The sequence below is a fragment of the Paenibacillus sp. FSL P4-0113 genome (genome assembly GCF_038009305.1).
Taxonomy (GTDB): domain Bacteria; phylum Bacillota; class Bacilli; order Paenibacillales; family Paenibacillaceae; genus Paenibacillus; species Paenibacillus polymyxa_D.
Genome location: NZ_JBBPAZ010000001.1, coordinates 2,751,090 through 2,808,760, shown reverse-complemented (window position 1 = coordinate 2,808,760; position 57,671 = coordinate 2,751,090). Strand labels below are relative to the sequence as shown.

Here is a 57,671-nt window from a genome sequence, read left to right as displayed (position 1 = left end):
ACAGTCAGCCATAACATGTTTTATCTGTAGTAAATAATCATGATTTATTAGACAAAAAAAAGGGAGTCATTTTACATGGGGAAATATTTTGGTACAGATGGTGTACGAGGCGTTGCTAATCAGGAACTTACAGCCGAACTGGCATATAGCATTGGCCGCTGCGGCGGATATGTTTTAGCAGGTAATGTAGAGAAACCGACAGTTGTTATTGGTATGGATACACGGATATCCGGTCTGATGCTGGAATCGGCTCTTGTAGCCGGTTTGCTGTCCATTGGAGCTAATGTGGTTCGCCTAGGTATTGTTTCGACGCCTGGGGTGGCATATCTCACACGTCAATTGAAAGCTGACGCTGGTGTAATGATCTCAGCATCACACAATCCAGTTGAAGATAACGGCATTAAGTTTTTTGGCGGTGACGGTTTTAAATTGACAGACGAAACGGAATTGAAAATTGAAGAGCTCATGGATGCAAAAGAAGACCAACTGCCTCGTCCGATTGGCGGCGGATTGGGAACGGTTGTTGTAGACGAGCATTCCCGTTACGATTATCTGGAGTTCTTGAAAACAACAATTAGCCATTCTTTTGAAGGAATAAAAATTGTACTGGATTGTGCAAACGGAGCAGCTTATGAGCTGGCGCCGAAGCTTTTTGCAGAATTGGGAGCTGAGGTGCACACCATCGGTGCCGAGCCTAACGGTTTGAACATCAATGATCATTGCGGCTCGACTCATCCTGAAAAGCTGAAAGAGGAAGTGCGCCGCTTGAAAGCGGATATTGGTCTGGCCTTTGACGGCGATGCCGACCGTCTGATCGCAATTGATGAGAACGGGGAAGAGGTAGACGGCGACTATATTCTCTGCATTTGCGGAGATGCAATGAACCGCGCAGGAAAACTCAAGGACAGCACTATTGTATCGACAGTGATGAGTAATATCGGTTTTTATAAAGCTACTGAAAAGCTGGCACTCAAGACTGCAAAAACTGCGGTCGGGGACCGTTATGTGATGGAAGAAATGCGTCGGGGTGGATTTAATCTGGGCGGTGAGCAGTCTGGTCATGTTATTTTCCTGGATCACAATACGACAGGCGATGGCATGCTGACTGGGATTCAGCTGGTAGATACCTTGAAAGCTTCCGGCAAGAAAATGAGTGAGCTAAAGTCGCTCATGAAACAGTATCCGCAAGTGCTCGTAAATGTGCGTGTGCAGGACAAACGCAATTACGAGGGGAATCCTGCTATTGCAGAAGCAATTGAGCAGGTGGAACAACAATTGGGCGATAATGGGCGTGTACTGGTTCGTGCTTCAGGCACAGAATCGCTCATTCGTGTGATGGCCGAAGGCCCGGATAAAGATGAGCTGGAGCAATTTGTCGGTCAGATCGTAGATGTCGTGAAGAAAGAATTAGTTTAAAATTTTGTAAACGTCGGTTGCCTGTGAAAAAGAAGCAGGCAACGGCGTTTGCGGTTATTTACTAGCGATTTATTGCCTTCATGGTGTAATTATGAATAAAGTGTCATTGCCAAATGATACTTAGCTGAATATAATATAGGGATGCTGTGACTCAGATAGAGAAAGCGAGGGTTGTAAGGTAACGTAATACAAGCGCCAGAGCTTGATTTTGTGCGGGGGAACTTGGTGGAGAAGCAACGGATTCAGTTGAAATAAAGTTGCTTGCAGATCGGTTCACGACAAAACAAGCTGACGAGGTGAAGGTGTTCGAAACATTCGGCGGGGACCTTCCGGTGAAGCATCAAGCCGTAAACCGGCAGCGGAAAATGAACAGGCAACTGTTTACACAACGCACCGGTAGATGCCTTTATTGTTTTATAACCTAAATTATAAGATTCATTTCATGAATGTGCGGCCATCATCATTGGCGTGCGCGGTTTGGGAATTTCGTTACATTCGTGAAGAGATGCCTGTAAATTCTATAGTTATCATTGACAACTTCATAGATGAATGAACTTTATTCCACAATCTACCGCACACGTTAGTCCTGTGATGAGTCGTCTTGTGAAATGATGATCGGGAGGATAACGAATATGTGTGGCATTGTAGGATATATTGGTAATCAGAATACGCAAGAGGTATTGATTGACGGATTGAAGAAGCTGGAGTATCGCGGTTATGACTCTGCGGGTATTGCCGTGTTTACAGATTCAGGATTGCAAGTAGCCAAGGCTAAAGGTCGTCTGGCGAATCTAGAAGCTAAACTGGATGGTACGCCGTTGGTAGGCCATGCAGGTATCGGACATACACGTTGGGCAACGCACGGTAAGCCTTCTGATGAAAACTCCCATCCACATTTGGATGAGAGCCAAAAGTTCTCTGTAGTTCACAACGGAATCATTGAGAATTATCTGGAGCTGAAGGAGCAGCTGATCAGCGAAGGTCATACCTTTATTTCCGAAACGGACACCGAAGTTATTTCCCATCTGGTTGCGCGTGAATATAAAGGGGATATCGTTAAAGCAGTACAAAAAGCAATTACCTTTATGCGCGGTGCTTTTGCACTGGGTGTGCTGACAGAGCATGAGCCTAATAAGCTGGTTGCTGTTCGTCAAGCTAGCCCGCTGGTTATTGGTGTGGGAGAAGGCGAGAACTTTATCGGTTCCGACATTCCGGCTATTCTGAAATATACACGCAATGTATTTATTTTGAACGATGGCGAAATGGCTGTTTTGACCAGTGATGCTGTCGAATTAATGACAATCGAAGGCCAATTTATTTCTCGGGAAATGATTCATGTCGAATGGGATGCTGTAACAGCGGAAAAAGGCGGCTATGAGCATTTCATGCTGAAAGAAATTCACGAGCAGCCTAAGGCTTATCGTGACACAATGTTGGGCCGTATCGATAAAGATACTAAAAAAGTTGTTCTTCCTGAACTGAAGCTGACAGAAGAACAAATTAAAAATATCCGCAACATTCAAATTGTTGCGTGTGGTACAGCTTACAATGCAGGTTTGATTGGCCGTACGGTTATTGAAAGTCTGGCTCGTATACCGGTAGAGAATGATGTGGCTTCCGAATATCGTTATCGTTCACCTATCGTAACACCAGAGACATTGGTGATCGTGGTGAGCCAATCCGGTGAAACTGCTGACACGTTGGCAGCACTGCGTGAAGCACAAGCAAACGGCGCTCATGTACTGGCGATTACAAACGTAGTCGGTAGCTCCATCGCTCGTGATGCAGATGATGTGTTGGTTACACTGGCAGGACCGGAAATTGCCGTAGCCTCGACTAAAGCCTATTCTTCGCAGTTGATTGCGTTCTATCTGTTTGGTTTGTATCTCGCTCAAGTGCGTGGCACACAAACGGATGAGCAAGTAGCCCATGTGCTGGCTGCTATGGAATCTCTGCCAGAGCAAGTGGAAGAGATGCTGGGTAAAGCAGATGCGATCAAATCCTATGCTGAGCAAATTGCAAGCCACAAGCACCTGTTCTTTATTGGTCGCGGTCAGGACTATGCTGTAGTACAGGAAGGCTCCCTGAAGCTCAAGGAAATCTCCTACATTCATTCCGAGGCATATGCTGCGGGTGAGCTGAAGCACGGTACACTGGCATTGATCGAAGAGGGAATTCCAGTTATCGCTTTGGTAACACAGGAATCCGTGTTGGAGAAAACCGTGAGCAACATTAAGGAAGTCAAGGCTCGTGGTGCAGATGTTCTTGCGATTACGTACGAAGAGCACGCAGTTGAGTTGTTGAAGTCCGTGGATCAGGTATTTGCCATTCCGAAGACACTTCCAATTCTGTCTGCTGCAATTTCGGTTGTATCTCTCCAACTGTTGGCTTACTACGCTTCTCTTGCGCTGGGTCATGATGTTGATAAACCACGTAACCTGGCGAAAAGCGTTACCGTAGAATAAGCTTTAGTGAAATTCTAAATTAATTGTCTGGTGATAAAAGAGTGTGGAACCAGTAAAAGATGTATGGAACCAATAAAAAAACTGTGGAACCAGTAAAAAAAGTCTGGAACTAGTCATTTTACAAACATCAAGAAAGATCCCGATGATATATCGGGATCTTTTTAGCTTAGGAGGGCAATTATGTCTACAATAGGCCAACGAATTCGAACTATTAGAAAAACAACAACTTAAATTAAATAAAGTTTGCAAATATAATTGGCATTTCTCAAAGAACGTTGAGTGAGCTGGAGCAAGATAAATACAGACCCTCTCTTGATATAATTATAGCAATTAAAGAAAACTTCAATTCCCATATAGAGTGGTTAATCTTTGGAGATACGCCTGTATCAATTGAGCCCACACAGTAGGGAACGTCATTCGATTAGCAATACAAAGTAAATAATCAGTTGTAACGTCAAAAACCTTTGCTAAAGATATTAAATGATTAATTTTAGGCCGTGCTACGTTTCGCTCCCAATTAGAAACAACCTGTTTAGTTACCCCGATTTTATTAGAAATTTCCTTTTGTATCCATTCATGGAGTAGTCTCGAATTTTTACATCGCTGTTCCAAAGTATTCATGAATTCATCTCTATTGAGAAAATCAAATAGCTTTTACCCGACCCATCTGCTTACTAATTATACTTACTTATAGCCCATATTATAGCTTATTCATACCCTACTGTACCCTACGAGTAGCCTATGAATAGGCTACGAAGTAAAATATAGCTAAAAAATATTACTTTGCTATTGTATAAAGCTGTGAGTTGTTATATTCTACATTTGTATTTTGAAGTAAAACTAAAATATATCTTAGGAGTAGAAAAAGATAACTGAACTTTACTCTGATTTAGTAGTTCTAAAAAGAAGGTAAATAATGAGCAAAATTCGATCAAGTAACTCTATAGCATCTATTCAACGGAAAATCAAAGAAGGAAGAGGTCAAGGCCACTTTTCGGAATATAAACCTTGGTTGACGGTACATGATGTACCTTCAATAGGGATAGTTACTCGAATTCTTGGTTGGAAAAGTGGTCGACTTCACCATTATCTGTCTGAACACTTTGAATTGGCACATCATTGCCAAATGGAAGTGGTCAGAGCAAGTGATTGATATTCGCGAACAATTTCCTTTATTACCCCTAGATAAAACCCTCTATATTGCATAAAAGTTAAACATCCAACTGACCCCAAGAATAAGCTTCCCATCATTATGACTACAGATATGTTACTTACAGTAAAACAAGAAAAAAGTATAAAATTTATTGCACATTCTATCAAACCTTCTAACAAGTTGACAAAACGAGTTGTAGAGAAATTACAGATTGAAAAAGAGTTCTTTAAAGACCAAAAGATAGAGTGGGCACTTATTACGGAAAGGCAGATAAACTACAATTTATTCAGGAATGTCGAATGGCTTCATAATGCTAAAAACAACGATAAGTTGTCAAATCACCATATAAATAGTCTCGAAGATAATCTCTATTATGCTATTCAACAAAGTGAAAAACCATTTGCGAAAGTTACAAGAGAACAAGATGAATTATTTGGTTTACCAAGTGGGTACTGGATATGACTCATCTAATACAGCCTACTCTACAATCCATGATTATTTTAGAAAATAGACGCAAGCGCAAGGATTCGGAGCACCAGCAGAGAATGTATACAGGGAAGATCTCCCAAATTGGCCGGCACCCCGCCTCAGTGTCGACACGCGTCGAATTCCCCGATTGATGGCAAGCCATTCCCAGTGTTTCTTCTCCATTCGCTCTTTTTAGGCAAAATATTAACACTTTATGTTGGGAAGACCCAATTTAACTAAAGTTTTACTATACATTATTGGAAATTTTGATATAATTCTACCTAGGTCAACCTTCCAATTATGATAGAAAATAGAATTGGATGGTTTTTATACCTGTCCAAGCTGTGCCGCGAGAGACCAGTCCACTGGCAACCCAGCAAGCTGGCATGCGGAGACCGACAATTGTGGAAAATGACAGTCGAGAATATGTTGCTCCATGACGTCAGAAGGTTCAGAAAGGATGAAGCCAACCTTATCCCAATTCCGATGGAAGATGAAGCGCGTGAGCATTTTTGAAAAGCTGGAATTCACCGCCAATCCAAGGGCTGTCCCGTTCATGCCATACGGAGCATTCTTTGAGCCTCATGCAGCACCATCGTCACATCTAATCGTCAGGAAAAGCTCACTACCCCGCAGCCGGATCTTTACTTATCCACACCAGGCGGGGGAATACACAAATCGTACATAGAGTGTATCAATATCCTTAAACATAGGCTTCGACAAAGGCAGCTCGGGTGCCGAATCCGGAGGTACGGCCGACTTTCTGCTGGCCGGCCGGAACCCTACAGCAAGTCTTACATCGATGGGAGGAACATCCCTTGTCCACCCCCAAATCCAATTCCGAACCCAATGTTAAACCAAAGCCCGTCTTCGGGCGGCTCGTCCGCAGCAAGCATATTGAAGCAGAGGAGCCGGAAGCAGCCGCATCTCTTGCGTAGAACAATGCTCTTTGTTGTCTTTCACGCATGGGAGCCGAGCGGGACAGCTGCTAGGCAGAGGATTGCCGCATGCGATCAACCGGGCAAGCGAAGCGGTGACCTGGCGAAAGCCATTGACATTGTTGTCACATGTTTGAAAAGGCGGGGAGCGAGGCTGGAGCGTTGCTGCGGCATATGCTCCGCCGGATTGCTTTTGCCGATGAAGAGAGGGGAACGATCCAGATGGCTTTTGAAAAAGAAACGTTGTTTTGGAACGAAAAATTCGGTAGCGACGATTATACCTTGACGCGGCTGCCTTACAGCAAAGCTCCAAGCTCCCTGGCGCCCATTATGACAACCGTCGGCGGTTCGCTTTCGGAGGAAGTGGCGCAGCGCGTCCTTCAAATGAGCAAGGGGGCTCCACTGGCCACTTTTATGATTTTGCTCGCCGGTGTTCAGTCGCTCTTGCATAAATATACAGGCGCTTCTGACATTCTGGTCGGCATGCCAGTTGTACGGAAACCGACGGAGACGCGCCGATCCGTTAATCATACGGTCATTTTGAAAAACTCGCTTTCGGTGGGTGCGACTTTTAAAACGCTTCTGAGCGAGCTGAGGACTTCCTTGCCGGAAGCGATTCAGCACCAACATATTCCGTTCTTGAAAATGGCGGAGAAGCTGGACCTGCAATATGCAGACGGGATACCCGTCATCCATACGCTAGTATCCCTTAAGGAGCTGCATCTGGACGAAATCGGGCAAAACGTGGTCACGGATTGTTCCTTTGAATTCAGCTTAACCGGCGGGACGATACAGCTAGCGCTGTCATATAACGAGCACTTATATGACTCCGAGTTCATGACTCGGGTCGTCGGCCATCTGAATCGCCTGCTGGCCGTGGGGCTTCACGAGTTGGAGCTGGACATCGTGCGGGCGGACATGCTGTCGGAGGACGAGAAATTTCAATTGCTGCAAAGCTTTAACGATACCGAGAAGGACTATCCCCGTGATCGGACGATTCATCAGCTCGTGGAGGAGCAGGCGAAGCGGGTGCCCGAAGCGACGGCGGTTGTCTTTGAGGGGCGGCGGCTTTCGTACGCGGAGCTGAATGAACGGGCGAACCGGCTGGCGCGGACGCTGCGATCGGTCGGCGTGCTGCCCAATCAGCTGGTAGGCTTGATGGCCAGGAGATCGCTGGAGACGGTCGTTGGCATTCTGGCGGTTCTGAAAGCTGGCGGTGCCTACGTGCCGATCGACCCGGAATACCCGGAAGAACGCATCCGCTACATTCTGGAGAACTCGAACGCGCAGTTGCTGCTGACTCAAAGGGAGCTGCTGCTGCAGGTGCCGTTCGAAGGGACCGTGGTGGCGCTGGATGACGAGCAGGCCTACAGCGACGATGGCTCGAACCTGGAGCCGGCCAGCGGTCCGAACGATCTGGCTTATGTCATCTATACATCAGGTACGACGGGCAAACCCAAAGGGGTCATGCTGGAGCATCGCGGGCTGGTCAGCCTGAAACTGACGTTTGCCCATACGCTTCACACGACCGAACAGGATCGAGTGCTGCAATTCGCCAGCCTATCGTTCGATGCGTCGTGCTGGGAGATGTTCAACGCCCTGTATTTCGGGGCGACCTTATATATACCGTCAACCGAGACGGTTTTGGATGATCAGCTGTTCGAACGTTTCATGAACGAGCATGCAATTACGATCGCCACTTTGCCGCCAACTTATGCGGCTTATTTGAATTCAGACCGCCTGCCGAGTCTGAGCAGGCTCATCACGGCGGGCTCCGCCGTTTCAGCAGAATTCGTGCAGCAGTGGAAAGACAAGGTACAGTACTATAACGCGTACGGTCCGACGGAAGCCTCGATCGCCACATCCGTGTGGGCGGCGTCTACGTATGACACCGAACGCAGAGCGATACCGATCGGACGTCCGATCTGGAACCATCGCTTGTATATACTGGGCGCACAGAATCAGCTAGCGCCTATCGGAGTGGAGGGAGAATTATGCATCGCGGGCGTCGGCCTCGCCCGGGGATATTGGAACCGGCCGGATCTGACGGCGGAGAAATTCATCGAACACCCGTTTGAGCCCGGAGAGAGACTGTACCGGACGGGCGACTTGGCCCGCTGGCTGCCGGACGGAAATATTGAGTACTTGGGCCGGATTGACCATCAGGTGAAAATCCGTGGATTCCGGATCGAGATCGGCGAGATTGAAGAGCAGCTTCTGAAGATCGACTCCGTGCAGGAGACGATCGTAATCGCGCGGGAAGGCAAAAGCGGGCAAGAACTGTGCGCTTACCTGGTCGCGGGCCGCCCGCTTACGCTCGGCGAGCTGAGAAGCGAGCTGGCGCAAAAGTTGCCGAATTACATGATTCCGGCGCATTTTGTTCAGCTTCCGCGGATGCCGCTCACGCCGAACGACAAAATCGACCGCAAGGCTTTGCCCGCCCCGGAAGGAAACGCACTGACCGGCGGCGCGTACGTAGCTCCCCGCAATGAAGCGGAGCGGACGCTTGCCGATGTGTGGCAGGCGGTATTGAACGCCGATCGCGTTGGGGTAACGGATCATTTCTTCGAGCTGGGCGGAGACTCGATCAAGTCCATTCAAGTATCTTCGCGGCTTCATCAAGCCGGGTACAAGCTGGAAATCCGGGATTTGTTCAAATATCCGACTATCTCACAGCTCAGCCTGCATGTGAAACCGATCGGACGTACCATCGATCAAGGCGAAATAACGGGTGAAACGGCGCTGACGCCGATTCAGCATTGGTTTTTCGAGAGCTCCTTTGCGGACCCGCATCATTTCAACCAGTCGGTGATGCTGTACCGGAAGGAACGCTTCGACGAAGAGACGGTGCGTCAGGTGCTGCAAAAGCTGGCCGAGCATCATGACGCCTTGCGGATGGTGTTCCGCAAGACGGAACAAGGGTTTAGCGCGCGGACCCGCGCGATTCAGGAAGGCGGGCTGTTCACGCTGGACGTGTTCGACTTCAAGGATGCGGAGAATACCGCGCAGGCTGTGGAAGCGAAGGCAACGGACATTCAAGCGGGCATCGATCTGGAGAACGGGCCCCTCGTGAAGGCGGGACTGTTCCGGTGCGCGGACGACGATCATTTGCTGCTCGCGGTTCATCATGCCGTGGTGGACGGCGTGTCTTGGCGCATTTTGATGGAGGATTTCGCTCTGGGTTACGAGCAGGCCGGCAAAAGCGAGGAAATTCGTTTCCCGGCCAAAACGGATGCGTACCGCACTTGGTCCGAGCAGCTGGCCGCTTACGCGCAAAGCCCGGAGATGGCGAAGGAACGGGCCTATTGGCAGGCCGTGGAACAAATTGCGGTTCCGGCCGTGCCGAAGGATCTGGAGGCGGACGTTACGACGCAGCAGGACAGCGAATCGCTGTTCGTGCGTTTGACTCCCGAAGAAACGGAGCTGCTGCTGAAGCGGGTTCACCGGGCCTACAACACCGAAATGAACGATATTTTGGTAACGGCGCTCGGCATAGCCGTTCGCAAGTGGACGGGACACGAACGGGTGCGGATCAATCTCGAAGGACACGGACGCGAATCGATCGGAACGGATATCGACATCACGCGCACAGTCGGCTGGTTTACGACCAAGTTTCCGGTCGTCCTAGAGCCGGAAACCGACCGGGATTTGGCCTATCAGATTAAACAGGTCAAGGAAAGTTTGCGCCGCATTCCGAACAAAGGGCTTGGGTACGGCATATGCCGCTATCTCTCCAAATCGGAGGATGGCTTTGTTTGGGGCGCAGAGCCGGAAATTAATTTTAATTACCTCGGCCAGTTCGACGATGATGTCAACCAGGACGAGATCGGTATATCTTCTTATTCCAGCGGCAGCCCGGCCAGCGACCGGCAGGCCCGCAGCTTTGTGCTGGATATCAACGGCATGGTGCTGGACGGCGCTTTATCGCTTGATCTTAGCTACAGCCGGAAGCAGTATCACAAGGTAACGATGGAAGCCTTCGCTCAGCGGCTTGAGCAAAGTCTACGAGAGCTCATTATCCACTGCGCAGGCAAAGAAAATACCGAATTGACGCCTAGCGACGTGCAATTTAAAGGCTTGACCATCGCCGAACTAGAGCAAATCGCCCAGCGCTCGGGCCATCTCGGGGAAATCGAAAATATTTACTCGCTTACGCCGATGCAGAAGGGCATGTGGTTCCACAGCGCGCTTGACCGGCAAACGGCCGCTTACTTCGAGCAGACGCGATTTACGATGAGGGGAGTACTCGACGTCCAGCTTTTCGAGAGGAGCTGGACGGAACTTGCGAAACGTCATTTGGTGCTGCGGGCGAATTTTGTGCAAGGACCGGCGGGCGAGCCGCTGCAAATCATATACCGCGACAAGCCGGTCGGCTTTGAATATGAAGAGCTGCTTCATTTGCAGGCGGACGAGAAACAAGCGTATTTGGATAAAAAGGCCGAGGATGACAAACTTCGCGGCTTCGACATGGAACATGACGCGCTCGTTCGGGTTACGATCCTGCGCACCGAAGAGCAAAGCTATCATGTGCTGTGGAGTTTCCAGCATATTTTGATGGACGGCTGGTGCCTGCCGCAGCTGACGCAGGAGCTGTTTGAGACGTACTCGGCCTTGGCATCCGGCAAGCAGCCAGCGGGAGATAAGGGATCGGATTATGGCGCTTACATCGAATGGTTGGAGAAACAGGACGATCAGGCGGCATCCGGCTATTGGACGGCATTCCTGGCAGGTTATGAAGGGCAAACCGTACTCCCGGGACAAAAGGAATCGGCGCCGAACGGCAGATTTACGGCTGATCACGTCACCGCCGAGCTGGGCAAGGACTTGAGCGAGCGGATGGACCGGGTGGCGAAACAGCGCCTGGTTACGGTCAATACGCTGCTGCAAGCCGCTTGGGGCGTTATGCTGCAAAAATATAACGGAACAAACGATGCCGTATTCGGCAGCGTCGTGGCCGGAAGACCGGCGGAAATCCCGGGTATCGAGTCCATGATCGGGCTGTTCATCAATACGGTGCCGGTCCGCGTCACGAGCGAAGCGGACACCGTGTTCGCCGACCTGATGGCGAAGCTCCAAGAGTGGGCGCTGGAGTCCGGGCGTTATGATTACTATCCGTTGTATGAAATTCAAGCCCGCAGCGTGCAAAAGCAGAACCTGATCAACCATATCATCGCTTTCGAGAACTATCCGGTGGACGAGCAGATGGAGCAGGCGGGCGACCAGCAGCACGGCGACCTGACGATCGCTGACGTTCAGATGGAGGAGCAGACGAACTATAACTTCAACGTGACCGTGGTGCCGGGAGTCGAAATCGAAATCCGGTTTGACTTTAACGCCGAAGTGTTCGATAAAGACAGCATCGAGCGGCTCAAGGGGCATCTCGTCCATCTGCTGGAGCAGGTGACGGATAACCCGGAAATTACAGTGGGCGAGCTGGAACTTGTGACGGAGGCGGAAAAGGCCGATCTTCTCGGACGTTTTAACGACACCACCACGGAATTTCCGCGCGAGAAGACGCTCGTTCAATTGTTCGAAGAACAGGCGGAGCTTTACCCGGACAACGTGGCCGCCGTCATGAACGAGCGACAGCTGGCTTACCGCGAGCTGAACGAGCGATCCAACCGCCTTGCGCGGAAGCTGCGGGAGACGGGAGTAGAAGCGGACCAACTGGTAGCGATTCTGGCCGAACGCTCGCTCGATATGGTCGTCGGCATTCTGGCGATTCTCAAAGCGGGCGGAGCATACGTGCCTGTCGATCCGGACTACCCGGAGGAGCGCATCCGCTTCATGATCGAGGATTCGGGCGCGCCGTTATTGCTGATTCAAAAGCATCTGCACGAGAAGACCGACTTCGCAGGAACGCGCCTCGAATTGGACGATTTCGTTTGGGGCGACAGAGGGGCGGACTCCGAAGGTGCGTTGGACGCTTCGAACCTGGAGCCAATTTCCGGGCCGGGCAACCTGGCATATGTCATCTACACGTCGGGAACGACCGGCAGACCGAAAGGAACGCTGATCGAGCATAAGAACGTCGTGCGCCTCCTGTTCAACGACAAGAACCTGTTCGACTTCGGACCGTCTGACACGTGGACGCTGTTCCACTCGTTCTGCTTCGATTTCTCCGTCTGGGAAATGTACGGAGCGCTGCTGTACGGAGGCAAGCTGGTCATCGTACCGCCGCTGACGGCGAAAAATCCGGCCGATTTCCTGGCGCTGCTGGGCCGCGAACAGGTCACGATTTTGAACCAGACGCCAACGTACTTCTACCAGCTACTGCGTGAGGTCTTGGCGGACCATCCGTACGATCTGCGGATTCGCAACGTCATCTTCGGGGGCGAAGCGCTGAGTCCGCTGCAGCTCAAGGGCTTCAAGACGAAGTACCCGGAGACGAAGCTGATCAATATGTACGGCATTACCGAGACGACGGTTCACGTGACATATAAGGAAATAACGTGGGTCGAAATGGAGGCGGCGAAGAGTAATATCGGCAAGCCGATCCCGACGCTGAAGGTGTACGTCCTGGATGAAAACCGCCGCCCTGTGCCGATCGGCGTAGCGGGCGAAATGTACGTGGCCGGGGAAGGCCTTGCGAGAGGATACCTGAACCGTCCGGATCTGACGGCGGAGAAGTTCGTCGATTCCCCGTTTGCGGAGGGGGAGAAACTGTACCGCTCGGGTGACTTGGCGGCTTGGCTACCGGACGGCAACATCGAATACCTGGGCCGGATCGATCATCAGGTGAAGATCCGCGGGTACCGGATCGAGCTGGACGAAATCGAGACGCAGCTGCTGAACGTCGAGGGCGTGGAAGAAGCGGTGGTGCTCGCCCGTCAGGACGGCGAGGGCGAGAAGGCGCTTGTCGCCTACTTTGTGGCGGACCGAACGCTGACGGTCAGCGAAATGAGAACCTCGCTGGCCCAGGGAATGCCGGGGTACATGATCCCGTCGTACTTCGTGCAGTTGGAGCGCATGCCGCTGACGACCAACGGCAAAGTGGACCGCAAAGCGCTGCCGGAGCCGCAGGGCGGCATACAAACGGGCGTCGAATACGTAGCGCCGCGTAACCGGACGGAGTCCCAGCTTGTGAAGATCTGGGAGGAAGTACTGGGCTACTCCGGCATTGGAGTCCTGGACAATTTCTTCGACCTGGGAGGCCATTCCCTGCGGGCGACGACACTGGTGAGCAAGGTGCATCAGGAGCTGAACGTTGAGCTACCTCTGCGCGACGTATTCCGCTACTCGACAATCGAAGAGATGGCTCTGGCCATCTCCCGGATCGGAGAGCAGTTGTTCTCGTCGATTCCGCTGGCAGGCGCAAGAACATATTATCCGCTTTCCTCAGCTCAGAAGCGGCTGTTTATCCTGAATCAGCTGGAAGGGGCCGATCAGAGCTACAACATGCCGGGCGTGCTACTGCTGGAAGGATCGATTGACCGGAGCCTGCTGGAGAAGGCTTTCCGGGGACTGATCGCACGGCACGAAACGCTGCGAACTGGCTTTGAGATCGTACAAGGCGAAGCAATACAGCGCATTTACGAGAGCGTCGACTTTGCTGTCGAGTACCGTCATGCGAGCGAGGAAGAAGCGCCTGAAGTCGTGCAGGCCTTCATCCGGCCTTTCGACTTGGCGAAGCCTCCGCTGCTGCGGGCGGAGTTCGTAGAGCTGGCAGCCGAACGTTATTTGCTGATGTTCGACATGCACCATATCGTCTCCGACGGGGTTTCGATGGACGTGTTAGTCGAGGAACTCGTTCGTCTGTACGGCGGCGAGTCATTAGAGCCTTTGCGCATTCAATACAAGGACTATGCGGTATGGCAGCAGTCGGACGAGCAAAAAGTGCAGTTGAAACGCGAGGAAGCTTACTGGCTGGACCGTTACCGGGGCGAGCTGCCGGTTCTGGAAATGCCGACGGACTATCCGCGTCCTGCCGTGCAGAGCTTTGAGGGACAAACGCTGACGTCCTTCGTGGACGAGGCAACGAACGAAGGCTTAAAGCAACTGGCGGCTCAAAGAGGAACGACGCTGTATATGGTGCTGCTTGCGGCATATACCGTGCTTTTGCATAAATACACAGGTCAGGACGATTTGATCGTCGGAACGTCGATTGCGGGCAGAACGCACGGAGACACGCAATCTTTGATCGGAATGTTCGTTAATACGCTGGCGCTCCGCAATTATCCGGCTTCGGAGAAGACCTTCCTGTCGTATCTGGAAGAAGTGAAAGAAACGACCTTAGGCGCTTACGAGCATCAGAATTATCCGTTCGAAGAGCTCGTCGATAAAGTGCAGGTCAGCCGGGATTTGAGCCGCAACCCGCTGTTTGACACGATGTTCTCCCTGCAAAACTTGGAGGACAAAGAGTTTGGGCTGGAAGGGCTGAAATTGTCCCCGTACCCTAGCGAATACGGCACGGCCAAGTTCGACCTGAGTGTGGATGTTACGGAAGAAAACGGCGGCCTGGAGTGCAGCTTTGAATTCGCAACGGCTCTTTATAAAGAAAGCACGATCCGGCGGCTGTCGACTCATTTCGGACATTTGCTTGCGGCGATCGTAAGCCGTCCGGATGCGAAGATTGCCGAGCTGAACTTGTTGACGGCAGAGGAAAAAGAGCAAATTCTCGGCGCGTTCAACCCGGCGCAGCCGGAAGCGGCTCCTGTGGCGGCGTTCCATCGGCTGTTCGAGGAACAGGCGGAGCGCACGCCGGAAGCGGCGGCCGTCGTGTACGAGAACGACCGGCTGACGTATGCGGAGCTGAACGAGCGGGCGAACCGCTTGGCGGCTACGCTGCGCGCAAGCGGCATCGGCCGGGAGACGATCGTCGGCATTCTCGCCGAGCGTTCGGTGGACTTGCTGGTGGCCGTGCTGGCCGTCTGGAAAGCGGGCGGGGCGTATGTGCCGCTCGACCCGGATTATCCGGCGGAGCGCGTGCGGTTCATGCTCGAAGACAGCGGAGCGAAGGTGCTGCTGACGCAAACGCCGCTGCGAGAGCGCGCCGAAGCCTGGCTCGGCGAAGAGGATCTGGCGCTGGCGGCGGTGTTGTACCTCGACGACGAAGCGTCGTACAGCGAGGAGCGGACGAATGCCGACAGCTTCCATGAAGCCCGTCCGGAGGATCTGGCGTACGTGATTTATACGTCGGGAACGACGGGCAAGCCGAAGGGCGTGATGATCGAGCACCGCAGCCTGGTGAACACGGCGGCGGGCTACCGGCGGGAATACAGGTTGGATCAGTTCCCGGTGCGGCTGCTGCAGCTCGCAAGCTTCTCGTTCGACGTGTTCGTGGGAGATATCGCGCGGGCGCTGTACAACGGAGGCACGATGGTGATTGTGCCGAAGGACGACCGGATCGATCCGTCTCGTCTGCACCACTGGATGGAGCGGGAACGGGTCACCATCTTCGAATCGACGCCGGCGCTGATCGTGCCGTTCCTGGAGTACGTGCACGAGCAGCGGCTGGATATGAGCTGGATGGAGCTGTTGATCACGAGCTCGGACAGCTGCAGCGTGGCGGATTACCGGACCTTGCAGGAACGCTTCGGCTCGTTGTTCCGGATCATCAACGCATACGGCGTGACGGAAGCGGCGATCGACTCCAGTTTCTACGACGAGCCGCTGACGAAGCTGTCGCAGACAGGCCATGTGCCGATCGGCAAGGCGTGGCTGAATGCGAAATTCTACATCGTGGACGCGCATCTGAACCCGGTGCCGGTTGGGGTGCTAGGCGAGCTGGTCATCGGCGGAGTCGGAGTGGCGCGCGGGTACTTGAACCGTCCGGAGCTGACAGAAGAGAAGTTCGTAGACAGCCCGTTCGCCGCGGGCGAGCGGCTGTACCGCACGGGCGACTTGGCGCGGTGGATGGAAGACGGCAACGTGGACTTCATCGGCCGGATCGACAACCAGGCGAAAATCCGGGGCTACCGGATCGAGACGGGCGAGATCGAGTCGCAGCTGCTGCGGGTGGAAGGCGTGCGCGAAGCGGTGGTGCTGGTTCGAAGTGACGCGAACGGGCAGAAAGCGCTGTGCGCGTATTACACGCCGGATACCGGAGCGGAGCTGGCAGTGAACGATCTGCGCGGCGCGCTGGCGCAGGAGCTGCCGGGCTACATGATCCCGTCGTACTTTGTGGAGATGGAGCGCCTGCCTCTGACGCAGAACGGAAAGATTGACCGGAAGGCGCTGCCAGCGCCGGAAGGGGAAGCGGGAAGCGGAACGGAGTACGTCGCACCGCGCAATGAGCTGGAAACGAAGCTGGCGGCGATTTGGCAGGAGGTGCTGGGGCTTGCGAAGGAGATTGGCGTTCACGACAACTTCTTCGACATCGGTGGTCACTCCCTGCGGGCGACGACGCTGGTCAGCAAGATTCATAAAGAATTGAGCGTGGATCTGCCGCTGCGCGACGTGTTCCGCCATTCCACCATTGAGAGCATGGCCGCCGCCATTTCCCGGCTGGATGAGCAGACATTCGTTGCCATTCCGGTGGCGGATGACCGAGAGGTGTACCCGCAATCTTTTGCTCAAAAACGTCTCTTTATCCTGAATCAACTGGAAGGCGCGGAGCTTAGGTACAACATGCCAGAAGCGATGTTGCTGGAGGGTGCTTTGGACCGGGCAAGGTTCGAAGAAGCGTTCCGTAAGCTCGTGGCGCGGCATGAAACGCTGCGCACCGGGTTCGAAATGGTGGACGGCGAAGCATCGCAGCGGATTTACCAGGACGTGAATGTTGCCGTGGAGTTCTATCGAGTGGATGAGCAAGAGGCCGAAGAGATGGTTCGCCGTTTCGTCCGTCCGTTTGACTTGGCGAAGCCTCCGCTGCTGAGGGTAGGCCTTGTCGAGCTGGCTCCGGAACGCCATATTCTAATGTACGACATGCATCATATTATTTCCGACGGCGTCTCGATGGAAATTTTTGTTGAAGAATTCGTCCGCTTGTACGGCGGCGAGCAATTGGAGCCTCTGCGCATTCAGTACAAAGACTACACCGTTTGGCAGCATTCGCAGGAGCAGAAAGAACGGCTTCAGCGTCAGGAGGCGTACTGGCTGGACATGTTCCAAGGCGAGCTTCCGGTGCTGGAAATGCCGACCGATTATCCGCGTCCGGCCGTGCAGAGCTACGAAGGCCAAACGCTGGAGTTTTTCTTCGACGCTTCGAAAACCGACGGCCTGAAGCAGCTGGCCTCGGAAACGGGCACGACGCTGTTTATGGTGCTGCTTGCGGCGTATAACGTCCTTCTGCATAAATATTCAGGTCAGGAAGACGTGATCGTCGGTACGCCGATTGCCGGAAGGAATCATGGAGATGTGCAGCCGTTGATCGGGATTTTCTTAAACACGCTGGCTATCCGCAGTTATCCGGCTTCGGAGAAGACATTCCTGTCATACCTGAACGAAGTCAAAGAAACGACCCTCCACGCCTTCGAGCATCAAAACTATCCGTTCGAAGAATTGGTGGACAAGGTGCAAGTCACCCGTGATTTAAGCCGCAATCCGCTCTTCGACACGCTGTTTACGATGCAGAATACGGAAAACGAGGAATTTGAGCTAGAAGGGCTTCGCCTGATTCCTTATCCGAGCGTATTGGATACCGCGAAGTTTGATATCAGCTTGGATGTGGGCGAGGAGAACGGCGGCTTGGATTACAGCTTCGAATATGCGACGGCTCTCTACAAAAGGGAGACGATCGAACGGCTGGCGAAACATTACGAGCGGCTGCTCGAAACGATCGTAAGCCGTCCGGATGCGAAGATTGCCGAGCTGAACTTGCTGACGGCAGAGGAAAAAGAACAAATTCTCGGCGCGTTCAACCCGGCGCAGCCGGAAGCGGCTCCTGCGGCCGCGTTCCACCGGCTGTTTGAGGAACAGGCGGAGCGCACGCCGGAAGAGGCGGCCGTCGTGTACGAGAACGACCGGCTGACGTATGCGGAGCTGAACGAGCGAGCGAACCGCTTGGCGGCTACGCTGCGCGCAAGCGGCATCGGCCGGGAGACGATCGTCGGCATTCTCGCCGAGCGTTCGGTGGACTTGCTGGTGGCCGTGCTGGCCGTCTGGAAAGCGGGCGGGGCGTATGTGCCGCTCGACCCGGATTATCCGGCGGAGCGCGTGCGGTTCATGCTCGAAGACAGCGGAGCGAAGGTGCTGCTGACGCAAACGGCGCTGCGAGAGCGTGCTGAAGCCTGGCTTGACGAAGAGGAGCTGGCGCTGGCGGCGGTGCTGTACCTGGACGACGAAGCGTCGTACAGCGAGGAGCGGGCGAATGCGCCGATTGGCTCGGGCATAGTCTCCGGCAAGCTGACGGATACTGTGGACGACGGCGATGAGAGCCATCAGAATGTTGGCACCGACAGCTTCCATGAAGCCCGTCCGGAGGATCTGGCGTACGTGATCTACACGTCGGGAACGACGGGCAAGCCGAAGGGCGTGATGATCGAGCACCGCAGCCTGGTGAGCACGGCGGCGGGCTACCGGCGGGAATACCGGTTAGATCAGTTCCCGGTGCGGCTGCTGCAGCTCGCAAGCTTCTCGTTCGACGTGTTCGTGGGAGATATCGCGCGGACGCTGTACAACGGAGGCACGATGGTGATTGTGCCGAAGGACGACCGGATCGATCCGTCTCGTCTGCACCACTGGATGGAGCGTGAACGGGTCACCATCTTCGAATCGACGCCGGCGCTGATCGTGCCGTTCCTGGAGTACGTGCACGAGCAGCAACTGGATATGAGCTGGATGGAGCTGTTGATCACGAGCTCGGACAGCTGCAGTGTGGCGGATTACCGGATCTTGCAGGAACGCTTCGGCTCGTTGTTCCGGATCATCAATGCTTACGGAGTGACGGAAGCGGCGATCGACTCCAGCTTCTACGACGAGGAATTGGCGAAGCTGCCGCAGACAGGCCATGTGCCGATCGGCAGAGCGTGGCTGAATGCGAAATTCTACATCGTGGATGCGCACCTGAATCCGGTGCCGGTCGGGGTGCTGGGCGAGCTGGTCATCGGCGGAGTCGGAGTGGCGCGCGGGTACTTGAACCGTTCGGAGCTGACAGAAGAGAAGTTCGTAGACAGCCCGTTCGCCGCGGGCGAGCGGCTGTACCGAACGGGAGACTTGGCGCGGTGGATGGAAGACGGCAACGTGGACTTCATCGGCCGGATCGACAACCAGGCGAAAATTCGGGGGTACCGGATCGAGACGGGCGAGATCGAGTCGCAGCTGCTGCGGGTGGAAGGCGTGCGCGAAGCGGTGGTGCTGGTTCGAAGTGACGCGAACGGGCAGAAGGCGCTATGCGCGTATTACACACCGGATACCGGAGCGGAGCTGGCAGTGAACGATCTGCGCGGCGCGCTGGCGCAGGAGCTGCCGGGGTACATGATCCCGTCGTACTTCGTGGAGATGGAGCGCCTGCCTCTGACGCCGAACGGAAAGATTGACCGGAAGGCGCTACCGGCGCCGGAAGGGGAAGCGGGAAGCGGAACGGAGTACGTCGCACCGCGCAATGAGCTGGAAACGAAGCTGGCGGCGATTTGGCAGGAGGTGCTGGGGCTTGCGAAGGAGATTGGCGTTCACGACAACTTCTTCGACATCGGCGGCCACTCCCTGCGGGCGACGACGCTGGCGGGCAAGGTATTTAAGGAATTAAACGTCAACCTGCCGCTGCGCGACGTATTCCGTCACTCGACGATTGCGGCGATGGCCGAGGCGATCGCCCGGATGGAACGGCGGGAGCATGAGGCCATTCCTCAAGCGGAGGAGAGAGAGTACTACCCTCTGTCCTCCGCGCAGAAACGGCTGTTCATTCAGCACACGCTGGATGGAGCGGATCAGCTTTACAACATGCCGGAGCTGGTGCAGGTGGAAGGCGAGTTTGACTTAGACCGGTTGGAAGCCGCCTTGCGGAAATTGATAACACGGCATGAATCGCTGCGCACCGGTTTTGAAATCGTGAAGGCCGAAGCGGTTCAGCGGATTTACCCGCAGGTCGATTTTGCTATTGAGCATCATCAAGCGGATAAAGAGGATGCGGCTCAAATCGAGCAGATCGTCCGCAGCTTCGTTCGTCCGTTTGATCTCGGCAAGCCGCCGCTGCTGCGCGCCGGGGTCATCGAGCTGGAGCCGAACCTGCATATTCTCCTTTTCGACATGCACCATATGGTGTCCGACGGCGTATCGATGGCGATTGTGATCGATGAGTTCTCGAGTTTCTACGCCGGGGAAGAACTGCCGCCACTGCGCATTCAATACAAGGATTATGCCGTTTGGCAGCAGTCGAAGGCCCACCGAGAGCGGATTGGGCGGCAGGAAGCGTACTGGCTGCAAACCTTCGAAGGCGAGTTGCCGACGGCGGACCTGCCGATGGACTACGAACGGTCTGCGGCTCGCAGCTACGAAGGCGCGCATCTGGAGTTCGACGTCGAAGCTTCTCTCTCTGCGCGGCTGCGCGAATTGGCGGCCGAGCGTGAAAGCACGCTGTTCATGGTGCTGCTTGCGGCTTATACCGTGCTGCTGTCCAAGTACAGCGGGCAGGAGGACTTGGTCGTGGGTACCCCGGTGGCGGGAAGAACGAACGCCGATTTGGAACCGGTCATCGGGATGTTTGTCAATACGCTGGCGATCCGCAATCGTCCGTCGGGCGACAAAACGTTCTTGTCCTACCTGGAAGAAGTGAAGGAAACGGCTTTGGGTGCTTTCGAGAACCAGGATTATCCATTCGAGGATCTGGTGGAGCGTTTGAATGTGAAGCGGGAGCCGGGCCGCTTCCCGCTGTTCGATGCCGTTTTCGACTTGCAAAATATCGAAGAACGAGACGCCGAGCTGGAAGGGGTCAGCCTGAAGACTTACGAGCTTGACCATTTGGAAGAAGCGAAGTTCGATCTGACGCTGTTTATGTATGAAAACAACGGGGCGCTGAGCGGGGGCTTCTTCTACGCCACCAAGCTGTTCAAAGAAGCGATGATCCGCACCTTGACCGAGGATTACCTGCGGGTACTGTCTCAAATTGCGGAAAATCCACAACTCGAGTTAAGCCGGATTGAATGTCATAAACCGGCGGCAGGCGCAAAGAGTGCCGTCGATACGATCGAATTCGCGTTCTAATCCTACAAGCGCGCCTCCGCCGTCAAGCGAAAGCGGCGCGCATCCCAAGGAAGACGGCGAACAACGTCCAAGCCCGTAAACGCGCAGGCCGAAAGCATGCTTTTTCGGACCTGCGCCGGGGCATGCGGTCACTTCATTTTTAGGGGAGGTACAAATGAAATCTTTGTTTGAAAAGGAAGAACGGTACTGGAGCGGCAAGTTTGACGCCGATGACAGCCTGAGCTTCCTTCCCTACAGTCAATCCTCCAAATTATACGCCGACGGGGAAGCTGCGGCCGAGCCGGGTTTGCTTCACCGTACTCTGCCGAGCGAACTCTCGGAGAGAATCATTTGCCTCGCCAACGGTTCGGATTTGGCTTTGTACATGATTGTTTTGGCAGGAGTAAAAAGCCTGCTGTTCAAATATACCGGGCGGGACCAAGTGCTGGTCGGCATGCCTTCTTATAGAGCAGACCCCGACGGGACTCCGCCGCCGCATGACATCTTGGTGATCAAGACGTCCGTAAGCCGCCAGACTACGCTGAAAACGCTGCTCGGGGGCATCAAAGCTTCCATCGGCGAGGCGCTGGAGCATCAGCACCTGCCTTTTCGGAAAATGGTGGAGCCGCTCCATCTGGACTATACGGGGGACGGCCTCCCGGTCGTCAACACCGTCGCATCCTTCGCCCCGATTCATCCGGAACCGCTGGGTAACCGGGTGGCGGCCGATACAGTTTTTCGCTTCGACCGTCAAAACCACTCCATTGAGCTGGAAATAAGCTTTGACGGGCAGCGGTACGAGCGGGCATTTGTGGACCAGGCGGCCGACCATCTTGTTCGGCTGCTGTCCGTGCTTTTATTTCAGCCGGATCTGGAGCTCGGACAAGCCGATGTGCTGTCCCCAGACGAGAGGGAGACGCTGCTGAAGCGATTTAATGACACCGAAACCGGGTTCGAGCGGGGGAAAACGATTTACGGCTTGTTCGAAGAACAGGCGGAGCTTTACCCGGACAACGTGGCCGCCGTCATGAACGAGCGGCAGCTGACCTACCGCGAGCTGAACGAGCGATCCAACCGCCTTGCGCGGAAGCTGCGAAAGACGGGAGTAGAAGCGGATCAGCTGGTAGCGATTCTGGCCGAACGCTCGCTCGATATGGTTGTCGGCATTCTGGCGATTCTCAAAGCGGGCGGAGCCTACGTGCCTGTCGATCCCGACTACCCGGAGGAGCGCATCCGCTTCATGATTGAGGATTCGGGCGCGCCGTTATTGCTGATTCAGAAGCATCTGCATGAGAAGACCGACTTCGCAGGAACGCGCCTCGAATTGGACGATTTCGTTTGGGGCGACAGAGGGGCGGACTCCGCCGATGCGCTGGACGCTTCGAACCTGGAGCCGATTTCCGGGCCGGGCAACCTGGCATATGTCATCTACACGTCGGGAACGACCGGCAGACCGAAAGGAACGCTGATCGAGCATAAGAACGTCGTGCGCCTCCTGTTCAACGACAAGAACCTGTTCGACTTTGGGCCGTCCGACACGTGGACGCTGTTCCACTCGTTCTGCTTCGATTTCTCTGTCTGGGAAATGTACGGAGCGCTGCTGAACGGAGGCAAGCTGGTCATCGTACCGCCGCTGACGGCGAAAAATCCGGCCGATTTCCTGGCGCTGCTGGGCCGCGAACAGGTCACGATTTTGAACCAGACGCCAACGTACTTCTACCAGCTGCTGCGTAAGGTCTTGGCGGACCATCCGTACGATCTGCGGATTCGCAACGTCATCTTTGGGGGCGAAGCGCTGAGTCCGCTGCTGCTCAAGGGCTTCAAGACGAAGTACCCGGAGACGAAGCTGATCAATATGTACGGCATTACCGAGACGACGGTTCACGTGACATATAAGGAAATCACGTGGGTCGAAATGGAGGCGGCGAAGAGTAATATCGGCAAGCCGATCCCGACGCTGAGGGTGTACATCCTTGATGAAAACCGCCGCCCTGTGCCGATTGGCGTAGCGGGCGAAATGTACGTGGCCGGGGAAGGCCTTGCGAGAGGATACCTGAACCGTCCGGATCTGACGGCGGAGAAGTTCGTCGATTCCCCGTTTGCGGAGGGGGAGAAACTGTACCGCTCGGGTGACTTGGCGGCTTGGCTGCCGGACGGCAACATCGAATACCTGGGCCGGATCGACCACCAGGTGAAAATCCGCGGGTACCGGATCGAGCTGGACGAAATCGAGACGCAGCTGCTGAAGATCGCCGCCGTGCAAGAAGCCAAGGTGCTCGACTGCGACGACGCGAACGGCCATAAGCAACTTGTCGCTTATTACGTCGCAGAAACGAGGCTGGCGGCGAATGAACTCAAAGAGGAGCTCGCCAAGCAGCTTCCGGGTTATATGATTCCTTCGTACCTCGTGCAGCTTTCGCGGATGCCGCTGACCCCGAACGGGAAAATCGACCGCAAAGCGCTGCCCGCGCCGGAGGAAGCCGCGGACGGAGGAACGGAATATGTCGCGCCGAGAACGCTGCTCGAAATGAAGATCGCCCGCGTCTGGCAGGATACGCTTGGCGTTCCGCAGGTCGGCGTAAAGGATAACTTTTTTGAGTTGGGTGGCAATTCGTTAAGTCTGATGAGGCTCGTTCAAGCCGTTTACGATGAAACGGGCATTGAGATACCGCTGAACCGCCAATTCCATCATGTAACCGTTGAGGCCATGGCTTTCGGAGAGGGGGATCAGGGCCTGGATAAAGGGGGAGACTCCTTCATTAAGTTGAATAAAGCAGGAGATCTGAACGTGTTCTGCTTCCCTCCAGGCAGCGGCTTTGGCATCGGTTATCGAGAGCTTGCAAGCAGGCTCGACGGCGGGTTCGTGCTCTACGGCATTGATTTTATCGACGATGCCGTCGATTACGAGGCCATGCTGAACCGTTATGTGGACGAGATCGTCCGCATCCAGCCGGAAGGACCTTACGTGCTGCTCGGCTACTGCTTTGGAGGCAACCTGACGTTCGAGGTAGCCAAAACGATGGAGAAAAGAGGCTATTCCGTAACGGACGTGCTCATGGTGGACTCGTGGATTAAGGACACGCTGACGTCTTCCGAAACGTCGGAGAAAGAGCTTGAAGAAATGCTTGCCGATTTCGACGAAGAAGAGAAGGAATTAATGAGCAACCCGCTCGTGCGGGAGCGGGTTCATCGGAAGGTCAAAGCGACCTTGGCGTACGAAGCGCAGCTTATTAATTCCGGCACGATCCCGGCCCGGATTTACGAACTGATTGCGAAGGACAGCGAAGCGTTCCGCCTGGAGCACCAATTGCCTTCCTGGCGGGGGGCAACGACGCAAGCTTACGCCGATTACCGGCTGGAGGGTGCGCACGAGGAATTGCTGGAACTCGCGCGCGTGGAAGAAACGGCCGTCGTCATCCGGGACATCTTAGAGCAAGTCAAGCGGCAGATCGAAGCGGAGGCCGGGGTACTGCATGGAAGCTGACCGCCAGCCGTCTGTTCTAGAACAAGGCACAGCGGCGCCTTCCAAGCGTCAAACCGCTTACGCCGCCTGGAAAGCGTTCCGCTGGTTGATGTCCTATGTAAGCCGTCACAAAGGCTGGATGATCGTCGGTGTCTTGTCCGCGATTGCCGCCGCCGTTATTGAGATATGGACGGGAAGTTTGATCGAGCAGCTGACCACCCAGGCCGAGAAGGGGGCGGGGCCAATCGTTCTGCAAATCGTGTACACGGTCTTTGTGGTCATCTTGATCGGTGTGCCGGCGAAGTTTTTCATGAGCTTCGGCGTGGAGCGAAGCAGCGCCTCTGCGGTGCAGGATATCCGCAACCATGTCATGCGTCATATCGGCAAACTCCCGGTCTCCTATTTGGAAAAGCAGCACTCCGGCGACGTATTGTCGCGGATCAACAACGACCTGCAGCTCATCCAGCAGTTTATGATTCGGGACCTCGCCCAGTGGTTTTATCATCCGCTGTTGTTCATCGGCTGTTTCACTTATTTGATCTACCTCCAATGGGAGCTGATGCTGTACAGCCTGCTGTTATTTCCCGTAGCGCTGCTGGTTTCCCAATGGATCGGCAAGCAGTTGGAGCGGTTGACGGAGGAAGCCCAGGCGAACATGGGCCGAATGAACGTCAACCTCCAGGATACACTTGGAGGTATGCCTATTGTAAAAAGCTACCTGCTATCCGGCATGTTATCTCGCTCCTACCAAGTGCTGCTGCAATTGACGGCTCAAAAAAAGCTGGCCGTGAAAAAGCGGGAAGCCTGGGTCAACCCGCTGCTTTCCACGCTGATGATCAGCCCGATCATTTTCGCCGTCAGTTACGGAAGCTATTTGATCTACAAAGGGCAGCTAGGCGCGGGGGAGCTGATCGCCTTCCTGTACTTGCTGAATCTGTGTCTGGAGCCGCTGGAGCATATTCCCGAGCTCATCACGCGGACGTTCGAAATGGCCGGTGCCCTGAGAAGGGTCTCCGAAATCGTCGAGCAGCCGACCGAAACGGAAAATGGCCGTTCGCTTCCGAAAGCGAGCGCCTCCCCCATCGAGTTTCAGAACGTAACCTTCGGGTATGAGGAGAGATCCCCGATCCTGCGGAATGTTAGCTTCTCTGTGCCGGAAGGGAAGACGATCGCGCTTGTCGGAGCGAGCGGCGGAGGGAAGAGCACGGTGTTTAAGCTTGTATACGGCTTTTATCCGCTTCCGGAGGACCAGGGCGAGATCCGCGTGTTCGGCAGCCTGATCCACGGCGCCGATCCGGAGCAGCTTCGGTCGCATTTTTCCGTGGTAACCCAGGATTCATATTTGTTTAGCGGCACGATCGCTGAAAATATCGGCTACGGGCGGGAAGTAGCGTCGATGGACGAGATTATAGAAGCCGCCAAAGCCGCTCAGGCGCATTCCTTCATTATGCAGCTGCCCGACGGCTACCAGACGTATGTCGGAGAGCGCGGAGGCTTTTTGTCCGGCGGGCAGCGCCAGCGCATTGCAATGGCCCGGGCTTTTCTGAAGGATGCTCCCGTTCTGCTGCTGGACGAGCCAACGTCGGCTCTTGATCCGGAGTCGGAAAGCGCGGTTCAGGAAGCGCTGGGCGTATTGATGAAGCAGAGAACGACGATGGTTATTGCCCACCGGCTTTCTACAGTACAAAACGCCGACGAAATTTGGGTCATGGAACAGGGGAGTATTGTTGAAAAGGGCACTCATGAACAATTGTTGAAGATGAAGGGACTGTACGCCCAGTCGTACTATCAGGAATTTACTGAGTCTGCCGAACGCAGGGAGGTGGCGTACACATGAAAAAGGGCGGATGGCTCTCGCAAGTGAAAGAACTCGGCTACTTGCTGATGTTTATGAACCGCAAGCGCAAAACCCAGTACGCCATTGGCCTGGCCGTGACGGCGCTCACCCAGACATTGTTCCTGATCGCCTTCAGCTTGGTCGTACATAACTTGGTTGATTTCGCCGTGTCCCGGGATACGTCCCTGATGGTGGAAGCCTTTATTATTTTGGGCGCGGTCTTGTTCCTGGAAAATGTGATTTCTCCCTGGTTCATTTACTTAAACCAGCGCAGTGTCGAGCTGACTGTGCTGAATATCCGCGAACGTCTTTATGACAAGCTGTGCCGGGTGCGGCCGAGATTCCTGGAGCAGACGCACCATGGGGACTTGCTGTCGCGGGTGAACAACGACGTAACGACCGTTGAGTTTACATTCTCGCAGGTTTACTTCGTTTTGCTGCTTCAAGTTGTCTTTTGCATCGGCTCCATTGTCTCCATGGTGTTGATCGATTGGCGGTTTGCCGGCGTATCCTTCGTCATTCTGCTGCTGTCCTCCGTGGTCAGCCTGAAATTTGCGCGGGATATTCGCGCCTTGTCCGAACAAGGCTTGCTAACGCTCGGTAAAATGACCGAAAAATTCAAAGATTTTATGGGCGGCATTCAAATTGTGAAGCTGTTCCGCATCCGCACGATTTACGGCCAGTACGAGGCGTTGAACGAACAAATGACGCAGACGCTTCGGCAAACCGCGCAGAAGAATGGCATGCAGGCTGCGGTGAATCATTTTATCAGCTACGTCACGTTCTGCGGCATCATCGTCATCGGCAGTCTTCTTTATGCCTACGGACTGATGGGAATGGGAAGCGTCGCCGCCCTGGCGGTTCTGCAAGTGAATCTGACGCATGCCTTGTTGAACTTGGGGATGGTTCTGTCGATGACCCAAAATTCGCTCGCGGGCGCTCATCGGATTCAAGAGGTACTAAGAGAGGAAGAGGAACCGGAGCGTTTGGGATCTCCTCACAGCGAGCTCGTGTCGGAGGCTGCGGTGGAGTTTCGCGATGTGGAATTTTCCTATCAGGCGGATAAAAAGGTGCTTGTCGACATCTCCATGCAGGTGTTTCCCGGCCAGGTCGCCGCTATCGTGGGGACTAGCGGCAGCGGCAAAAGTACGCTGATCAAGCTGCTGCTCGGCTTTTATCCTGTGGACAGCGGAGAAATCCTGCTCCAAGGCAAACCGTTCGGCCATTACACGCTGGAAGAAATCCGCAGGCAGATTGCATACGTTCCGCAGGAGCCATTCTTGTTTACCGGCACGATTGAGGAAAACATCCGCTACGGCAACCCGGATGCAACGGATGAAGAAGTGATCGAAGCGGCCAAAGCGGCGTACGCTCACCATTTCATTCAGGAACTTCCTGAACAGTATAAAACGCCGGTGGGAGAGAGAGGAGCGTCGTTGTCGGGCGGACAAAGGCAGCGAATTGCGATCGCACGGGCGATTCTCAAAAACGCCCCGATTCTGCTGCTGGACGAAGCGACTTCCGCGCTGGATAACGAATCCCAGCATTGGGTACAGCAGGCCTTGAACGTATTGATGAAGGGGCGCACCACCATTCTGATCGCCCACCGACTCAGCACCGTGGAACATGCGGATTTGATTACCGTCATGAACCAAGGGACGGTCGTCGAGCGGGGCCGCCATCAGGACCTGCTGGCGCTCGGAGGTTTTTACGCCCGGCTGTACGGCTAGATCCGCTTTACGGCGGGCGGCTTCTTGCTCGCGAATGCGACAGAGTCTTTTAGTAATCCAAGGTATGACTTTATAACCGGTAGTTACCAGAAAACGTAGACACGAAAAATGAGGAAGAGTCCGATGGAGCCGTTCCGGGAATGGCCTGCGCGGTTCTTCTAAGAGTGACTAAGTGACATCTAGGTACAAAGCCTATCTATAAAGAATCTCTAAACCGGGAGTGTGTCGATGTGACAGAGAATACCAACGAGCAATATGGATTAACGCAAGCCCAGCGCCGAATATGGTTCATGGAAATTATGAATCCGGGAACGTCCATCACGATGCTTTCCGCGACCTACCAGATTACGGGCGAGATCAACACACAGCTTCTGAAGCAAGCGGCGGCAGAGATCGTCAAAACCTATGACGTTTTCCGAATCCGCATTAGCGGGGATTTGCAAAATCCAACGCAGTGGTTCGAAGAGCCGGAGAATGTCCAAGCTAGGATAAGCCGCCTCGAAATAGGCACAATCGAACAATTCTATGCTTGGGTGAAGGAAGTAAGCGAAAAACCGGCCAGCGTGTTCGACGAACACCTCTACGAATTTACGATTATTCATTTTGCGAACGGCCAAGTATGGCTCAATTTGACGGTAAACCATATTATCGCCGACGGCTTGTCCGTCAATGCTTTGCTGCATGCGGTGATGGAAAAATACCTGGAACTGCGCAAAGGCATCTCCAGCAGTTACCAGCCCCCTTCCTATCTAGATTATATTTCCGCGGAGCGTGAATATGAGCAATCGCAGCGTTATCAGAAAGGCAAGGAATACTGGCTGACGAAGTACAACACTTTGCCTGAAACGACCGGCATTAAATCGTATCCGCCATTCTTGATCGGCAGCGAATCCAATAAACTGTCCATCACTTTGGACGGTTCCCGGTATGAACGCATTCTGGCCTTCAGCGAACAATATCAGATCAGCTTATATACATTATTTCTGTCCGCCATGTACGTTTTATTGTACAAGCTGACCGACAGCACCGATGTTCCGGTCGGCACGGTTTTTGCCAATCGCACCAGCAAGAAGGAAAAAGAAACGATTGGCATGTTCGTCAGCACCGTGGCTACGCGGATTCGTCTGAATCCAGACAGGAACGTGCTTTCCTTGATCCAAACGGTTTCCAAGGAAAATACGGCGGATCTGCGGTATCAGAAATACCCTTATAACCAATTGATCCAGGATTTACGCGAACAACACGGCCGCAACGATCTTTCGGGGCTGTTCCGCACGTCTCTGGAATATCTGCCTTTGAAAATCGTGGAGTACGAAGAAATCAAGGTACGCCTGGAGGCTCACTTCGCTAGGCACGAGATGGACGATTTGCTGCTGCGCTTCGACCATATGCTGAATGAAGGACATGTCATTCTCCATGCTTCCTATCGTACCGGCTTGTTCGAGACGGCCGAGATTGATCGGATTATGGAACAGTATGTAACCGTTCTGGACCAGTTTCTTCAGACTCCCGAACTGCCGGTACGCGAGATTTCTCTGCTGAGCGATGAGGAGAGACACCGCATTCTGGGCGTTTTTAACCCGCCGGTGGCAGGGCTGAGCGAGGGAGAAGCGTTTCATCGGTATGTTGAAAAGTTTGCTCGAGAAATTCCAGATCATCCGGCAGTCGTCTACATGGACAAACAGCTGACCTACGGCGAATTGAACGAACGCGCCGAGCGGCTGGCTTCTCTCCTTCGCGAACAGGGCGTGGGAAGGGAGACGATTACGGGGATCTGGGCGGAGCGTTCGGTGGAACTGCTGGTCGGGGTGCTCGCCGTTTGGAAAGCCGGCGGAGCCTATGTACCACTGGACCCCGATTATCCGGCGGAGCGGATTGAGTACATGCTCAGCGATAGCGATGCATCGGTGCTGCTTACGCAGCGTCATCTGTTGGAGCGGGCCGGAGGTTGGTTGGCCGATGACCGGCTGAAGCTTCAAGCTGTCTATGCCATGGACGATGAACAGATTTATAACGGGGATGCCTTAGCCGTGGAATTTGAATCTGCCAACAGCGCCCCGCAAGACTTGGCTTATGTGATTTACACCTCGGGTACGACGGGACGCCCGAAAGGCGTCATGATCGAGCACGGCAGTCTCGTGAATACGGCGGATGCGTACCGTCGCGAGTACCGGTTGGATCAGTTTCCGGTGCGGCTGCTGCAGTTGGCCAGCTTCTCGTTTGACGTGTTCGTCGGAGACATCGCGCGGACGCTGTATAACGGAGGCACGATGGTGATTGTGCCGAAGGATGACCGGATTGATCCGAACCTCTTATACGGCTGGATTCGGGACCAAAACATTACGGTATTCGAATCGACGCCTGCGCTCATCCTGCCGTTCATGCAGCATATTTATGAAGAAGGGCTGGACGTTAGCTCCATGCAGTTGCTGATTACCAGCTCGGATGCTTGCAGTGTCACCGATTACCGATTGCTGCAGGAAAGATTCGGCGGACAATTCCGCATCATCAACAGCTATGGAGTTACCGAAGCGGCCATTGACAGCAGCTTTTACGGTGAGCCGCTGGATAAGCTGCCGTCGTCGGGTCATGTGCCGATCGGCAAAGCTTGGCTGAACGCCCGGTTTTACATTGTCGATGCCGCGTTAAAGCCGGTTCCTGTAGGGGTTCCGGGCGAGCTTGTCATCGGCGGCGCCGGGGTGGCGCGCGGGTACTGGAACCGTCCGGATCTAACCGCCGAGAAGTTTGCGGACAGCCCGTTTGTGCCGGGCGAACGTCTGTACCGGACAGGCGATTTGGCCCGCTGGCTGGAAGACGGCAACGTCGACTTCATCGGCCGGATCGACTATCAGGTGAAAATTCGCGGGTTCCGGATCGAACTCGGCGAAATTGAAACGGCCCTGCTGCGTTTCCCGGGCGTCAAGCAGGCTGTGGTGACCGACCGTATGGATGAGCAGGGGCAAAAGTATTTGTGCGGCTACGTGGCGGCGGATGCTTCCTTGCAACTGAGCGATCTGCTGTCCCAATTGAAGCAAAAGCTGCCGGCCCATATGGTCCCGGCCCGGCTGGTGTCTCTTGATAAGCTTCCGCTCACGCCGAACGGCAAAATTGACCGTAAAGCGCTGCCTGAACCGACCGGAGAGGTAGAAGCAGGCCGTGAGTATGTGGCTCCTCGCACAACGCTGGAAACAAGACTTGCTCTCATTTGGCAGCAGGTGCTGGGTATTGCGCGAGTTGGAGTCCAAGACGATTTCTTTGACTTGGGTGGTCATTCCTTGCGGGCCTCCACGCTGGTTTCCAAGATTCGGAAAGAGCTGCAAGTCGAGGTTCCCCTGCGGGAAGTTTTCCGCTACACCACGATCGAACAGTTGGCCCAAAGAATCGGCGGTTTAAGGCAGCAGGAGACGTATGAGATTACAAAGGCGGCTGAGGCCGAGTACTATCCGGTTTCATCCGAACAAAAGCGTCTGTACGTCCTGCGCCAGCTTGACGGGGCCGAGCGCAGCTACAATATGTCGGCGGCGCTTCTTCTCGAAGGCAAGCTGGACCGCACGCGCGTCGAGCACGCGTTCCGGGCGCTGATTCAGCGCCATGAGACGCTGCGTACCGGGATCGAGCAGGTTCAAGGCGAGCTTGTCCAGCGCATCTATGACGAGGTGGAGTTTGCTGTAGATTATTTCCAAGCGAGCGAGCGGGAAGTAGAGCAAGTGGTGGAAGCTTACTATCACCCGTTTGATCTGACCAAGCCGCCACTTTTCCGCATCGGCCTAATCGAAGTCGCCGAGGATCGCCACATTCTGCTGTTCGATATGCACCATATCGTCTCGGACGGCATTTCGACAGCGCTGCTCTTCGATGAGTTCAGCCGCCTGTATCGGGGCGAGGAGCTGGCCCCGCTGCGCATTCAATACAAAGATTATGCCGTTTGGCAGCATTCCGAAGCTTACGGGCAGATGCTCCAGCCGCAGAAGGAGTATTGGCTGGAACAGCTGTCGGGCGAGCTGCCGGTCTTGGAGCTACCGACGGACTTCCCGCGGCCTGCGGTGCAAAGCTTTGACGGCCGAACCGTGAAGTTTTATATCGAGAAAGATCGGACGGAGAAGCTGAAAGAGCTGGCGGCACGGACAGGGACGACCCTGTACATGGTGCTGCTGTCGGCTTACACCATCCTTATGCATAAATATTCGGGTCAGGAAGATCTGATCGTAGGAACGCCGATTGCCGGAAGAACACAGGAAGAAGTGCAGCCGATCGTAGGGATGTTTATCAACACGCTGGCCATTCGCAGCCGTCCGGAGCGTTCCAAGCCGTACCTTTCGTACCTGGAAGAAATCAAGGAAATCACGCTCGGGGCTTTCGAACACCAAAATTATTTGTTCGAAGACTTGGTGGAAAGTCTTCACATTCCGCGCGCGACTGGCCGGAATCCGCTCTTTGACACGTTCTTCTCCCTGCAAAATACGGAGAACGAGCAAATTGTCATCGAGGGGCTGGAGCAATCATTTTATCCGCTGGAAAACCGAACATCCAAGTTCGAGCTGCTCCTGGACATTTCGGAGCTAGACGGTCAGCTCGAATGTCGGTTGGAGTACGCTACGGCTTTGTATAAGCAGGAGACCGCGGAGCGGTTCGCCAGACATTATGACAAGCTGCTTGAAACCATCGCAGCAGCGCCGGACGGGGATATTACCTCGCTGGAAATGCTCAAGGAGGAGGAAATCCGCGAGCTGGTGCGCGGTTTCAACGATTCGGAGGCGGACTACCCGCGGCAGCAGACGATTCACGGCTTGTTCGAAGAACAGGCGGAGCTTTACCCGGATAACGTGGCCGCCGTCATGAACGAGCGGCAGCTGACCTACCGTGAGCTGAACGAGCGATCCAACCGCCTTGCGCGGAAGCTGCGGGAGACGGGAGTAGAAGCGGACCAACTGGTAGCGATTCTGGCCGAACGCTCGCTCGATATGGTTGTCGGCATTCTGGCGATTCTCAAAGCGGGCGGAGCCTACGTGCCTGTCGATCCCGACTACCCGGAGGAGCGTATCCGCTTTATGATCGAGGATTCGGGCGCGCCGTTATTGCTGATTCAAAAGCATCTGCATGAGAAGACCGACTTCGCAGGAACGCGCCTCGAATTGGACGATTTCGTTTGGGGCGACAGAGGGGCGGACTCCGAAGGTGCGCTGGACGCTTCGAACCTGGAGCCAATTTCCGGGCCGGGCAACCTGGCATATGTCATCTACACGTCGGGAACGACCGGCAGACCGAAAGGAACGCTGATCGAGCATAAGAACGTCGTGCGCCTCCTGTTCAACGACAAGAACCTGTTCGACTTCGGGCCGTCCGACACGTGGACGCTGTTCCACTCGTTCTGCTTCGATTTCTCCGTCTGGGAAATGTACGGAGCGCTGCTGAACGGAGGCAAGCTGGTCATCGTACCGCCGCTGACGGCGAAAAATCCGGCCGATTTCCTGGCGCTGCTGGGCCGCGAACAGGTTACCATTTTGAACCAGACGCCAACGTACTTCTACCAGCTGCTGCGTGAGGTCTTGGCGGACCATCCGTACGATTTGCGGATTCGAAACGTCATCTTTGGGGGCGAAGCGCTGAGTCCGCTGCAGCTCAAGGGCTTCAAGACGAAGTACCCGGAGACGAAGCTGATCAATATGTACGGCATTACCGAGACGACGGTTCACGTTACATATAAGGAAATCACGTGGGTCGAAATGGAGGCGGCGAAGAGCAATATCGGCAAGCCGATCCCGACGCTGAAGGTGTACGTCCTGGATGAAAACCGCCGCCCTGTGCCGATCGGCGTAGCGGGCGAAATGTACGTGGCTGGGGAAGGCCTTGCGAGAGGATACCTGAACCGTCCGGATCTGACGGCGGAGAAGTTCGTCGATTCCCCGTTTGCGGAGGGGGAGAAACTGTACCGCTCGGGCGACTTGGCGGCTTGGCTACCGGACGGCAACATCGAATACCTGGGCCGGATCGATCATCAGGTGAAGATCCGCGGGTACCGGATCGAGCTGGACGAAATCGAGACGCAGCTTCTGAACGCCCGGGGCGTGGAAGAAGCGGTGGTGCTCGCTCGTCAGGACGGCGGGGGCGAGAAGGCGCTTGTCGCCTACTTTGTGGCGGACCGGATGCTGACGGTCAGCGAAATGAGAACCTCGCTGGCCCAGGAAATGCCGGGATACATGATCCCGTCGTACTTCGTGCAGCTGGAGCGCATGCCGCTGACGACCAACGGCAAAGTGGACCGCAAAGCGCTGCCGGAGCCGCAAGGCGGCTTACAAACGGGCGTCGAATACGTAGCGCCGCGTAACCAGACGGAGTCCCAGCTTGTGAAGATCTGGGAGGAAGTGCTGGGCTACTCCGGCATTGGAGTCCTGGACAACTTCTTCGAGCTCGGAGGCCACTCCTTGCGGGCGACGAACCTTGTCAGCAAGATTCAGAAGGAAATGAACGTCGAACTTCCGCTGCGCGATGTGTTCCGCTATACGACGGTAGAGTCGATGGCCGGGGCTATTGCCAGCTTGGAAGAAACGCGGCACTGCTCGATTCCGAAAGCGGAAGAGAAAGCGTACTATCCGGTTTCCTCCGCGCAAAAAAGGCTGTACGTCCTGCACCAGCTGGATAGTTCGGAGCTGAATTATAACCTCCCAAGCGCCTTGCAATTGGAAGGGGCTTTGAACGAGGTCAAAGTGGAAAAGGCGCTGACTACTTTGGTGGCCCGGCACGATATGCTGCGCACCGGTTTTGAAATCGTGAATGGGGAGCCGGTTCAGCGTATTCATCCGCTCGTAGCTTTCAAGGTCAAGAAGCTTCAAGCAAGCGAAGATCAGGTTGCGGCCATTCTTGAAGGCTTCATTCAGCCTTTTGACTTGACCCAGCCGCCTTTGCTGCGCGCCCTGCTGATCGAACTGGAGAAAGAGAAATTCCTGCTCGCGCTGGATATTCATCATATTGGTTCCGACGGCCTTTCCATGGACGTGCTGCTGCGCGAATTCGTGCGGCTTTACAATGGGGAAGAATTGCCGGAGCTGCGGATTCAATACAAGGATTACGCCGTTTGGCAGCAATCCGAGGAGCAGCGCCAGCGCATCAAACGGCAGGAGGAATACTGGCGCGAGGTATTCAGCTCCGAGCTTCCGGTTCTTGAGCTGCCTCTCGACTTCTCCCGCCCGGCCGTCCAGCAGTTTGACGGTCAAACGCTCACGTTTACGCTGGATGCGGAGAAAAGTGAAGCTCTCAAACGGCTTGCCGGCGATTCGGGGGCGACGCTATACATGCTTCTGCTGGCTGCGTACTCCGTATTGCTTCATAAATACGCGGGACAGGAAGATATAGTGGTCGGCACTCCGATTGCCGCCCGTTCTCACGCCGACCTGCAGCCGATTATCGGCATGTTCGTCAATACGCTGGCCCTTCGCTTGGGTCCGGCGGCGGAGCGGACGTTCCTGGATTACTTGCAGGAAGTGAAGGAAACGACGCTTGGAGCCTACGAGCACCAGGACTATCCGTTCGAGGAGTTGGTGGAAGCTCTTCAGGTGAGCCGGGATTTAAGCCGGAATCCTCTGTTTGACACCATGTTTTCTTTGCAAAAACACGAAAGCTTGGATTTAACCCTGGAAGGCTTGCAATGGTCGCTGTTCGACATCGAGGAAAAGACGGCAAAGTTTGATCTTAGCTTGGATATCGTGGAAGCCGATAACGAGCTGGTTTGCAAGATCGAGTACGCTACCTCGTTGTTTAGACAGGAAACGATGGAACGGCTGGCGGGTCATTACGAGCAGCTTTTGGCGTCGATCTTGGCTCAGCCGGGTGCGCGGATTTCAGATTTGGATATCTTGCCGGACAGCGAAAAGCATGATTTGCTGGTCGGGTTTGACGTGTCGTCTTCGGCTCTTGCGAAGCAACCCGCCGCAGAGGGTACAGGTTTGGAAGCGGATGAGTCGTGGAGAGAGAGAACGTTCCACGAGCTGTTCGAGGAGCAGGCGGAGCGCACTCCGGGAGCGCTGGCGGTTGTCTACGAAGACAGCAAGCTGACGTATGCGGAGCTGAACGCCAAAGCGAATCGTCTGGCGTATGCACTGCGGGCGCGCGGGGTGAAGCCGGAGCAGGTGGTCGGCATTTTGGCCGGCCGTTCGGCGGAGCTGTTGATCGGGGTGCTCGCCGTATGGAAAGCGGGCGGCGCTTATGTGCCGCTCGACCCGGACTATCCGGCGGAGCGGATCGAGTATATGCTCGCGGACAGCGGGGCGTCGGTGCTGCTCACGCAGACCCGCCTGCTGGAGCAGGCGGAAGCTTGGCGCAGCGACGGAGCTCTAGTGCTGCAAACGGTGCTTGCGCTTGACGACGCCACGACGTACAGCCTCGGAGCGGCTGTGGGCGTACAAGCTTTGGGCGAAGCAGGCGCAGAGGCGGAGGCTTTGGCGCAAGCGGAAACGGCTTCTGCCGAAATGTCCGCCACGGCAGAAGCCGAGAAGAACGTACTAGCGGCGGATCTCGCATCGAATCCGGCGAATGTGAACAAGCCGCGCGATTTGGCTTACGTCATCTACACCTCCGGTACGACGGGCAAGCCGAAGGGCGTGATGATCGAGCACCGCAGCCTGGTGAACACGGCGGCGGGCTACCGGCGGGAATACCGCCTGGATCAGTTCCCGATCCGGCTGCTGCAGCTCGCGAGCTTCTCGTTCGACGTGTTCGTCGGCGATATTGCGCGGACGCTGTACAACGGCGGCACCATGGTCATCGTGCCGAAGGACGACCGGATTGATCCAACCCGCCTCTACGGCTGGATTCGCGACTACGCCGTGACGGTGTTCGAATCGACTCCGGCGCTGATCGTGCCGTTCATGGAGCATGTGCATGCCGAGGGCCTGGACCTCAGCTCGATGCATCTGCTGATCACAAGCTCAGATTCGTGCAGCGTAGCGGATTACCGTACCTTGCAGGAGCGCTTCGGCTCGCAGTTCCGTATTATTAACAGCTACGGCGTAACAGAAGCAGCGATTGACTCCAGCTTCTATGACGAGCCGCTGGAGAAGTTGCCGAAGAAGGGCAGCGTGCCGATCGGGAAAGCGTGGCTGAACGCCAAGTTCTACATCGTGGATGCGAATCTGAAGCCGGTGCCGATCGGAGTGTTGGGCGAGCTGGTTATCGGCGGAGCGGGTGTGGCCCGCGGTTACTTGAACCGCTCGGATTTGACGGCGGAGAAATTCGTAGACAGCCCGTTCGCCGCTGGGGAGCGGCTGTACCGGACGGGCGACCTGGCGCGCTGGATGCCGGACGGCAACGTGGACTTCATCGGCCGGATCGACAACCAGGTGAAAATTCGCGGCTATCGGATCGAGCTTGGTGAAATTGAAGCGGCCATGAAAAATTTTGCCGGCGTGCGTCAAGCGCTTGTCATCGACCGGACGGACGAGCGGGGGCAGAAATATTTGTGCGGGTATGTCGTAGCGGATTCCAGCTTCGATCTGGAAGGGCTTGTAGCCCATCTGGACGCCGCGCTGCCTTCCCATATGGTGCCTTCGCGCATCATGCGCCTGGATCAAATGCCGCTTACGCCGAACGGGAAGATCGACCGTAAAGCGCTGCCTGTGCCGGAAGGAAGCATTCGTGCCGAGGTTGCATACACCGCGCCTCGTACTCCTGCCGAGCAGGCACTTGCGTCGGTCTGGCAGTCAGTGCTGGGCGTGGATCAGGTCGGCACGATGGACAATTTCTTTGCGCTCGGCGGCGATTCGATCAAGGCCTTGCAGGTATCGTCCCGTCTTTTGCAAACGGGGTACAAGCTGGTCATGAAAGATTTGTTCCATTACCCGACGATTACCGCCCTTAGTTTGCACCTGCAAACGGCGGAGAGAACGGCAAACCAGGCCGAAGTGACGGGAGAGGTCATCTTGACCCCGATTCAGCGCTGGTTCTTTGAACAAAATCCGGCTGACGTACATCACAGCAACCAGGCGTTCATGCAGTTCTCCAAGCAAGGCTTTGACAAAGAAGCTTTACGCCAAGCGGTGCGTCAGCTTGTCGTGCATCACGATGCTCTCCGTACGGTTTACCGCCAAACCGAGAACAGCTATACCGCCTGGAACCGCGGCGCCGGGGAGAACGAAGCGCTGTTCGATCTGGAAGTTGTCGATTTCAAAGGAGTCGGCGACGTGAAAGAAGCGGTAGAGGCTAAGGCGAATGACATTCAAGCGAGCATCGATCTGGAAAACGGTCCGCTGGTGAAGCTCGGCTTGTTCCGCTGCGACGACGGCGACCACCTGCTCATCGCGATCCATCACTTGGTCGTAGACGGCGTATCCTGGCGGGTTCTGCTTGAGGATTTTGCTGCCGGCTATGAGCAGGCGCTGCAAGGGCAGCCGATCCGTCTGCCGCTCAAAACGGATTCATTCCAAACGTGGGCGAAACAGCTCGCTGATTATGCGAACGGTCCGGCGATGGAAAGCGAGAGAGAGTATTGGCAACATATCGAGCAATTGACCTATGAGCCGCTTCCGAAGGATTTTGAACAAGGCAGATCCAAGCTGAAGGACAGCGGGCTCGTGACCGTTCGCTGGACGGCAGAGGAAACCGAACAGCTGCTGAAGCAGGCACACCGTGCTTACCATACGGAAATGAACGATTTGCTGCTTGCTGCGCTTGGCCTCGCGGTACAAGCTTGGAGCGGCCGGGAACGCGTGCTGGTGAATCTCGAAGGCCACGGCCGGGAAGATATTTTGCCGGATGTGGACATTACGCGCACAGTAGGCTGGTTTACAAGCCAATTCCCTGTCGTTCTGGAGCCGGGTCACGCCCAGGCGCTCGGTCATCAGGTGAAACAGGTTAAGGAAAGCTTGCGCCGCATTCCGAACAAAGGAATCGGCTACGGCATCCTGCGTTATTTGTCGGCGTCGCGTGACGGCGAGCGCTTCGCTTTGGAGCCGGAGATCAGCTTTAACTATTTGGGTCAGTTCGACCAGGATTACGAAAGCAGCGGCTCGCAGCCGTCTTTGTTCAGCCCGGGCTCCGAATCAAGCCCGAATGCAGTGATGGATTTTGTCCTCGATATCAACGGTATGGTGTCGGAAGGAGTGCTGGAACTCACGATCCGTTATGGGGAAACCCAGTATAAACGGGAAACGGTAGAGCGCCTAGGCACCCTGCTTCAATCGAGCTTGCGTGAAGTCATCAGCCATTGCGTATCGAAAGAGCGGCCGGAGCTTACACCTAGCGACGTACTGCTTCAAGATGTGACGTTGGAGGAACTGGAGCGGCTGGCCGAACATACGGCGGCGCTCGGCGAACTGGAGAATGTATACACCCTGACTCCGCTGCAAAAAGGGATGTTGTTCCACAGCCTGCTGGATGCCGATTCGGAAGCTTACTTCGAACAGGTGACCTTCGATCTATACGGAAGCCTGAATGTCGAAGCCTTCACCCAAGGATTGGATACACTGGTGCAGCGGAATGAGGCGTTGCGGACCAACTTTATTACCGGCTGGAGAGACGAGCCGATTCAAGTGGTATTCCGCGAGCGGAAGTGTGAAGTGTACTTCGAAGATATTCGCTCGGTAAGCGATGAAGACCCGGAGAAGACGATAGCCGATTTCGTCAGCGCGGATAAAGCGAACAAGTTCGATTTGGCCCGAGGCTCTCTTATGCGCGTGACAGTTTTGCGCACGGGCGACGAGTCCTACCATGTGGTCTGGAGTCACCATCACATTTTGATGGACGGCTGGTGCATGTCCTTCATGATCAAGGAAGTGTTCGACACCTACTTCGCGTTCCAGGAGAAGCGGACGCTGGAGCTTCCTCCGGCTACCTCGTACTCCCGGTATATCGAATGGCTGGAAGCTCAAGATGCCGCGAAAGCTTCGCGTTACTGGTCCGAGTATTTGGCGGGTTACGATCAGCAGACCAAGCTGCCCCAGGAGAAAACGCAGCTGAAGCAGGGCGCTTTTGAAGCGGCTGAAATCAATGTGGAACTCAGCAAGGAACTGACCGGGCAAATCGAGCGGGTGGCGCGCCAGCAGCAGGTGACGCTCAATACGTTCATGCAGACCGTTTGGGGGCTGGTTCTGCAGGTATACAACAACAGCGAGGATGTCGTATTCGGCTCCGTCGTATCCGGGCGTCCGGCGGAAATTCCGGGCATCGAAAGCATGATCGGCCTGTTTATTAATACGATCCCGGTCCGTATTCAAGGCAAAGCCGAGGAGACGGTAGCCGATATCTTGAGAAAAACCCAGGATCAAGCGCTGGCATCGGGAGCTTACGAAACGTTCCCGCTGTTCGAAATTCAGTCGCTGAGCGAGCAAAAGCGCGACTTGATCAACCATATCATGGTCTTTGAAAATTATCCGATGGAAGAACAGATTGAGCAGGTCGTCGGCGGAGACAAAGAAGCGCTGAAAATCGCTAATATCCAGTCGCCGGAGCAAACGAACTACGACCTGGACATTACCGTCATTCCAGAAGAGCATATTTTGCTGCGGTTTACGTACAATGCGCTGACGTTCAGAGAGGAAGATATCAGGCTGATCCACGGTCATTTTGCCCGGGTACTGGAGAAGGTTGCGGCTAACCCGAACATCCGCGTGAATCAGTTGGAGCTTTTGACGGCGGCGGAAAAAGAGCAAATTCTCGGCGCGTTTAACCCGGCGCAGCCGGAAGCGGCTCCGGCGGCCGCGTTCCACCGGCTGTTTGAGGAACAGGCGGAGCGCACGCCGGAAGCGGCGGCCGTCGTGTACGAGAACGACCGACTGACGTATGCGGAGCTGAACGAGCGGGCGAATCGCTTGGCGGCCACGCTGCGAGCAAGCGGCATCGGCCGGGAGACGATCGTCGGCATTCTCGCCGAGCGTTCGGTGGATTTGCTGGTGGCCGTGCTGGCCGTCTGGAAAGCGGGCGGGGCGTATGTGCCGCTCGACCCGGATTATCCGGCGGAGCGCGTGCGGTTCATGCTCGAAGACAGCGGAGCGAAGGTACTGCTGACGCAAACGCCGCTGCGAGAGCGTGCCGAAGCATGGCTCGGCGAAGAGGAGCTGGCGCTGGCGGCGGTGCTGTACCTGGACGACGAAGCGTCGTACAGCGAGGAGCGGACAAATGCCGACAGCTTCCATGAAGCCCGTCCGGAGGATCTGGCGTACGTGATCTACACGTCGGGAACGACGGGCAAGCCGAAGGGCGTGATGATCGAACACCGCAGCCTGGTGAACACGGCGGCGGGCTACCGTCGGGAATACCGGTTGGATCAGTTCCCGGTGCGGCTGCTGCAGCTCGCAAGCTTCTCGTTTGACGTGTTCGTGGGAGATATCGCGCGGACGCTGTACAACGGAGGCACGATGGTGATTATGCCGAAGGACGACCGGATCGATCCGTCTCGTCTGCACTACTGGATGGAGCGGGAGCGGGTCACCATCTTCGAATCGACGCCGGCGCTGATCGTGCCGTTCCTGGAGTACGTGCACGAGCAGCGGCTGGATATGAGATGGATGGAGCTGTTGATCACGAGCTCGGACAGCTGCAGCGTGGCGGATTACCGGACCTTGCAGGAACGCTTCGGCTCGTTGTTCCGGATCATCAACGCATACGGTGTGACGGAAGCGGCAATCGACTCCAGTTTCTACGACGAGGAGCTGACGAAGCTGCCGCAGACAGGCCATGTGCCGATCGGCAAAGCGTGGCTGAATGCGAAATTCTACATCGTGGACGCGCACCTGAACCCGGTGCCGGTCGGGGTGCTGGGCGAGCTGGTTATCGGCGGAGTCGGAGTGGCGCGCGGGTACTTGAACCGTCCGGAGCTGACAGAAGAGAAGTTCGTAGACAGTCCGTTTGCCGCGGGCGAGCGGTTGTACCGCACGGGAGACTTGGCGCGGTGGATGGAAGACGGGAACGTGGACTTCATCGGCCGGATCGATAACCAGGCGAAAATCCGGGGGTACCGGATTGAGACGGGTGAAGTCGAAGCGAAGCTGCTGAGTGTAGGTGGCGTGAAGGAAGCGGTCGTCGTCGTCAGGGAAGATCAAGAAGGTCAGAAAGCTTTGTGCGCTTATTATACAGCGGAAGAAGGCTTGACGGCGGCGGACCTGAAGCGGGCGATTGCCAGCGAGCTGCCGGGGTACATGATCCCGTCGTACTTCGTGGAGCTGGAGCGCCTGCCTCTGACGCCGAACGGAAAGATTGACCGGAAGGCGCTGCCGGCACCGGAAGGGGGAGCAGGCGAAGGCCGCGAATACGTGGCGCCGCGCACCGAACTGGAGGCGAAGCTGGCCGCCATTTGGCAGGATGTGCTTGTTCGGGAGAAGGCGGTAGGCGTAACGGACAACTTCTTCGACCTCGGCGGTCACTCCCTGCGGGCGACGACGCTTGTCAGCAAAATGCATAAGGAGCTAGGTGTTGAATTCCCGCTTCGCGACGTATTCCGCTACTCGACGGTTGAGGAAATGGCCGCGGCTATGGAGCGGCTAGAGATCGGCTCGTTCACGGCTATTCCGGCTGCGGAACCTAGCGAGTATTATCCGCTCTCTTCCGCTCAGAAACGTCTCTATATCTTGAACCAGCTGGAAGGAGCCGAGCTGAGCTATAACATACCGGGAGCTATGCTGCTCGAAGGAAAGCTCGACCGGCAGCGGTTTGAAGAAGCGTTCCGCGGGCTCGTAGCTCGTCATGAAACGCTGCGTACCGGCTTTGAGATGGTAAAAGGCGAAGCGGTTCAGCGGATTTACGAAGAAGCTGCCTTCCAGGTGGAATATGTGCAGATCAGCGGGGAGCAGGCGGAAGAAACGGTGCGCCAATTCGTTCGTCCGTTTGATCTAGCGAAGCCGCCACTTCTGCGGGTAGGCCTTGCCGAACTGGCGCCGGACCGGCACATTCTAATGTTCGATACGCATCATATCGTATCCGACGGCGTTTCGATTGACGTACTGATCGAAGAGTTCGTCCGCTTGTACAGCGGGGAGCAGTTGGAGCCGCTCCGCATTCAGTACAAAGATTATGCGGTATGGCAGCAATCGGACGAGCAGAAAGCTCAGCTTGCCAAGCAGGAAGCCTACTGGCTCGACATGTTCCGCGGAGAGCTGCCGGTTTTGGAATTGCCGACGGACTATCCGCGCCCGGCTATGCAGAGCTACGAGGGCCGCACGCTGCAATTGTTTATGGATAGCGAGAAAAGCGAGGGTCTGAAACGGCTTGCAGCCGAGAACGGCGCAACGCTTTACATGGTTCTGCTTGCTGGTTATACAATATTATTGCATAAGTATACAGGGCAAGAAGACGTGGTGGTCGGTACGCCGATTGCGGGAAGAAATCACAGCGACGTTCAGCCGCTGATTGGGATGTTCGTCAATACCCTGGCCATCCGCAGTTATCCGGCTGCCGGTAAAACGTTCCTTGACTACTTGAAGGAAATCAAGGAGACGACGCTGGGCGCTTTTGAACATCAGAATTATCCGTTTGAGGAACTGGTGGATAAGGTGAACGTAGCTCGCGATTTAAGCCGCAATCCGCTGTTCGATACGATGTTTGCTTTGCAGAATACAGAGAATTTGGAAATCCAGCTTCCCGGACTCCATTTGTCGACGTATGCCAGCGAAGAAATTGTTTCTAAATTCGATCTCAGCTTGGACGTCACGGAGATCGAGGAAGGCTTGGAATATCTGTTTGAATATGCCACTGCTCTTTATAAAACCGAAACGGTGGAGAAATTGGCCGCCCACTACTTGCAGCTGCTTGAATCCATTCTCCGCAACCCGTCGGCGACTATTGCCGAGCTGGGCATTTTGACACCGGCGGAAAAAGAGCAAATTCTCGGCGCGTTTAACCCGGCGCAGCCGGAAGCGGCTCCGGCGGCCGCGTTCCACCGGCTGTTCGAGGAACAGGCGGAGCGCACGCCGGAAGAGGCGGCCGTCGTGTACGAGAACGACCGGCTGACGTATGCGGAGCTGAACGAGCGGGCGAACCGCTTGGCGGCTACGCTGCGCGCAAGCGGCATCGGCCGGGAGACGATCGTCGGCATTCTCGCCGAGCGTTCGGTGGACTTGCTGGTGGCCGTGCTGGCCGTCTGGAAAGCGGGCGGGGCGTATGTGCCGCTCGACCCGGATTATCCGGCGGAGCGCGTGCGGTTCATGCTCGAAGACAGCGGAGCGAAGGTGCTGCTGACGCAAACGGCGCTGCGAGAGCGTGCCGAAGCCTGGCTCGGCGAAGAGGAGCTGGCGCTGGCGGCGGTGCTGTACCTGGACGACGAAGCGTCGTACAGCGAGGAGCGGACAAATGCCGACAGTTTCCATGAAGCCCGTCCAGAGGACCTGGCGTACGTGATCTACACGTCGGGAACGACGGGCAAGCCGAAGGGCGTGATGATCGAGCACCGCAGCCTGGTGAACACGGCGGCGGGCTACCGGCGGGAATACCGGTTGGATCAGTTCCCGGTGCGGCTGCTGCAGCTCGCAAGCTTCTCGTTCGACGTGTTCGTGGGAGATATCGCGCGGACGCTGTACAACGGAGGCACGATGGTGATTGTGCCGAAGGACGACCGGATCGATCCGTCTCGTCTGCACTACTGGATTGAGCGAGAGCGGGTCACCATCTTCGAATCGACGCCAGCGCTGATCGTGCCGTTCCTGGAGTACGTGCACGAGCAGCAACTGGATATAAGCTGGATGGAGCTGTTGATCACGAGCTCGGACAGCTGTAGCGTGGCGGATTACCGAACCTTGCAGGAACGCTTCGGCTCGTTGTTCCGGATCATCAACGCATACGGTGTGACGGAAGCGGCAATCGACTCCAGTTTCTACGACGAGGAGCTGACGAAGCTGCCGCAGACAGGCCATGTGCCGATCGGCAAAGCATGGCTGAATGCAAAATTCTACATCGTGGACGCGTACCTGAACCCGGTGCCGGTGGGGGTGCTGGGCGAGCTGGTTATCGGCGGAGTCGGAGTGGCGCGCGGGTACTTGAACCGTCCGGAGCTGACAGAAGAGAAGTTCGTAGACAGTCCGTTCGCCGCGGGCGAGCGGTTGTACCGCACGGGAGACTTGGCGCGGTGGATGGAGGACGGGAACGTGGACTTCATCGGCCGGATCGATAACCAGGCGAAAATCCGGGGGTACCGGATTGAGACGGGTGAAGTCGAAGCGAAGCTGCTGAGTGTAGGTGGCGTGAAGGAAGCGGTCGTCGTCGTCAGGGAAGATCAAGAAGGTCAGAAAGCTTTGTGCGCTTATTATACAGCGGAAGAAGGCTTGACGGCGGCGGACCTGAAGCGGGCGATTGCCAGCGAGCTGCCGGGGTACATGATCCCGTCGTACTTCGTGGAGCTGGAGCACCTGCCTTTGACGCCGAACGGAAAGATCGATCGGAAGGCGCTGCCGGCACCGGAAGGGGGAGCAGGCGGAGGCCGCGAATATGTGGCGCCGCGCACCGAACTGGAGGCGAAACTGGTCGCCATCTGGCAGGACGTGCTGGGGGCGGTCACGATTGGCGTGACGGACAACTTCTTCGACCTCGGCGGTCACTCCCTGCGGGCGACGACACTGGTCAGCAAGGTGCACAAGGAGCTGAGCGTGGACCTGCCGCTGCGCGATGTGTTCCGGCACTCGACCATCGAAGCGATGGCCGAAGCGATCAGCCAATTGGAGCGGCAGGAACACCTCTCCATTCCGGTTCTGGATAAGAGGGATTACTATCCGCTTTCCTCCGTGCAAAAACGGCTGTACATCCAGCAGCAGATGGAAGGCGCCGAGCTTAGCTACAACATGTCCGGCATGACGGTTCTCGTCGGGCGCTTGGAACGGAATCAATTCGAGGCGGCGCTCAAAGAATTGATAGCTCGTCACGAAATTTTGCGAACCGGCTTCGAAATGGTCGACGGCGAACCGGTACAACGGATTTATCCGGACTTGAAGTTTGCCGTCGAGTATACGAAAGCGACGGAAAGTGAAACGAAGAGCATCGTAGACGGCTTTGTGCGCGTCTTTGATTTGGAGCGGCCGCCGCTGCTGCGTGTGGGCTTAGTCGAATGGGAAGCGGAACGGCAACTGCTCATGCTGGACATTCATCATATCGTCACGGATGGCATGTCGATGGGCATCTTTGTCGAAGAGCTGCTGCGCCTGTATAACGGCGAGACTCTGGAACCGCTTCGGATTCAATACAAGGAATTCGCCGCTTGGCAGCAGTCCGAACCTGTAAAAGAGCGACTGAAACGTCAGGAAGCCTACTGGCTGGACGTGCTGGAAGGCGAACTGCCGACGCTTGAACTGCCTACGGACTTTGTCAGACCTGCCGCTCGCAGCTTTGAGGGAGATGTGCTGCCTTTCAGCATCGACAAGCAGATGACCGACAGCTTGCAGCGCATCGCCGATGAGAACGGCGCCACCCTTTATATGGTGTTATTGGCGGCCTATTCAATCCTGCTCAGCAAGTACTCGGGACAAGAAGACTTCATTGTAGGCATGCCGGTTTCGGGCCGCACACATGCCGACCTAGAGCCGCTCATCGGAATGTTTGTCAACACTTTGGCGATTCGCCATTATCCGTCCGGGGAGAAGACGTTCCTCGCTTACTTGAACGAAGTCAAAGAAACGATGCTGGGGGCCTACGACCACCAGGATTATCCGTTCGAGGAGCTTGTGAAAAAGCTGCAGGCACCGCGAGATCAAAGCCGCAATCCTGTATTCGATGTCATGTTTGTTCTGGAAACCAAGGAAGATAACGTTCAAAGCTTCGGGGATATCAAGATCGAATCTTATCCGGAAACTCATACGGTTTCCCAATTTGATCTTACCTTGGTCATTTCGTTGCTGGATGAGGGAATGAACGGGCAGTTTGAATATGCTACCAAGTTGTTTACGCGCAATCTGATCGACAATTTCGCTCAGGACCTGCTCGTGATCATCACCCAAATTTGCGAACAGCCTTCGGTGCTGTTGAAGGATATTTCCCTGAACGGGCAATCCGAACAGGAGCAAGATGTGCTAGAGGCCATTGATATTATTTTCTAATCCCTTACCCGGCTTGGGTGTATGCCGTATTTCTCTCGGTACGCATCCTGCCGGGTGTTTTTTTTCAAATAAAGAGGAAAAATCCACCACAGGAATCTGACGTCAAGTGCCGCTGAGTAACTATTTCAATTATTGGAAAATCGACAAAACACAACAGAAAACTTAGTTTACCTTTGGGATACTAAGAATCAAACCATTTAAACAGAGATAATTCCACCATAAAATCCGAATACACGAAAAACGAAAAGAAGTAATTGCCGATCGTTGCAGACGAGTTTAATCTTTTGACTATGACACCAGAAGAACAACAAAAGGCACACGAAGACTACAGGAAGAAATACAGATATCTGAAATAAGAGGTTTAGGAAGCGGAGCTTCTCCGCATTCCATAGAAGGCTTTAGAAGAAGCTTTAACTGACATCGTTAGCTACGGAGTTATTTTCAAAAGGCAAATTCAATTGGAATGTAAATACGTTATGACTATTGAAGAGTTGAATATATTCTTGACTGAATTGTATTCAATTATTGATATTCGGATATTTATTGTTTCACCTGAAATTGCCGGATTCCTTATAATAGAGTCCGGCAATTTCAGGTTCTTCCCAATTTAACATGACTATTAGCCGTCTATCCTTGTAAGTGAGCCCTGGAGGGAGAGATGAAGGATGACGGATATATGGGATTTACATCTTTATTATACTAACGGCGGCTTTCCTGAAATAAGGAGAGCTTTTTTATTCAATAAACGGCTAGTTGAAAATAGCATTACAATAAATACTTGACTCTCCCCATTAGGGGAGACACTAAACTCAATTTGTAAGCTAATCAATTAAAAGGAGGAAGTCAAAATGAACTTAGATATTAGAGACATTAGAAAAGAGGATATAGAACGTATTAAAGCGATTATTGCAGATACCTGGAACGCAAAGGATTTTATAGAGGATGACGGCATAATAAATGCAGCAGTTACAATGAAGTTCATAAGTCCAATATTAAATAAAAGTACTTTTGGAAGAGTAGCTACATTAGATGGAGAAGTTATTGGTGTAATTTTTGGTTCAAGAGTTGGTGAAATAACATCTTATAGATTGCTACAAGAAGATTATACAAGTGAATTGCTACAACTCTTAAATCTAAATGACATAGAACGAAAAGTATTTGTTGAACTCACCTCTATGACTAATGAGGCATACAGCAAGTTAATTAGAGGAAAAGAAGATGAGTTTCAGGGTTGCTTAGAATTCTTTGCTGTTTCTGAAGAAGCTAGAGGAAAAAAAGTAGGGAAAAAATTATTTAATGAGCTCATCTCTTACTTAAGAAATACAAAAGCAAATAAAATTTATGTGTATACAGATACAATGAGTAACTATGGATTCTATGACCATAATGGATTTGTTCGTCTTGATGAAGAAGTAACTGTATTTAATCTACCTAACGGTAAACTCGAAAATACAAATTTTATTTATGAATACAAACTTTAAGCAGCTAAAAGTCAGCCTACCTTATTTATGGGGTGGGCTTTAGACTTATTTGAAATTGGGAGAAGTGATTATATTGATTAAAAACATCTGTCACTAAATAAAACAAATAAACCTTATTACACGTCAAACTGTTTTTCTCCAAATATTCTTTTACCAATTGAAATATTTCAATCTCAGTATCTCCCGTACAATTAACAGTTAAATATTCTCCTTTTGGTAATTCAGATATATTAAAGGTATCTTTAAGCAATCTATAATCATCTGATGTTATTAGACGAAATACATCACTGATTTTCCAATTATCATACTGACATGAATAAATTAATCCACACTGAAACGTATGAGTTGCGAATTCGCCTAATTTTTCATCTAATTTATCGAATGACTTTATCTCATTAAGTTCTCCACCTGATGTAGGTAAACTTAAAAAGTATCTGTCTTCAAATGTCTGAATATTAAATCCATTGTTCATAAGTTCATCTTCAGATGAATGGATAGCTGCCTTTAAAATTTCTATTTGTTTATTAAGTTTCTCTAATTTCTTTATTTCTTTATGAATTTCTTCATTTTTCTGTTCTAAGTAAAGTTTAAGGTAATTAGTATCGGCTTTAGCAAATAAGGCTTTAATTTCTTTAACACTTACATTACTTTGCTTACAAATTTTTATAATATCCAGATAGATAAATTGATTAACTGTATAATAGCGATAACCGTTATCGGGATTAGTGTATGCAGGTATTAATAAACCAATATTATGATAATAACGTAAGGTTTTTATCGTAACATTTTTTAATCTGGAAACTTCCCCAATTGAAAAATACCTTTTATTATCCATAAATTCCTCCAATAATTCTTATGTGTGAAAGTTGTTCTGCTGATACATCAATTCCTACCCTCCTAATAAATCACAAGTTGTGCTCTTATTCAACTAACGGGGCGTTAGAAGAATTAAACGATTACTACCGGATTACGCAACTGGAAGATCGAGTGCTTTAGTGTGGAACAATCTCTTTTCTAATGCCATAAAGTTAGCGAGCCAAGCGTTAAGGTGACTGTTAGACTGAAAATAGAAGAAGGATTTGCAGTAGTGAAGGTTTCGGATACTGGCTGTGGTATCAATCTGGAAGTGAAGCGAGTGGTAGATATTGTGGACTGTGAAATCTCTGTTGAAAGCAAAGCGGGCAAGGGGAGTACCATGAAAGATGTTCACGAAAAAGTGCCTGCTCCATCTATTTTAAAGAGGCAGGCACTTCATTTCCATGAGAGTAAAGCGAAGATTGCAAAAATCCAGGAACGGGCATATGATCAACCTTTTATATCCGCGGAAAGTTAAGGACATCATCCGGCGGTAACGGAAATGACGCTCGAATATAAGTTGTTGGAGCTATTTTTTGATGAACGGGCAACATCCGTTCATGTAGGTTCTTCTTGGATAACGATTTATAAAGTATAGATATAGCTGCTGCGGCTATTTTCTCGGATGGTATATCGATGGCCGTAATGGGCGGTGTAGAATATTGGGTAGCATCCGGTCCGGTCATCCCGATCGATATAATAGCAACTTCCTCAGGGATTCTAATATTCAAACGGTTAAATTCATGGGTCATTCCCAGAACAATGGTATCCGATTCACAGAATATAGTTTTAGGCCTATCCGTCATTTGGAGATATCTCCCGGCCGCTGCAACTCCACCGGCAAGCGTATTTGGTGCCATCATAATATGTGGTTGATCAACCGAAATATGCTGCTTCCTACACTCTTCAAGAAACGCGTTGATACGCTGGTTGGAAGCAACATAAGGACTTTCCACTGCAACCACTCCGATTTGTTGTACCGACTGTTTAGTAAGCAAAGAAACTGCCTCTATTGCAACTTCGCCGGAGTCAACATAAACTGTGGAGAATTTTTTGGATTGGCGATTAATCAAAACGATTGGCATGCGGGGCGACAATGACTCCAAATACGCAAGATCCGCCTCGGAAGTAGCACCTATAATAATTCCATTATACGTATTGTTCATGATCTCTTTAGCGTCTTTTGCGATTTGATCATTCGTATAAATACGTATAACAAGCTCGAAATCAAATTGTTTTTTTTCTATTTCGGATTGAATCCCCGCCAACAGTGCCGTGAGCATGTTCGTCCGGGCATCTAATGTCCAATATAAGGCAATGATCGGCTTGGCCCGATCTAAATTGCGTAAACGTCTTGCACTAACATTCGGCTGATAACCTAATTCATCTATGGCTTTCATGACTTTATTGTAGGTTTTCAAGGGAATATTCCGTTCCTTGGTTTTGCCGTTAATGACAATGGAAACCGTCGAAACGGATACCTCAGCCAATTTAGCAACATCCTTCAGTGTAACCATCTAAAGGTCTCCAATCTAATAAATAATTGGTCATACTTTCCTTAAATATAATCATAATCTAATTTTCAGTAAATGTGAACAATTGTGAAAAGTAGAACATAACCTTGATTTGCTCATTTTATTGATATAAAATGAGTCTGTCAATAAGTACAACGTTATACTAAAACGTTGTACTAAAACTCAATTCTAAAATTCGGCCGAATCCTTAGAAAGGAGAATAGTGAATACCTTGTGTGTATTGAATAGTGATTCATGGTGATTTTTTAGTACAACGTTGTACTAATCGTAATTATTTATATGCTTCAACAAATCCAAGGAATATAACGGTGATTGCTTTGGAGGATTAAAAGTATTATTCCGTAATATCAAAAAGAGAAGATGAGGTAGATGGCATACAATATCTCGGTTATTTATGGAGATGGTATCGGTCAAGAAATCGTTGATCAAGCGATCAAAGTGATGAATGAAGTCGGCAACGTATTTCATCATACGTTTCATTTTGAAAGATGTGAAGCTGGAACCGAGGCCGTTCAAAAGTACGGCGAACCCCTTCCTGATAAGAGCCTAAGACAATGTCAAGAAAGCGACGCGATATTATTAGGCAGCCTTTGGCTAGACCACTATCCGGAATTACCGCAAGAGAAGCGTCCTAGCTATGTTCTTTCTCTACTTAGGAAAAAGCTACAGCTTACAATAAATATTAGACCCATCTCCGTGTATAAATCATTGGCGGATTTGAGCCCTCTGAAGAACGGTATCATTGGCGAGGGGTTTAATATTCTTATGCTTCGTGATCTGGCTGGGGGCATGCTCATGTCCAAAAGATACCGGGGAATCGGGGATCATGGCAAAGAAGCATTCGATACAGAGTACTATAATGAAGAAATTATCAAAGCGAATGCATGCGCCGCGTTTGAAATTGCTCGTGGGCGCAGCAAGAAGGTCACAAGTTTGGATAAGGCGGTCATCTTGGAGAGTTCGAAATTGTGGCGTGAGGTTGTACAGGAGGTTAGCGCAGATTATCGGGATGTCAGTCTGGTGAATCAGTATATTGATGATGCCGCTGCGCAGGTCATTACCAATCCTCATAACTATGACGTCATTCTAACGTCTGGTATGTTCGGAGATATCCTTTCGGATGAAATATCGGCATTGGCAGGAACACCGAATGTACTTCCGTCAGCAGAGCTCAATCACCAAGGCAAAGGTTTGTTTACACCTAACCAAATACACAATAAGGATTATTCCATTATAGGCGGAGATATCGCCAATCCGATCGGTTCTATTTTATCTGGCGCGATGATGTTGCGGTTTGCTTTCGGTTTGGAAAAAGAGAGCCAGACCATTGAGAAAGCAGTTAGACAGGTATTAAATGAAAAATACGCAACAAAGGACATCTGCTTACCAGGAAGTAAACGGATTGGGACAAGCGAAATGGGGTCTATCATATCCGAAAAGATAAGGGAAATAGGGAAGGAGCTGGTTTGATATGACGATGATCGAATCTATTTTGAACGAAAAGTCCGGAGCAACCACAGTAATTGAACCGAACTATATTGTTTTAAGTGACAGTTTACCATTAGAAATTGTAAATGAATTAGAAAATATAAAGCGGCTTGAGGCACCTGAGCGGGTGATCGTAATGCTCTATTTCGATACTCCCGCTGGGAATTTCATATCGGCTGAAATACAGAAGAAACTCATCCAGTTTGCTCGCAAGCACGAACTGGAATTTGTCCAATCCCAAGGTATCGGATATCACATTCTGCTGGATCAATATGTAAATCCTGGTGACATCATTGTTTCGCCAGGCAAACACAACAGCATTTTCGGTGTAGAGCAGGCTCTTGGTTTACATGTGAATCCATCCGAATTGCTTCAAGTGTGTGCCAGCGGCAAGATGAGTCTAGTGGTTCCGGAAACCGTGTACATTGAACTTAAGGGTCAACTCAAACCAGAAGCGTCCATTAAAGATTTCCTAATCTCTTTTTTAGCATCAGAAGAGCTTAAATACGCCGGCAAAGCTATCGAATTTTATGGCAAGGGCTTAAATTCCTTATCCCCGAAAGAAACAACAGATCTTTGCCAATTGGCTTCGAGAAGCGGTGCTGTAACAGCTTTTCTTCAAACAGATTATCAAGGACCGGGCCAAGAAAGCTATGATCTAGGAGATGTGCAGCCGATGGTTGCTCTGCCGGGGGCGATCCATCAATCGCAACCTACGGCTGAATTGAAAGGCACTCCACTGTCGGCTTGTTTCATCGGCGGATGCACAGGAGGCAGTATTGAGGATTTGAGAACAGCCGCAGCGATTCTGAAAGGAAAACGGATTCCAATTAATATGCGGTTATCGATTGGACCACAAACTAATGAAGTTTACAAGCAGGCTATTTCCGAAGGGTTGATTCAAACTTTTATCGATAGCGGTGCGCAAATCTTGAGCACAGGCTGCGCCAGCTGTGTGACAACCTCAAAAGGTGTTATCGCTGAAGGCGAAACGATGCTATCTGCTAGTTGCTGGAATTACAAGGGATGCAACGGCTCAAAGGACTCGCTGGTTTACCTGGCTTCCGCAGAGTCCGTTGCCAACTCCGCGTTGAAGGGCTGTATTACATTAAATTCGAAGGGATGAGAAGTCTTTTATGGAAAAGAAATTTAGTGGTAAGATATGGAAACTACCGGACGATGTCGATACAGATACTATTATTGCAGGTCGGCACGGAGTTATCCTCGATAAAAAGGAAATGGGTTCGCACTGCCTTGAAACACTTCGCTCCGAATTTGCATCTCAGGTACAACCAGGAGACATTATTGTAGCTGGTAAAAATTTTGGCTGCGGATCATCACGGGAAATGGCCGCCGAAGCGATTAATGTACATGGTGTTTACTGCATCATCGCTAAATCCTTTGCCCGCATTTTCTTTAGGAATGCGATCAATAACGGAATGCTGCTGATTGAAAATGCAGAAATACCTGAGCACTGCGAAGAAGGGGACATCCTGACTGTCGAAGTGAACCAGTCAGTTACAGTCAACGGCAAGAGCTTCAGCATTCCCAAGGTGCCCGAGAACTTGTTTGAAATTATTCAAGATGGCGGACTAATCCCCAACATCATTAAACGAATGGAAAAAGCTGAAGTAGAAGGGAGATAACAAGCAATGGGATATACACTGGCTGAAAAACTATTAATGAAAAATACGGGAGAACAAAGTCTGGCCCCAGGCGATATTGTAATCGCTCGGCCTGATCGATATATGATCCATGATATTTATACTTCGTTCCTAAAGCGCGCTTTAAAGGATATGCATGTGACCCAAGCGATCTATCCGGATCGCGGAGTAATTATCTTTGACCATCTGATGCCGACCAACCAAGCTGATACCGATCCTGCTCATTTTGTGGATGGACTTGAGTTGGCCGAAAAATTCCAAATTAAAAACGTTCATAAGGGCGAGGGAATCTGCCATTCTCTGATGCATGAGCTGAGATACGCAAGACCAGGTGAAATCGTCGTAGCGACAGATAGCCACACAACGACCTATGGCGGGGCGGGCTGTTTCTGTACTGGCATTGGACATACCGAAATGGCAGCAGTTATGGCAACGGGCGAGATTTGGCTCAAAGTTCCCTCGGCCATCAAGATTGTGCTTGAAGGTGAATTTCAAGAGGGTGTCGGAGCAAAGGATATTATCCTAAGAATCCTTGGTGACATCAAATCGGACGGCGGACAGTACAAGTCGATGGAATTCACAGGAGCTGCCGTGCGCAGCATGAGTATGCAGTCACGATTCACCATAGCCAACATGGCTTTGGAAGCCGGTGCAAAGGTAGGATTATTCGAAGCAGATGAAAAAACAGCCGAGTATTATGACATGGACTATAATGATATTTCCTGGCTGAAAGTGGACGAAGACGCCGAGTATGAACAAGTTCTTCGTTACGATGTCAGCAAGCTCGAGCCCCAATTGTCATGTCCGCAAGGGGTTGATAATGTCCATCCTATATCCGAAATTGAAGGAACGAAACTGAATCAGGTTTATATCGGTTCTTGCACCAACGGTAGCATTGAAGATATGGAGACGGCAGCGAAAATTCTTGAAGGTAAAAAAATAGCTCCTTTCCTGAAAATGATCGTGATCCCGGCAACCACCAACGTTTACAAAGAAGCGATGGAACGCGGTTTTATTCAAACCTTCATCGATGCTGGTGCCAGTGTCTCGCACCCTTGCTGCGGATTATGCTGCGGTCAACCATATGGTTTAATGAGTGACGACGAGGTGGTACTTGGCACTAACAATCGCAACTTTATCGGTAGAATGGGAACCAAGAAGTCGCTGATTTATTTGTCTTCCCCGGCAGTGGCCGCGGCATCCGCGTTAATGGGGGTCATCACTCATCCAGCTAAACAATTTGCGCTATAACAATAATCAGATGGGAGTTTACTATGGATAAGCAAATTGGGTTTACCGCTATGCCGCCGAAGTCGAATTTCATAACTCAATTAAAAAGAATAAAGATTTCAGGGTTGCCGTTAAAGTACTATATTCCCTTTTCTATTATCATTTTGCTTGCGGTCTATACGGGGAATTTGAATAAAGATATTATCGGTTCGATTGCATTTCTCTTGATGGCTGGTGGTTTGTTCTCATATGTTGGAGGCATCATCCCCATTTTTGGAAGTTGGATGGGAGGGGCAATCCTCCTGCCGTTATTCGCTGGCTCCGCACTCGTGTATTTTGGCCTGATCCCGGATTACGTGCAGACGAATATTTCTGGTTTGATTGGATCGGGCTTTGTCAACTTATTTTTGTCGGCAATCATCATCGGTTCGATCCTCAGTATGGATCGGAAGGTACTCGTCTCCATCTCATTACGGCTATTACCATGCATTATTGGTGCTCTGGCCTTTGTGTTCATCTTCTTATTTCTAGGATCGCTCCTAACAGGTTCAACGCTGCTGGAGGGTCTATTCATGATCGGTTTGCCGAATTATACCGGAGGCTCTTCTGGTGCAATCGCTGTTGTTCCGTCCATTTACAGCCCAATTTTTCACAAGCCGGCAGGAACTTTTTCTGGGCAATTCCTTGTATACATGAACATTTCGAACCTGATTTGCGTCATTTTCGCCGGCTTGCTGCATAAACTTGGGAAGCGCTATCCTTCGCTAACAGGTAATGGCGAATTACTGAAGAATGTGCACAAAAATGCAGACCAACCCGTTGAAGAAAAAGCTAAAGTCTCGAGTGATTTGAAAAAAGATATTACGAAGTTAGGTACAGGCTTGTTTGTTTCGGTTGTTTTTATAATTGCCGGTAACATTTTGCAGACTCTCATACCACAGCTTAACTTTATAGCCTGGGCTGTAATTTTAGTCATTATCGTGAAAGCAACTGGATTCTTGGATGATAGCTTGTGCCAATCTAGTGACTACTGGCAAGGGTTTATGGTTCGAAACTTTTTACCGTTCCTGATCACGGGGATTGGGATTGCATCGCTTGATTTGAGCCAAGTGTCCTCCTATTTTACAGTATCAAATTTTACCATTATCATCTTTGGGGTTATCGGCTCTGTCGTAGGTTCATTAATTGTCGGCAAGCTTATGAAATTCCATCCTATAGATTCGATGATCGCCGTAGGTCTTAATTTAGGAAATCTGGGAGGAACCGGTGCTATCGGGGTATTGTCAACTTCGGAGCGGATGGGGATGATGCCATTTGCAACTATCGCCAACCGGATCGGCGGAGCCATAATGGTTATTGTTATCAGCTTGCTGTTGCCATACTTTTTATAATCCACCACTTTAAAATGTTTCCACTATTCGGCTGACGTTGGACGATATACGGACAGTATAATGTGAAAATGTTCACATTATACTGTCCGGTAACGTATTTCCATTTTCCATGATGAGGCCAATCACCGAAAGGAGTTTTCAACCTTGAATAAAATCGTAGTTTATCAAACGCGTCCTGACGAAGCGGCATACTTCGAAAAATTTGGGAAGAAGTTTGATTTGGATATCAAATATGTGACTCAAGAGTTAAATGCCGAGACCGCAATTCAAGCGCAAGACGCTGAGGCTGTAACGATACAAGGGAGCAATAAAGCGGACCGAGCAACTTTGCAAGCTTTAAGTAAGGTTGGGGTCAAGTATCTCGCATTAAGAAGCGCTGGATACAATTATGTAGATAGAGCTGCGGCTAAAGAGTATGGCATTCGCTTTTCCAATGTTACCTACTCGCCCAATAGTGTCGCGGATTTTACCACGATGTTAATTCTAATGTGTGAACGCA

Annotated in this window: 21 protein-coding genes (2 of these 21 cut by a window edge); 17 read left to right on the top strand and 4 right to left on the bottom strand. The window is 52.7% G+C overall.

The window, feature by feature from the left end; translation table 11 throughout:
- From MKX46_RS11865 to glmS, 3 genes are all read left to right on the top strand, one after another.
- A protein-coding gene (locus MKX46_RS11865) for a CdaR family protein (RefSeq protein ID WP_029516809.1) crosses the window boundary here: on the top strand, positions 1 to 14 show its end. It extends 1,456 nt beyond the left edge of the window; the window shows 14 of its 1,470 coding nt (coding positions 1,457–1,470); its start codon lies beyond the left edge, outside the window; it ends in the stop codon at positions 12 to 14.
- Between the two features lie 61 nt (positions 15 to 75).
- Positions 76 to 1,416, top strand: coding sequence for a phosphoglucosamine mutase (gene glmM, locus MKX46_RS11860; RefSeq protein ID WP_029516808.1), 1,341 nt, complete (start codon positions 76 to 78; stop codon positions 1,414 to 1,416).
- A 632-nt stretch (positions 1,417 to 2,048) separates the two neighbouring features.
- Positions 2,049 to 3,881 (top strand): glutamine--fructose-6-phosphate transaminase (isomerizing), encoded by a 1,833-nt coding sequence (glmS, locus tag MKX46_RS11855; protein WP_029516807.1) that lies wholly within the window; start codon positions 2,049 to 2,051, stop codon positions 3,879 to 3,881.
- A 342-nt stretch (positions 3,882 to 4,223) separates the two neighbouring features.
- Here the strand turns inward: glmS and MKX46_RS11850 are convergent, their stop codons facing one another.
- The gene (locus MKX46_RS11850) at positions 4,224 to 4,502 is read right to left on the bottom strand and encodes a helix-turn-helix domain-containing protein (RefSeq protein WP_340956978.1); all 279 of its coding nucleotides are present in this window, start codon (positions 4,500 to 4,502) and stop codon (positions 4,224 to 4,226) included.
- Positions 4,503 to 5,133: 631 nt separating this feature from the next.
- On the opposite strand from MKX46_RS11850, the gene MKX46_RS11845 reads away from it, so the two are divergent.
- Positions 5,134 to 5,496, top strand: a complete 363-nt coding sequence (locus MKX46_RS11845; protein WP_230585215.1) for a TnsA endonuclease N-terminal domain-containing protein — start codon at positions 5,134 to 5,136, stop codon at positions 5,494 to 5,496.
- Between the two features lie 333 nt (positions 5,497 to 5,829).
- Here MKX46_RS11845 and MKX46_RS11840 read toward each other — a convergent pair whose 3' ends face one another.
- The gene (locus tag MKX46_RS11840) at positions 5,830 to 6,060 is read right to left on the bottom strand and encodes a hypothetical protein (protein WP_340956976.1); all 231 of its coding nucleotides are present in this window, start codon (positions 6,058 to 6,060) and stop codon (positions 5,830 to 5,832) included.
- Positions 6,061 to 6,569: 509 nt separating this feature from the next.
- On the opposite strand from MKX46_RS11840, the gene MKX46_RS11835 reads away from it, so the two are divergent.
- The 6 genes from MKX46_RS11835 to MKX46_RS11810 all read left to right on the top strand — a co-directional run bounded on the left by MKX46_RS11835 (position 6,570) and on the right by MKX46_RS11810 (position 49,009).
- A complete protein-coding gene (locus MKX46_RS11835; protein WP_341071263.1) occupies positions 6,570 to 21,521 on the top strand; it encodes an amino acid adenylation domain-containing protein in 14,952 nt (4,983 codons plus the stop codon).
- Between the two features lie 154 nt (positions 21,522 to 21,675).
- On the top strand, positions 21,676 to 24,984 hold the full coding sequence (locus MKX46_RS11830; RefSeq protein WP_341071262.1) for a non-ribosomal peptide synthetase: 3,309 nt from the start codon (positions 21,676 to 21,678) through the stop codon (positions 24,982 to 24,984).
- Positions 24,974 to 26,800 carry an ABC transporter ATP-binding protein gene (locus MKX46_RS11825; RefSeq protein ID WP_029517530.1) on the top strand — a complete coding sequence of 609 codons (1,827 nt, stop codon included), beginning with the start codon at positions 24,974 to 24,976 and terminating at the stop codon, positions 26,798 to 26,800. The genes MKX46_RS11830 and MKX46_RS11825 overlap by 11 nt, the downstream gene beginning before the upstream one ends.
- Positions 26,797 to 28,530 (top strand): ABC transporter ATP-binding protein, encoded by a 1,734-nt coding sequence (locus MKX46_RS11820; protein ID WP_029517531.1) that lies wholly within the window; start codon positions 26,797 to 26,799, stop codon positions 28,528 to 28,530. Before MKX46_RS11825 ends, MKX46_RS11820 begins: the two co-directional genes overlap by 4 nt.
- 230 nt (positions 28,531 to 28,760) lie before the next feature.
- Positions 28,761 to 47,528, top strand: coding sequence for a non-ribosomal peptide synthetase (locus MKX46_RS11815; RefSeq protein ID WP_341071261.1), 18,768 nt, complete (start codon positions 28,761 to 28,763; stop codon positions 47,526 to 47,528).
- An 848-nt stretch (positions 47,529 to 48,376) separates the two neighbouring features.
- A complete protein-coding gene (locus MKX46_RS11810) occupies positions 48,377 to 49,009 on the top strand; it encodes a GNAT family N-acetyltransferase (RefSeq protein WP_340933276.1) in 633 nt (210 codons plus the stop codon).
- A 25-nt stretch (positions 49,010 to 49,034) separates the two neighbouring features.
- On the opposite strand, the gene MKX46_RS11805 is transcribed toward MKX46_RS11810, so the two are convergent.
- A complete protein-coding gene (locus tag MKX46_RS11805; RefSeq protein ID WP_340933274.1) occupies positions 49,035 to 49,844 on the bottom strand; it encodes a MerR family transcriptional regulator in 810 nt (269 codons plus the stop codon).
- Positions 49,845 to 50,096: 252 nt separating this feature from the next.
- Between MKX46_RS11805 and MKX46_RS11800 the strand changes: the two genes are divergently transcribed.
- Positions 50,097 to 50,342, top strand: coding sequence for a hypothetical protein (locus tag MKX46_RS11800; protein ID WP_341071260.1), 246 nt, complete (start codon positions 50,097 to 50,099; stop codon positions 50,340 to 50,342).
- Here the strand turns inward: MKX46_RS11800 and MKX46_RS11795 are convergent.
- Entirely contained in the window at positions 50,323 to 51,381 is a 1,059-nt protein-coding gene (locus MKX46_RS11795; protein ID WP_340933270.1) for a LacI family DNA-binding transcriptional regulator, read from the bottom strand. The genes MKX46_RS11800 and MKX46_RS11795 overlap by 20 nt on opposite strands.
- 387 nt (positions 51,382 to 51,768) lie before the next feature.
- On the opposite strand from MKX46_RS11795, the gene leuB reads away from it, so the two are divergent.
- The 6 genes from leuB to MKX46_RS11765 all read left to right on the top strand — a co-directional run.
- Entirely contained in the window at positions 51,769 to 52,869 is a 1,101-nt protein-coding gene (leuB, locus tag MKX46_RS11790) for a 3-isopropylmalate dehydrogenase (RefSeq protein ID WP_340933268.1), read from the top strand.
- Between the two features lies 1 nt (position 52,870).
- Complete coding sequence (locus MKX46_RS11785) at positions 52,871 to 54,013, top strand: aconitase family protein (protein WP_341071259.1); 1,143 nt, start codon at positions 52,871 to 52,873, stop codon at positions 54,011 to 54,013.
- A 10-nt stretch (positions 54,014 to 54,023) separates the two neighbouring features.
- A complete protein-coding gene (locus MKX46_RS11780) occupies positions 54,024 to 54,533 on the top strand; it encodes a LeuD/DmdB family oxidoreductase small subunit (RefSeq protein ID WP_340933264.1) in 510 nt (169 codons plus the stop codon).
- A gap of 6 nt (positions 54,534 to 54,539) precedes the next feature.
- The gene (locus MKX46_RS11775) at positions 54,540 to 55,802 is read left to right on the top strand and encodes an aconitase/3-isopropylmalate dehydratase large subunit family protein (RefSeq protein WP_340933262.1); all 1,263 of its coding nucleotides are present in this window, start codon (positions 54,540 to 54,542) and stop codon (positions 55,800 to 55,802) included.
- A gap of 23 nt (positions 55,803 to 55,825) precedes the next feature.
- Positions 55,826 to 57,172, top strand: coding sequence for a 2-hydroxycarboxylate transporter family protein (locus MKX46_RS11770; RefSeq protein WP_340933261.1), 1,347 nt, complete (start codon positions 55,826 to 55,828; stop codon positions 57,170 to 57,172).
- A 144-nt stretch (positions 57,173 to 57,316) separates the two neighbouring features.
- A protein-coding gene (locus tag MKX46_RS11765) for a D-isomer specific 2-hydroxyacid dehydrogenase family protein (protein WP_340933259.1) crosses the window boundary here: on the top strand, positions 57,317 to 57,671 show its beginning. It continues 635 nt past the right edge of the window; 355 of the gene's 990 nt are visible here — the first part of the coding sequence; its start codon is at positions 57,317 to 57,319; its stop codon lies beyond the right edge, outside the window.

Coding starts and splice junctions, on each gene's coding strand:
- glmM (WP_029516808.1), top strand. CDS start 76: ATGGGGAAATATTTTGGTACAGATGGTGTACGAGGCGTTGCTAATCAG.
- glmS (WP_029516807.1), top strand. CDS start 2,049: ATGTGTGGCATTGTAGGATATATTGGTAATCAGAATACGCAAGAGGTA.
- MKX46_RS11850 (WP_340956978.1), bottom strand. CDS start 4,502: ATGAATACTTTGGAACAGCGATGTAAAAATTCGAGACTACTCCATGAA.
- MKX46_RS11845 (WP_230585215.1), top strand. CDS start 5,134: ATGACTACAGATATGTTACTTACAGTAAAACAAGAAAAAAGTATAAAA.
- MKX46_RS11840 (WP_340956976.1), bottom strand. CDS start 6,060: ATGAACGGGACAGCCCTTGGATTGGCGGTGAATTCCAGCTTTTCAAAA.
- MKX46_RS11835 (WP_341071263.1), top strand. CDS start 6,570: ATGTTTGAAAAGGCGGGGAGCGAGGCTGGAGCGTTGCTGCGGCATATG.
- MKX46_RS11830 (WP_341071262.1), top strand. CDS start 21,676: ATGAAATCTTTGTTTGAAAAGGAAGAACGGTACTGGAGCGGCAAGTTT.
- MKX46_RS11825 (WP_029517530.1), top strand. CDS start 24,974: ATGGAAGCTGACCGCCAGCCGTCTGTTCTAGAACAAGGCACAGCGGCG.
- MKX46_RS11820 (WP_029517531.1), top strand. CDS start 26,797: ATGAAAAAGGGCGGATGGCTCTCGCAAGTGAAAGAACTCGGCTACTTG.
- MKX46_RS11810 (WP_340933276.1), top strand. CDS start 48,377: ATGAACTTAGATATTAGAGACATTAGAAAAGAGGATATAGAACGTATT.
- MKX46_RS11805 (WP_340933274.1), bottom strand. CDS start 49,844: ATGGATAATAAAAGGTATTTTTCAATTGGGGAAGTTTCCAGATTAAAA.
- MKX46_RS11795 (WP_340933270.1), bottom strand. CDS start 51,381: ATGGTTACACTGAAGGATGTTGCTAAATTGGCTGAGGTATCCGTTTCG.
- leuB (WP_340933268.1), top strand. CDS start 51,769: ATGGCATACAATATCTCGGTTATTTATGGAGATGGTATCGGTCAAGAA.
- MKX46_RS11785 (WP_341071259.1), top strand. CDS start 52,871: ATGACGATGATCGAATCTATTTTGAACGAAAAGTCCGGAGCAACCACA.
- MKX46_RS11780 (WP_340933264.1), top strand. CDS start 54,024: ATGGAAAAGAAATTTAGTGGTAAGATATGGAAACTACCGGACGATGTC.
- MKX46_RS11775 (WP_340933262.1), top strand. CDS start 54,540: ATGGGATATACACTGGCTGAAAAACTATTAATGAAAAATACGGGAGAA.
- MKX46_RS11770 (WP_340933261.1), top strand. CDS start 55,826: ATGGATAAGCAAATTGGGTTTACCGCTATGCCGCCGAAGTCGAATTTC.